Below are 56,389 nucleotides of genomic sequence, written 5' to 3'. Positions count from 1 at the left end.
GTCAGACGCCGCCCAGAGTGCCGTACCCGGTCCGCAGCCAAGATCAATCAGGCTCTGTGGTTGAAACGCCGGGACCATGTCCTCGACCATGGTAAGTGCTGCTCGGGCCGCCGCGAAGGTCGCGGGCAGGCGGGTCGCGAGATAGGCCTTGGCGGCGAGCGCATCGTCGATGTGAAAACGACCGTCCCGCACTTCGCGGCGATAGCGATCGGAAAGGATGGCGCTTGCCTTGGACAGTCTCTCAAGCGGTTCGCCGGCGAGCATCTGATCGACGGCGGTCCGGAGCGGGGCTGGAAGTTCCATCGTGATCCTCAGGCGCGCCGCGCCGCCCATTCGGGGCGCAGGATGGAAAGATTGATAAGGTTGAAGCGCGTTCCATCGGCGCGCACGCCCGCTTGCCGATCCACGCCCTCGTGCTGAAAGCCGAACTTGGCATAGAGCCTCGCCGCTGCCTCATTGCCTTCGACATGATGAAGCCACAGGCGATGGGTCGAGGTTTGCACAAAGACATGATCCAACACCTGCGGCAGCAGGGCGCTTCCATGTCCGATCGATGGTTCCGTCACCATGAAACGGCGCAGGCAAAGATTGCCGTCGCGGTTGCCCAGCCCGCAGAGGAGCGCAAGGCCCATGCCTTCATGCAGAAGGTAGAGCCAATCCGGGTTACCAAGGTGGGCACGATGTTCGGCATCCTCGAACTGCCCCACTGTCTTTCGATAGCCCGGCTTGCGCTCGGTCGCCATGATGAACGGGATATCGGCCTCCGTGGCGCGGCGCAGGGCAAGCGCCGACACGGATCAGAACTCCACCGCTTCGACGCGCTTGTCGATGAAACGCAGGCCGACGCCGCCGGAGATCAGCTTCAGCGCGAGATCGCCGAACAGTTCCTTGCGCCAGCCCTGAAGGGCCGCCACCTGGGCCGCTTCGCCTTCGGCCGCGATCTTTTCCAGGTCTTCGCTGTTGGCGATCACCTTTGCGGCAACGCCATGCTTTTCCGAGGTGAGGCGCAGCAGGACTTTCAGAAGCTCGACTGCCGACTGCGTGCCCTCGGGCGCGTGGGTGTGGCGCTGCAGATGCGGCATTTCCGACTTCGGCAGTGCCAGGGCGGTGTTGACCTGTTCGACGATCGCGGCTCCCGAAGAGGAGCGCTCCCAGCCCTTCGGCACGGTGCGCAGGCGGCCAAGCGCCTCGGTATCCTTCGGCTGCTGCTGGGCGATCTCGTAGATCGCATCGTCTTTCAGAACGCGCGAGCGCGGCACGTTGCGGGAGCGGGCCTCGCGCTCGCGCCAGGCGGCGACATGCTGCATGACGGCAAGCTCGGTCGGCTTGCGCAGCCGCATCTTCAAGCGCTGCCAGGCCTGATCGGGATGCAGATCATAGGTGTCGCGCGATTCGAGAACCGCCATCTCCTCGGTCAGCCATTCCGCGCGGCCTTCGGCCTCGAGCTGGCCCTTCAGCTTCAGATAAACATCGCGCAGATGGGTGACGTCCGCCAGAGCGTAGTCGAGCTGCTTTTCAGACAAGGGACGACGGCTCCAGTCGGTGAAGCGCGAGGTTTTGTCGATATGCACGTTCTTCACCTTCTGCACGAGCTGGTCATAGGAGACCGAGTCGCCAAAGCCGCAAACCATCGCCGCAACCTGTGTGTCGAAGATCGGATGCGGGATCAGATTGCCGAGATGGAAGATGATTTCGATGTCCTGACGGGCAGCGTGGAAGACCTTCGTCACTGCCGAATTCGCCATCAACTCGAAGAAGGGCGCCAAGTCGATTCCCTTGGCCATGGGGTCGACAATGTATTCGTGCTCCGGGCTCGCCATCTGAATCAGACAGAGTTCCGGCCAGAAGGTCGTTTCGCGGAGAAATTCCGTGTCGATCGTGATGAAGTCGGATTGGGCGAGAAGACGGCAGGCCTCCTCAAGCGCGGCGGTGGTATCGATCATTTCTACTCAGTCATCGAAAAACTACGATCAACCTTAGTTTCCCTTCTCGACATCGATGTCAATATGAACGGTAGCATTGTAGGCGGTCGGAAGGACTTAACATCAGGCAATTCCCTTATTCGTCGGGTTCGGCGCCCCGAAGCACGGCAATATTCTGGCGGTGTACCGCCTCATAGGGCGTAAAATAGGTGATCGCGCCCGAGGCAAGGTCGGCGGCAACGAATTGCTTGAGGCTTTCCGCATCAAGTGTGGGATCATCGAGGCGGGAAAGAAGGCGGCTCAGATAATCGCGCGTGGCGTCAATCAGCGACGGACCGTAACCGCCCGCCGCGATCACCGTCTCGGCGCCGTGATTGGGAAGGATGCGCTGAATGGGCAGGGACGCCAAACGCCGGAGTTCGGCGATGTGGTTTGCGGTGCCGGCAGGCTCGGAAATGAAGGTGACAGTATCCTCCACCGTATCGCCGGCCAAAAGCACGCCGAGCTCTGGCAGGAAAAGCACGGTCGCGTCGGCACTGTGAATGTCAAACTGCATCAGGTGCACTTCGATCTCCCCGACCGTCAGGCGCATCTCGCCCTCGAACACCTCCGTCGGCATGACCACGGGGTTGATCGGCGGATCCTTGGCGCAAAGCACGGCCCGCTTCTGGATCAGCGTGTCGCGGGTCAGGCGGTTGGAAAGGATAGGGCAGTCCATGAAACCGATATTGCCGGCCACGTGATCGGTGTGCCAGTGGCTGAGCACGACACGAATGCTGCTGACGCCGAGGCGCGAGAGGTGCGCACGGATCGCGCGGGCGTGGTCGAAGGAAATATGCGTGTCGTAAACCAGCGCGTCGGTGCCGGAGACGATGGCAAAGCTTGCAATGCCGAGCTCGTAGGCACCGTCGTCGAGCCAGTTGGGCTTGTCGGAATGCAGGCGCTTCCCCTCGATCCTCCCGTCATAATAGGCAAACACGCCGGGATACGGCTCATGGATGCGCAGGGTGTCCGCAAGGCACATCTCAGCTCACCCGGAAATAGCCGGTCATGCCGGTCTTCTGGTGTTCGATGACGTGGCAATGGAAAACCCAGTCACCCGGATTGTCGGCCACCAGGGCGAGTTGAACCTTTTCATCCGGCAGGACGAGATAGGTGTCGGATACCAGCGGCTGGACCGCGCGCTTGTTCGAGGCGATCGCCTTGAAATTCATGCCGTGCAGGTGGATCGGATGGGCATGCGGCGTGACGTTTTCGAGATTGAGGAGATAGGTCTTGCCAAGTTTCAGCTCCGCGATCGGTGCGGTCGGGTCCGGCGTGTCACCGGGATAAGGGATCTTGTTGATCGCCCAGAAAGAATAGCCGATCGAGCCGCAGATCGAATCGCGCGCTGCATTCTCGGCCGTTGCGCTGAGCAGCAGCGGAATTTCGGTGGCGCTTGAGAGGTCGGCCTCGACACCGGCGTTTTCGGCCAATGGTCCGAGATCGCCAAGACTGCGCTTGAGCGAGGAGCCGACGGCGCGGAGCCGTGCGACGACTTTCGGCGTCGAAGGCCTGATGTCCTCCAGCACCATCTCCATCCCTTCGGCATCCGCAACGCGAACCGCAAGATCGAGCCGTTGGCCGGGCGCCACGACCGCCATGTCGAGCGCCATGCGCTGCGGCACCGGATGTCCGTCGAAGGCGATGATCTCAGCCTGCGCGCCAGAAAGACGCAAATTGTAGAGCCGCGTCACATCGGCCGCCAGGATGCGCAGGCGAACCAGCCCACCGGCCGGCACGTCGTAGCGCGGCTCGCGCTGCCAGTTGGCGGTGCGCAGCGTGCCGAAGGTGCCGGTCTTGGCTGCATCGCGTGGCTTGAACTGCTCAATGAACTGCCCGTCGCCGCCAAGACGGAAATCGCGCAGATTGAGCACCACCTCGCCGTCGAACGTCGGATCGCGCGCGTCTTCCACCACCAGAACGCCGGCGAGACCTTGGCCCATCTGCGTCAGCGTGTTGCAATGCGGGTGATACCAGAAGGTCCCGGCATCCGGCGGCGCGAAGGCATAGTCGTAAGTGTCGCCTGGATAGACATAGGGCTGCGTCACGAAGGGCACGCCGTCCTGGCTGTTTGGCAGGCGGATGCCATGCCAGTGCAAGGTGGTTGGCTCGTCGAGGCGGTTAAGGAGCCGCGCTGCGAAGGGCTCTCCACGCCGCGCCCTGAGCACTGGCGGCTGCGGATCACCTGATGCCTGCCCGGAAAACGCATATCGCATCACGCCGCGGGTCTGCTGTTTGCCGTCGAGCATAACAGCGTCCGTGAAGGCGTTAATCTCGATTGGTTCTGGTGCAGCACGCGCTTGGTTGAGCCGCGGCATCACCGCAAGGCCGGCGCCGTAGGCCCCAACCACGGCGGCGGACTTCAACATTGTGCGTCTTGTGAAAAGGGTCACGATCGAAAACTCTCGCTGGTCACCCTGTTCTTAAAGTTGAGATTGCCGATCAGCAATAGCCCGGTTCTGTACTTCCGGCATCATTCCTGACAAACCGCATTTCAGCCGCCATCTTTTTCGCTCGGAGGAGTCGCGAGCTTGCTGAAGAAGGTCGAGGTGCGCAGCAGGCTGCGAAACCGCATGCGTCTGCTCTCCGCCGGCACGGCGTCGCGCAGGAAGATGCGGGCAATGGTGTAGGCAGCGAAAAAGACGAAGACGACGACGACATAGGAGAAAAGCGCGTGCGGCCCGAAGGCGTCCATCAGGAAGGAGGCAATCAATGGGCCGATAACGGCACCGACGGACCAGAAGAACAGGGTGCCTGCGGACACCAGGGCATGCTGGCCGGGTGCTGCGTGATCATTGGCATGGGCCGAGCATAGGGAATAGAGCGGTAAGGCGAAGGCGCCGAAGAGGAAAATGCCGATGAAATTGGCGAGCTGGCTATCGCCTGCGAAGAAGGCGAGAAAGCCTGCGGCGACCGTGGCGCCAAGCGTGGCAAACAGCATCACGAAGCGCCGGTCGAGCTTGTCGGAGTAGTGACCGAGTGGATATTGCAGCACGATGCCGGCGAAGATGCCGATGCTCATGAAGGTGGCGATCGAGGTCACGGACATGCCGATCCCATCCGAATAGATGGGGCCGAGCGAGCGGAAGCTGGAATTGCTGAGCCCGATGACGATGCATCCGACCGTCGCGAGCGGCGAGACGGACCAGAGCACCCGGATATCGAATTTGACCTCCTTGGGCGGCTCGGGGCTTGTCTTGTCGGCAAAGGAGATCGGCACCAGCGAAAGCGACAGCGCCATGGCGATGATGGCAAACAGGTCAAAGCCGCTCACGCCGAATAGCGGGATCATGTACTGCGCCGCCGTCACCGAGCCGAGATCGACGAAGCGGTAGACGGAAAGCGTGCGCGCCCGCGTGGCGTTGGTGACCCGGGCGTTGAGCCAGCTTTCGACAACAGCGAACAGACCGGCGAAGCAGATCCCCTGCACGAGCCGCATCAGGAACCAGGAGAGAGGATCGATCAACAGCACCATCATGATCGAAGCTGCCGATGCGATGGCCGCAAGCGCCGAGAAGGTCCGGATATGGCCGATCGCCCGCATGATCTTGGTCACGTAGACGCAGCCGATGACGAAGCCGATGAAATAGCCGGTGCCGACAAGCCCGATGACGGAGGTGCTGAAGCCTTCCTCGATGCCGCGCAGCGAGATGAAGGTTCCCTGAAGGCCATTGCCGCCAATCAGGATGCCGGCGGTCAGCAGAAGAGGAATGAGCGGGCGGATAGTGTGCATCGGGGTTGCTTCTGGCAAAAGGCGGTCGCAGGCTGTTGGTCACGACCCGTCGTCAGCGGACATTAGGTTGGTTGCCCGGTAGACAACAGTGAAAGCATTGAATGGGCGCATCACGGGAAATGATGGGCAAAGACCGGCGAGGGCGCACTGATGCGACCGCACCGTCCACGATTTCGCCTTCAGCCTTGACAAATCAGGCGGGCCATGCGCTTTTCCGCCCGATTTTCTATGGCCGTCCGCTGCTCCTAGAAGCGCCTTTCCGGCTGTCATTTATCGGGATACCTGACCATGCATCGTTACCGCAGCCACACCTGTGCCGCTCTTCGCAAGTCCGACGTCGGATCGACCGTCCGCCTGTCCGGCTGGGTCCATCGCGTCCGTGACCATGGCGGCGTTCTGTTCATCGACCTTCGCGACCATTACGGCATCACCCAGGTCGTGGCCGATCCGGACAGCCCGGCCTTCAAGCTGGCCGAAACCGTGCGCGGCGAATGGGTCATCCGCATCGATGGCCTCGTCAAGGCGCGTACGGAAGACACCGTCAACAAGACGATGGCAACCGGCGAAATCGAACTCTACGCGCAGGAGATCGAAGTTCTTGGCGCTGCCAAGGAACTGCCGCTGCCGGTCTTCGGCGAGCCGGACTATCCGGAAGACGTGCGCCTGAAGTATCGCTTCCTCGACCTGCGTCGCGAAACCCTGCACAAGAACATCGTCAAGCGCACGCAGATCGTCTCGGCCATGCGCAAGGGCATGGGCGATGCCGGCTTTGCCGAATACACCACGCCGATCCTGACCGCTTCCTCGCCGGAAGGCGCTCGCGACTTCCTGGTTCCCTCGCGTATCCATGAAGGCCAGTTCTTCGCGCTGCCCCAGGCGCCGCAGCAGTACAAGCAGCTGTTGATGGTTGCCGGTTTCGACCGCTACTTCCAGATCGCGCCGTGCTTCCGTGACGAAGACCCGCGCGCCGACCGCCTGCCGGGCGAATTCTACCAGCTCGACGTCGAGATGAGCTTCGTCACCCAGGAAGACGTCTGGCAGACAATGGAACCGATGATGACGTCGGTTTTCGAGCAGTTCGCCGAAGGCAAGCCGGTCACCAAGGTCTGGCCGCGCATTCCCTATGATGAAGCGATCCGCAAATATGGCTCCGACAAGCCGGACCTGCGCAACCCGATCGTCATGGAAGGTGTCACCGACCACTTCCGCGATTCGGGCTTCAAGGTCTTCGCCGGCATGATCGCCTCCAACCCGAAGGTCGAGATCTGGGCGATCCCGGCCAAGACGGGTGGCTCCCGCGCATTCTGCGACCGCATGAATGCCTGGGCGCAAGGGCAGGGCCAGCCGGGTCTCGGCTACATCTTCTGGAAGGAAGAGGACGGCAAGATCGCCGGTTCCGGTCCGCTCGCCAAGAACATCGGCGAAGAGCGCACGGAAGCGATCCGCCAGCAGCTCGGCCTCGAAGCCGGCGATGCCTGCTTCTTCGTGGCAGGCGAGCCGTCGAAGTTCTACAAGTTTGCCGGCGAAGCCCGCACCCGCGCCGGCGAGGAACTGAACCTCGTCGACCGCGACCGCTTCGAAATGTGCTGGATCGTCGACTTCCCGTTCTACGAATGGAGCGAGGAAGAAAAGAAGATCGATTTCGCCCACAACCCCTTCTCGATGCCGCAGGGCGGCATGGAAGCGCTTGAGAGCCAGGATCCGCTGACGCTGAAGGCCTACCAGTATGACGCGGTCTGTAACGGCTTCGAAATCGCTTCGGGCTCGATCCGTAACCAGTCGCCGGAACTGATGGTCAAGGCCTTCGAAAAGGTGGGCTTGAGCCAGCAGGACGTGGAAGAGCGCTTCGGCGGTCTCTACCGTGCCTTCCAGTATGGTGCGCCCCCGCACGGCGGTTGCGCCTTCGGCGTCGACCGCGTCGTCATGCTGCTCGTCGGTGCGAAGAACCTGCGCGAAATCTCGATCTTCCCGATGAACCAGCAGGCCCAGGATTTGCTGATGGGCGCGCCTTCGCCGGCTACGCCGACCCAGTTGCGCGAGCTTGCGCTGCGCGTCGTGCCGCAGCCCAAGAAGGACTGATTGCGTTTCCCACCATCAGGGTGAACAAATTCCAGGCGCCGCGGTTTCCGCGGCGCTTTTTTGTTCCGCGACAGCGAGCGATCTGTGAATACTGAGGGTGGGTGGCGCTTACCGCGCTGATTTCATCGTAGTGTCATATAACATTTATCATCCATTAAGAGCCGGACAGCATCACGGAGCCATTGCTAGTTCACCGAGGCTCCCATGTTGTTTTTCCCCCACCTCGATATCGCCAGACGGCTTCTCATCCTCGGCATGCTGTCGCTTGCCGGCATGGCCACGATTGCGATCATTTATGTTGCGCAGGCCCGATCCGAGGCTGCCTTCGGACTGACGGAGGGGCGTTATCAGGCTCTGATCGATCATGTGTCTGACGTGCGCACGCAACTCCGGCAGGCCGATCTGGCCGCGGAGCGTTTCAATGCCAGCCCCTCGGAAGCATCGGCCGCGCCCTTCACGGCGGCGACCGCAGCAGCCGAGGAGAAGTTTAGCGCCATCATGCCCGACCTTGCCGGACTGGAAGGTCACGATTCCGCTTCCGGCGCAGCGCTGGCTGCCAGTATCGTCGACTATTCGGCAGCTTTTGCCGCGCTGTTATCCGCCAGTCAGGAAATTGGCTTTTCGCCGGATCAGGGGCTCCAGGGAGCCATGCAAAGCGCCGTCGACAAGGTACAAACCCTGACGCATGCGGCTCAGAATAGCGACCTTCGCGCCAGCATGCTGACGCTGAGAGGGCATGAGAAAGACTTCATGCTGTGGGGCAATGCCTCGACGCTTGACCGGTTCCACGCCGAAATTCCGTCCTTCAAGGATCATCTGAAGGCGACCTATCCGCCGGGCGCGCAACGCATGAAGGTAGCTCAGGCACTCGACATGTATGTCGTCGCCTTCAAGCTTTATGCGCAAGCCGGATTGAAGCGTGCGGCTGCGCGTCAGGCCCTCAGCCTGGCAGGCACAAAGGCAGAGGAGGGGTTGGCAGCCGAGGCCGAGGCAATCAATACGTCCCTGGCGAAGGCCCAGTCCGACATTGCCGTCAGCCGCGCCGAAAGCGAGCAGCTGGCGATTGGCGTGGTCGCCGCCGTCGTGGTGCTGATCCTGTTGGCCGTATGGTTGATCGGCCGCTCGATCAGCCGCCCACTCTCCGCGATCACGCAGGCAATGCGTCGCCTCGCGGAAGGCGATACGCAGAACGCGGTCGCACATCTCGATCAGCCCAACGAGTTCGGCCAGATGGTCCGCGCCATCGAGATCTTCCGCCAATCCGCAATCGAGCGAAAGCGACTGGAAATGGAAGCAGAGGCTTTGCGCGAGGCTTCGCTTGCCGAGCGGGAAGCGGTGCAGCAGAGGGCAGAGGCAGAGGCGCGCCAGCGTCTAGAGCAGGCCACGGCAGGCCTGGCTGCGGGCTTGCAGGGGCTGGCCGCCGGTGATCTGACAATTTCGCTCGGCACCGCTTTCTCCGAGGAGTTCGAAGGGCTGCGCCATGATCTCAACCAGACCGTGGCCCGCCTGAGCGAGCTTCTCGGTGCGATCGACGGTGCCAGCCGTGCAATTGACGAAGGCAGCCGCGACATCAGCGCGGAGGCAGGCGATCTGTCCGAGCGCACGATGCGACAGGCTTCGGCGCTGGAAGAAACGGCAGCCGCCCTTGGTCAGATTGCCGACAATGTCCGTCATTCGGCGTCCCTCAGCCATGAGGCCCGCACGGCGGTGCGAACCGTCAATGCCAGCATTCAGGATACGGGCACGCTGGTAACCAGTGCCGTGGATGCCATGCAGCGCATCGAGCAATCTTCGCGCAGCATTTCAAGCATCATCGGGGTCATCGACGAGATCGCTTTCCAGACCAACCTGCTTGCGCTGAATGCTGGCGTCGAGGCAGCACGGGCGGGCGAAGCCGGCAAGGGGTTCGCGGTCGTGGCCCACGAAGTCCGCGAGCTTGCGCAGCGTTCCGCCAGTGCTGCAAAGGATATCAAGCAGCTCATCCAGCATTCGGCCGAAGAGGTTACGGGTGGCGCCCGCTACGTACGCGATACCGGTCGAGCGCTCGGCGAGATCGAGCGCGAAATCCTCGGCATCCAGCAGCACATGGAGCAGATTGCATCGGGCGCCCAGGAACAGAGCGCAGCCATTGCCAATGTCAACGAGGCGGTGTCGGGGCTGGATCAGGTCACCCAGCAGAATGCGGCGCTCGTCGAGCGCAATCAGTTGGCGGCCTCGGGGCTCGAGGACCAGGCAGCAAGCCTGCGCCAGCTTGTCGGCACGTTCCGCCTCACCCATCAGAGTGGAAGGCGCGATCGTGATGTCCGGAGAGAACGCGTAGCCTAAGACATTGAGACTTCTTCAGGCAAAGGAATGGCCCGCTGTTCGGCGGGCCATTCTGTTTTCAGCAATCAGTCGTTTGCGGTGACCTTGAGGCCGATCAGCGTCGGGATCGTGTCCGGCGCACCCATGGCGGCACCAACGATCATCGGGAAGGCAACCGGGTTTGCCGGTGCTGCGGCGATGGTCAGCGCCTTCGGATCATCGATATAGGCATTGACGGCGGCGGTGATGTCGTTCTGCAGGGCGCCGAGCTTGGCCTGAGCGAGAAGCAGCGGCAGCATGCCCTTGACCATCTGCGCCATCTGCGCGCCATCGGTACCTTGCGTCTTGCCGGCATAGTCGAAGCCGCGCTTGGTGATACCGGCATCGTCAAAGCGGATCTGGGCGCTGTTGAGCGTCAGCTGCTGCACGAGGCCGAGCATGGCAAGGCCGGCAGCCTGCTGGGTCTGTTCGTTTTCCGGCTGGGCCTGCATCTGGCGTGCCTGTTCCTGCATCTGCTTGATCAGATCAAGTGTGTAGCCGGACAAGCTGAACGCCATGCTCAGCTTGCCAACGTTTGCAACGTCGAAGGAATAGTCGTCGATGTCGATCGTGCCGTCTTCAATTTCCCAGCTGCCCGACATGTTGATCTCGCCCGCGAGGTTTGTCAGCTGCAAGGCCTCGATGGTCTGCTTGGCCTGCGGGTCCTCGACGCTCGACAGATCGGCCTTGAAGCCCGTCGCCGAGCCTTCAAAGGTCATTGTCGATTCGTCTTCGGAAAGGGCGATTGTGGCAATCGCTTCTTCCATGCTGAAGACGCTCTTGCCATCAATGCTGACGTCGACCGGGCCGCTATGTGCCTCTTCGTAGAACATCATCGAGTCCAGTCCCTCGGCATCCGGGTTGCCCGGAACATAGACGCCTGAGAGGTAGAGGTCGGTCACGGAGATGGAGGACTTTTCTTCCTTCACATTGACTTCCGGGAACGAGACCTTCTCGATCTGGTAGCTGCCGCCTTCCTCTTCGGTCACGCCTTCGAAGGTGAGGTCGCCGATGGCCAGGGGCGTTTCGCCGGCCTCGCCAACGGAGAACTTGACGTTCTTCATGACGATGTCGGAGCCAGAAACTTCAATGGATTCCGCCGCGATCGTTCCGCCGCCTGCTGCGTATGAAGTGTTGATCTTGTTCAGGAGGTCCTGCCCATCCAGAGCGAGAGCCTGGCCGGCAAAGCCGAAAACGGCTGCGCTTGCGAGAAGCGACTTGAAGGAGTGGTGTAAGGTCATCGGATATTCCTCTGATGGCTGGTTCCCAGCTTGGGTCAGCATGGCGGTCACGCAGCAGTTCTTATAAAAGGGATTGGAAAAACGTCCACAGATTTCGCCATAGAGCGGATTGCGGCCTGTGGCGGTGACAGAGGTCACAATCCCTTAATCCACAGGGAGAATCCTGCCTTTCCTTGCCGTTTTCACATCTCTCGTCTAGGCAAGTGACATGGGCAAAAATCAGCTTCCGCCAGAAGATGGCGGCGATCACATTCAGCCGGTCGATCTGCGCGCGGCGCTCGAAGAGCGTTACCTCGCCTATGCACTCTCGACCATCATGCACCGTGCGCTGCCAGACGTTCGCGATGGCTTGAAGCCGGTGCACCGGCGCATCATCCATGCGATGAGCGAAATGGGCATCCGGCCCAATTCCGCCTTCAAGAAATGCGCCCGTATCGTCGGTGACGTCATCGGTAAGTTCCACCCGCATGGCGACCAGTCGGTCTACGATGCTCTGGTTCGTCTCGCGCAGGATTTTTCCCAGCGTTATCCCGTCGTTGACGGGCAGGGAAACTTCGGCAATATCGACGGCGACGCGGCTGCTGCCTATCGTTATACCGAAGCCCGTATGACCGACGTCGCGGCCCTTCTGCTCGAAGGGATCGATCAGGACGCTGTCGATTTTCGCCCGACCTACAACGAGGAAGATGACGAACCGACTGTTCTGCCCGGCGCGTTTCCGAATCTCCTGGCAAACGGGGCATCCGGTATTGCCGTTGGCATGGCAACATCGATCCCGCCGCACAATGTGCATGAGATATGCGATGCGGCCCTTTATCTGATCAAGAATCCCGAGGCCTCGGTCGAAGAACTGCTCGCAGATCCCGCGCATCCGGAACGGGGCGGCATCGAGGGACCCGATCTTCCAACCGGCGGCATTGTGATCGAGAGCCGAGCCTCGATGCTCGAAACCTACCGCACGGGTCGCGGCGGCTTCCGCGTCCGCGCCAAGTGGGAGACGGAGGATCTAAACCGTGGCGGCTATCAGATCATCGTCACCCAGATCCCGTTCCAGGTGCAGAAATCCCGCCTGATCGAGAAGATCGCCGAACTTTTGATCGCCCGCCGCCTGCCGCTTCTCGAGGATATCCGGGACGAGAGCGCCGAGGATATTCGTATCGTGCTCGTGCCGAAGAGCCGCACCGTCGATGCGACGCTTCTGATGGAATCGCTGTTCAAGCTCACAGAGCTTGAAAGCCGTATCCCGCTCAACATGAACGTGTTGTCGCAAGGCAAGGTGCCCAAGGTCATGGGCCTGCGCGACGTGCTGGTCGAATGGCTCGACCACCGCAAAGACGTGCTCATCCGTCGTTCGAAATTCCGCCTTGCGGCGATCGACCGCCGCCTTGAAATCCTTGGCGGCTTGCTGATTGCCTACCTCAATCTCGATGAGGTTATCCGGATCATCCGAGAAGAGGACGAGCCGAAGGATGTGATGATCGCCCGCTGGGATCTCACCGACATCCAGGCGGAAGCCATCCTCAACATGCGTCTGCGCAATTTGCGCAAGCTTGAGGAGTTCGAGATCCGCAAGGAGCATGACGAACTCTCAGCCGAGAAGGCCGAGATCGAGACCTTGCTCGCTTCACCGGAAAAGCAGTGGCAGACGGTTTCCTGGGAAATCGGCGAGGTGAAGAAGAAATACGCCAAGGCAACCGAGCTTGGCCGTCGGCGTACGGTCTTTGCCGATGCGCCGGAAGCCAATGTCGAAGCCATCCAGCAGGCCATGATCGAAAAGGAACCGATCACGGTCGTCATCTCGGAAAAGGGTTGGATCCGTGCCCTGAAGGGGCACATTGCCGACACCTCCTCGCTGACCTTCAAGGAAGGCGACGGGCTGAAGGTTGCCTTCGCGGCCCAAACGACCGACAAGATCCTGATCGTCACGACAGGTGGCAAGGTCTATACGCTGGGCGGCGACAAGCTGCCGGGTGGCCGTGGCCATGGTGAGCCGCTTCGTATCATTATCGATATGGAGAACGATCAGGATGTTCTCACCGCCTTCGTTCATGACCCCAGCCGCAAGCTTTTGCTCGCATCGACCGCCGGCAATGGCTTCGTCGTCGCGGAAAGCGAACTGGTTGCCAATACCCGCAAGGGCAAGCAGATCATGAATGTCGGCATGCCGGATGAAGCGCGTCTTGTCGTGCCGGTGAGCGGCGATCACGTTGCCGTGGTCGGTGAGAACCGCAAGCTCCTGGTCTTCCCGCTTGTGCAGATCCCAGAAATGACGCGCGGCAAGGGCGTTCGCCTGCAGCGCTACAAGGATGGCGGCGTCTCCGACGTCAAATGCTTCGCGATGGCAGATGGTCTGACATGGGCAGACAGTGCCGGTCGAGCCTTCAGCAAGTCGAAGGACGAACTGCTTGAATGGATGGGCGACAGGGCGTCAGCCGGTCGTACCGTGCCGAAGGGCTTCCCGCGCAGCGGCAAATTCTCAGGCTGAGTAGTCCTGGCGGATCGCAGGACGTCGGTTCCGCGATCCGACGCCGCGTTCGATCAGGGGCGTGCTACGCGCGCCTTCCGTACCGTTTGAACCCGCACCAGGTCGGCGACCGGGCCTGGACGCCCGAGAAAATAGCCCTGTCCAAGTTCGATGCCGAGTTCTTCCATCAACTCGGTATGGTCTTTGGTTTCCACCCCTTCGATCAGGATCTTCAGGCCGCGATTGCGGATCAGGCGAATGATGTCTTCGAGCATTGCCCGCCCGGCCGGGCCGCGTGTATCCGACAGGAAGGAGCGGTCGATCTTGACTGTATCGAAGGGGAACAGACGCAGCCATGAGAGGCCGGCAAATCCCGTGCCGAAATCATCGAGCCATATGCGGATGCCATGCGCCTTCAGCGCGGTGATGCAGCGGATGACATCGGATTGCCCGGCCATGTCGATGCCTTCCGTGATTTCGAAGGCCAGTTGCTCGCCACTCACTCCAGTTTCATCAAGGATCGTGGAGACTGCCAAGGCAAACCCGCGCGACATCAACTGAGTGGCCGACACGTTTACAGTGGCAAGAGGAGCATGGCCGGGAACCAGAACATCTTCACAGACCCTGCGGATCGCCCAAAGGCCCAGCTCGATGATGGCACCTGTGCGCTCGGCGACGGGGATGAACTGGCTCGGCATGAGAGGCGTGCCATCGGCCATCTTCAGCCGCATCAGCGCTTCGACACCCTCAAGCTGCTTCGTGCGCATGTTGATAATTGGCTGATAAGCCATTGAAACCAAGTCGTTCTTGACGGCGATGCGCAAGGTGGCAGCAATGTTTTCATTCTCGTCGCTTGTCAGCGGATCTGCAGGGTCGAAGACACGCACGCAATTGCGGCCATTCTGCTTTGCGGAATAAAGCGCCCTGTCGGCCTCATCGATCAAGCGTTCGAGCTTGAAGACCGAATGGGGCCGCGTAAATGAGGCGCCGACACTGACGGTCACGTTCTCCTGGCCGTCGCGCCGATTGCTGTGAACAAGCGTCAACGCTTCGATCGTCTTGCGGATTTCTTCGGCGAGGGCCGCAGTCTGTTCCCGCCCGGTAACGTGAGCGACGACGATGAACTCTTCACCGCCGAAGCGTCCGACCGTCGCTTTCAGCGGTTCGAGTGACGTTTGCAGCGCCTTGGCAACCAGGATGAGGCAACGATCGCCGGCCTGATGTCCGTAAAAATCATTGTAGCGCTTGAAAAAATCAACATCGACGAGAATGGCGCAGAATACCTGCCCATCCTTCTGCCAGTCGTTCCACTTCTCCCGCAGTCGCCGTTCGATGGCCCGCCGGTTCTCAACGCCGGTCAGATAGTCGGTGTTTGACAGCTCCTCCAATGCAGAACCACGCAGCTCGGATTGTTTGTGCTGATGTGCTGCTTCCATGGCATTCAGGAAAACGTTGTAGCGTTCTTCGTTGAGCTTCCAGTTCACGTAGGAGGTGAATATCAGGCAGGAAACGTAAAATAATCCAAAAACGAAGATGTAGGTTTGGTCTGCTGGATAAAGATAGAAAATCGTCGCAAAGAATATCAGGAGGACGGCAACCGATGTTGCAACCGAAAGCATAATAAAAAAGCTGAAAAATAGGTTGGCACCCATCATAAAAATGCTGCCAAACACCATGTAAAGCTTAAAGTCTTCAGCGTGTACGGTTTGTGAGGCGGGGACTAACCAGAAGAGATAGCCGAAAACGAGCGCCAATGCGCACGTCACCTCTAGAAATCGCGCGCGCGCTTTTGCCTTCGACAACAACTCGATGACTGCCAGAAAGCTCAGGCCGACAATAAAGCGAGCCTTGATCGTTGCGCCGGCAACATCTGCGATCAGGATGTAATCCGGGATAGAAAAGAGAAGGTATACGCACACTGCAAGCCACAGGCCGGTGCGCGCGGCATTGGCCCTGGAAGCGTCGGTGTGGTCCCGGTAGTATTGACGCAGTGCCTCCGACTGCATTTCAGCAGGGCTGAGCGACCCATCGAGATTACGGGTTCTCGCAGCAAATTGCGACATGGCAATCTCCTTTGAACCCAGAAATGGAGGCCGCTTCAAGTCGGCAGGGCTTTAGCGGTATCTTCATCCGACGGTTGAGCCAAATCAAGTGCAAGGGTTCGCCCTTATTTCCTGTCGGTCGACCCTTGCACAGTTCGCGCAAGAACTCCGATTTCACCAAAAACTCAGCGTCTATAGGGGCTCTGCGAAGAGATCCCGACCGTTAACCAAACGCGCGAATAGTTACCAAATTGAGTCGCGGTCGACCAATGTTCCATTTATGGTGACTGAAGAGTTAACATTCTTACAATTTTTACGATGGTTATAATATGCGACAAAACACAGTTCTTGACGGCAAAAGTCTGATTACCCCTCAGGCCATATCGGCGCATTTTTTGGCATCGGACACACGCACAAAATTGCAAAACGGGGAGCAGGCCAGGGCGGAGCTGGCACTGGTTCTTCAGATTGCATTGCAACAGTTCGATAGTGAGGTGGACCCGGCGAAGATTATTCATCGCGCCGCGGGGGCACTGCACGGAATTCGCAAGCTGTATGCCGCAGAAATTTGGCAGCAGCTGATTCCAATTGCGCAAAAGCATCCAGTCGCGCAGTATTTTCTGCAGGACCCCTTTACCCGATGGTCTTTTGACAAGCCTCGCGGTTACTCGGGCGATGCACAGCTCCTGGATTTCATCTATGGGCACCCGAGCGTGAGTGCCCATGTCGATGGCGCATCGGCTCTCGGGAAAGCCCTTTACGCATATACTCGCGAGGCTTCGTCTTCCGTTGCGGTTCGGGAGCGTCGGGATATCTTGGCGGACTTTGTCGACGAATGTGCCAATCGTTGCGAGGGCTCAGCGGAAGTGCTGACGATCGCGGCCGGCCACTTGCGAGAGGCGCGAATTTCCAAGGCATTTGAATTGGGCAAGATCAAGCGCTGGCTGGCACTGGATCAGGATCCGATCAGCATTGGTTCGATACATCAGGAGTACGCGGGCACGGTCGTGGATCCGGTGGATGGCTCGGTGCTTTCGCTGCTCAAGAATGAGCACGCCCTCGGCAAGTTCGACTGCGTCTATGCTGCCGGCCTCTACGATTATCTCAACGACAAGGTCGCAATCAAGCTGACGGAGAAATGCCTGGATATGCTCAAACCAGGTGGATCTTTTCTGTTTGCCAATTTTGCCACGGAGATCCAGGTCGACGGGTACATGGAAACCTTCATGAACTGGGCGCTTCTGTTGCGCTCCGAAGAAGACATGTGGCGGATTGTTCGCGGTGCGACCGAGGGCATGAATGTCGATTGCAGTCTGCGCTACGGCGAAAATCGCAACATCGTCTATGCCGTCATCCGCAAGCTGGACTGATCCACATCGGCATGAATATAAGGCGACGGCGCCATCGGTGCCGTCGCTTACTCTTCTGCCGGCTCATCTGGATTAAATCGTGTCCAGCCTTGCGACATCAGGTGTTCCTGTGGCTGGAAGCGGGTTTTGTAACCCATCTTGCGCGAACCCCTGACCCAGTAGCCAAGATAGACATGTGGTAGACCAAGCGCCTTGGCGCGCCTGACATGGTCAAGAACCATCATGGTGCCGAGCGAGCGAGGTTCCATATCCGGCGCGTAGAACGAATAGACCATCGACAGACCGTCGGACATCAGGTCGGAAAGAGCGACCGCAATCAGTTCGCCTTTTGGGCGCGCGCTTATTCCGTCTCCCGGTGCTCGCAGGCGATACTCGATCACGCGTGTCTTCACATGGCTGTCTTCCACCATGATCGCGTAGTCGAGCGCTGACATATCGGACATGCCGCCCATCTGGTGACGGGCGTCGAGGTAGCGGCGGAACAGGGAAAACTGTTCGGTTGACGGATGCGCATCGAAAACGCTCGCGACAACATCGCTATTGGTGTTTTCGACGCGACGAAACGAGCGACCATACTGGAACTCGTCCACGAGAATGCGGACGGATACGCAAGCCCGACAGCTTTCGCAGGCCGGCCGATAGGCGATGTTCTGCGAGCGGCGAAATCCGCCCTGGGTGAGAAGGTCATTCATCTCGGTGGCGCGTGGGCCGACGAGATGGGTGAAGACTTTCCGCTCGGCTTCTCCGGCGAGATAGGGACACGGCGCCGGCGCCGTCAGGTAAAATTGCGGGGAGGGGGAAGTCTGGGTGTTCATGTCCCGTTTTCAGAATCCTCTGGCCATCCTTGCGCTAGGATGGCGCAACTTGGCGAAAGGTCAACAGAGACCGAAACTTTCCCGGCCGGGGAAGCTGCGGACGATCAGTATGTTCTGACCGCCGCAGTGCCAAGCAGGAGATCATGGACCAGGCGGGAGCGTTCAATGAACAGACCGGCCAGCAGGATCAGCGGTGTCAAGACGGAATTCAGGATCCAGAACAGCGCCAAATGGGCAATTGCCGTCACGAAGTCGATCTTGCCCCCGTCGAGACGGACCATGGCAATCCCCATCATGCGCATCCCAGGTGTCGCCTGCGATGTGCCGGCAAGGGACATGCCGAAATAAAGGCCCGCAACGATGAAGAACAGGATCGGATAGAGCAAGAAACCGAGTCCAAGCGTCAGCACGCCGAGGAAGAAGACGACAATCGCTGCCGGGATCCACAGGAGGCCGATGAAGAGGTAGTCGACGAGAAACGCGAAGACGCGCCGCGACAGCACACCACTGTAGGCGCGCCAGTCTTCGGGAGCGGAGTAGGAGGGCGAGTTGCTATCGAGGCTCATGGCAGTCTCCGTGGTTGTCCCTCCTGATATGGGAGGGACCCACCCGAAATACAACAGATCGTCGTCCTGTCAGTTTCGCTTGGCCAGCATCTGTGCGACCTCAACGGCAAAATAGGTCAGAATGCCATCGCAACCGGCGCGTTTGAAGCACATCAGCGTCTCCAGCATGGCCCGCTCACCATCAATCCAGCCATTGGCGGCGGCCGCCTTGATCTGGCTGTATTCGCCCGAAACCTGATAGGCAAAAACCGGCAGGCCAAAACTCTCCTTCAGGCGCCAACAGATGTCGAGATAGGGAAGGCCCGGCTTCACCATCAGCATATCGGCGCCTTCTTCCACATCCAGAGCCGCGTCCCGGACAGCCTGCGTGCCGTTGGCCGGATCAATGTAATAGGTTTTTTTGTCGCCTTTCAGGAGGCCGCTGGTCGAAATCGCCTCGCGATAGGGGCCATAGTGGCAAGAGGCAAACTTCGTGGCGTAGGACATGATGCCCACCGACTGATGCCCGGCGGCATCGAGCCCGCGGCGGATCGCACCGATCCGCCCATCCATCATGTCCGACGGCGCGATGATATCGGAGCCAGCATCGGCCTGGGCGACGGCAGCGCGAACCAGCTGGTCCACGGTCTCGTCGTTGACGATCTCGCCGTCGCGCAGGATCCCGTCATGGCCATGGCTGGTGAAAGGATCGAGCGCCACATCCGTGATGACGCCGATGTTCGGCACCGCTTTCTTGATGGCCGTCGTCACCTGATTGAGAAGGTTGTTGCTCTTCAAGACTTCCGAGCCCGTCTGGTCCCGCAGTTCCATTTCCACATTGGGGAAGGTGGCAAGAGCAGGGATGCCGAGGTCGGCGGCGCGTTTTGCGGCTTCGACGGCCTTGTCGACGCTCATGCGGTTGACGCCCGGCATGGCGGTGATCGGCTCCAGGATGTTGGTGCCGGGCACGACAAAGATCGGCCAGATGAGATCATCGACGGTCAGGTAATTTTCTTGGACCATCCGGCGCTGCCAGTCTGCCTTGCGCAGCCGGCGCATGCGGCGATGACCGGTGACCTCGTCGACGCGGTGTGTCTTGTCCATGATCCAAACCTTTCCTGTTTCGCACGCATGGCTGATACCACGCTGATCGCCGCTGCAAAACAGTCTGCACCTGCGGCGAACCGTCTTGTGCCCTTCAACGCTGGCGATGCAGCCAAAGGCGTCCTATCCTTTCACCATGGCACTCGATTCGACACAAAACCCGCGGCGCAGCCTGACAGAGCTCGCCTTCATGATTTTCCTGCGCATTGTCGCCGTGTCCTGCCTATGGTTCGGGCTGCAATACTGGGCCATGCTGGTCGGCTACAGCCATGGGGGGCTCGGGCGGTTCGATCTCTTGTCGCTGCCGTGGCGGGTTGCGGCGTCAAGCCTTGCGGTCATCTTTCCGGTGGCGGCCCTTGGGCTCTGGCTGGCGGGCTCCTGGGGTCCCGTCATCTGGATGCTCGCGGCAGGCGGGCAGGTGTTGATGTTTGGTATCTGGCCGCAGGTCTATGGCCACAATCCGCTTGCCATCGTCATGCATACGATCGTGGCCCTCGTGTTTATCGCTTTTCGAGTGGCGCTGTGGACCGAAAGCAGACACATGCGAGAAGCCATAACGGTTGATTCACCCTGATTGCGGTTCGCGTTATGGTAAGCCTCTGTTAAGCCTGCGTTTTAAATAGAATTTTATGTGCATTGGATACTGTCCTCACCAAGGCGGGAGAAAAAACCAACACCGCCAAACAAAACAGTGAGGCAGACAACATGAACACCAAGCTCAAGCCGCAGTCGGCGCCGCTCGATCCGCAGGAAGAAACAATCCGCTCCCTCTACCTAGAGTCCCTGCATCTGGTGGAGCGTCTCCATCGCCGCCTTCTCGACGTCGTCAAGGACGAGTTCGACCGCAAGGGTCGCTCCGACATCAACGCTGTCCAGGCCCTTCTTCTCTTCAACATCGGCAATTCGGAACTGACGGCAGGCGAACTTCGCTCGCGTGGCTACTATCTCGGCTCCAACGTGTCCTACAACGTCAAGAAGCTGGTCGATCTCGGCTTCATCAACCACCAGCGCTCGCGGGTCGACCGTCGCTCCGTTCGCATCAGCCTGACCGAGCAGGGCCAGGAAATCGCCGAGATCGTTGCCAAACTCTACGAGCGTCACATCGGCTCGATCCAGAAGGTCGGCGGCATCGGCGCGGATGACTTCACCCAGATGAACAAGCTTCTGCAGCGTCTGGACCGCTTCTGGAACGACCAGATCCTCTACCGCCTTTGATCCACGAGGCGACGCGATCACGCATCTCCTCCAGTCGTGCGGTGATCCGATGAGGCGCCAGGGCGCAGCGCAAGGCTGCCCCGCGGCGCCCGTCCTCGTTCATGCCTAGGAGGCTTCCGATATCGATGCCTTCTGAAGTGCCGCTGCATGCCTTTGCAGTCGCGCAATATGGGGGCGAAGGAATGCGAGCGGATGCACCCGATAACCCCGATCGGTGAGGAACTGTCGCACTCTCAGACGATGCTTGAGCTTCAACGGCGTATTGGCGCGCCCGGCCACTTCATCGATCGTCGATCCGTCAAAGAGAATGCTGGCATGCGAGCGGCCTCGTCCGTCACGCAGCGAATAGATCGTGCAGGGGCCGGAAAAGAACTGACCGGCACAATTCCCCATCTGCTCTCCCTCGCGAAGATAGTCGAAACGGCTGACAAGCTCGGCGATATGCCAGCCATCCGGGAAGACATAGATCGGAATGCTGTCATCGACTGGGATCACGCTATGCCTCGTGGCCGTTTCGATTCGCGATTTCAGCAAGCGATCATGTCTGAATTCCGGCTTGTGGCGATGAGGCTGAAACATTTCTGAAGCGGCGCCCGGCGGATTACACAGTCATGTGAGGGGCGTGTGGGGTGACACGAATTGGCCATATTGCTATGGGACCGCGACGGTAGCGAAGAGGGCGCATGACGGCCCCTGATTGTTCGCCTGGGGTCTACGGGGTCCCGTTAAGGCATCGCTTTGTTAACCATAGCGCGCTATGCGTATTGATCTGGTTCAGGAATGAAACGGTAGGAATTTTATGTCCAGGAAGCTTGGAATTGTCGATCTTTCGCGTCGTTCACTGTTACGCGGCGCGGCTGCCGCCGGGGTGGCTGCACTTGCCGGTCAGGCGGCAGCGCAGACTGCGGTGGATGAACTGATCAATGCTAAGCGCCGCGGTAACTGGGATGATCAGTTCGATGCCCAGGCTTCTCGCGCGGCGACGGCGATCGTCACCAACACGCCGATCCTGAGCCAGGCCACGCTGATGAACATGCAGCAGGCGATCAGCCAGTATCAGATGATCGTCGCCAATGGCGGCTGGCCGCAGGTGTTGCCGACCGTGGCCCTTCGCCTCGGCGCCACCGATGCGTCCGTACAGGCGCTGCGTCAGCGACTGATGATTGCCGGTGACCTGCCGCAGGATGCTGGCATGTCCAACTCCTACGATTCCTACGTTGAAGGCGCGGTCAAGCGCTTTCAGGCCCGTCACGGCCTGCCGGAAGACGGCGTGCTCGGCGAGTTCACTATCAAGGCGCTCAACATCTCGGCTGATACCCGCCTCAATCAATTGAACATCAACATGGCGCGCCTGCAGGACCAGCTGACAAAGCCGCTCGAACAGCGCTACCTCCTGGTCAACATTCCAGCAGCTGCTCTTGAAGTGGTTGAGAACGACCAGATCGCCCTGCGCAACACAGCGATTGTCGGCAGCATCAGCCGCAAGTCGCCGCTGGTGAGCTCCAAGGTTTCGGATATCATCCTCAATCCGTATTGGACCGCGCCCCGCTCGATCGTCGAGAAGGATATCGTGCCGCTGATGCGGAAGGATCCGACCTATCTCACGCGCAATGCCATCCGCCTGATCGATGGCAATGGCAATGAAGTTGCACCGGAGAGCATCGACTGGTTTGCCCCGAAGGCGCCGAACCTGACGTTCCGCCAGGACCCCGGCAAGATCAATGCGATGTCGTCGACGAAGATCAACTTCCCGAGCCCAGATGCCGTCTACATGCACGACACGCCGACGCAAGGCTTGTTCAACAAGCTGATGCGCTTCGAATCCTCTGGCTGCGTGCGTATCCAGAACGTCCGCGACGTCGTGGTCTGGGTCTTGAAAAACACGCCCGGCTGGAGCCGTCAGGAAATCGAGCGCGTGATTGCCAGCCGCGTCAACACGCCCATCAGCGTGGCAGACGAGATCGGCGTGCACTGGGTCTACATCACCGCTTGGTCTCCGATGGGCGGCGTCGTTCAGTTCCGCGATGATATCTACGAGCAGGATGGTGACGCGCAGTTGGCGCTGCAGACCAATATCGGCCAGGAGCAGGTCGCTGGTTCCGTGGACGAAGACTTCTTGCCGCAATGAGCTCGGCTGCAAAAATTTGACATGGTCTGATGCCGCGTCGCAAGGCGCGGCATTTGCATTTGCCGGGATGCGTCGCGGTGAAGATCAAGGCGATCGGAAACGTCGCGTCAATTGATCTGCAAATGTCGCTCTCCGTATTGCTCTGGAGACTGCACAAGTTTAAGACCCCACAGCATCAAACGCTTTTGAGGAGCCAGCGATCATGTCGAACAACGATGCCTTCTTTTCTCGTTCCCTTGCCGATACCGACCCTGAAATCTTCGGTGCGATCGAGAAGGAGCTTGGTCGTCAGCGCCACGAGATCGAGCTGATCGCTTCCGAAAACATCGTCTCCCGCGCCGTGCTCGAAGCCCAGGGCTCGATCATGACGAACAAGTATGCCGAGGGGTATCCGGGCAAGCGTTACTATGGCGGCTGCCAGTTCGTTGATATTGCGGAAGAACTTGCGATCGAGCGCGCCAAGAAGCTGTTTGGCGTCAACTTCGCCAACGTTCAGCCGAACTCCGGTAGCCAGATGAACCAGGCCGTGTTTCTCGCTCTCCTGCAGCCGGGCGACACCTTCATGGGTCTCGACCTGAACTCGGGCGGTCACCTGACCCACGGTTCTCCGGTCAACATGTCCGGCAAGTGGTTCAACGTCGTTTCCTACGGCGTGCGGGAAGACGACCATCAACTCGACATGGACGACGTGGCTGAGAAGGCGCGCACCCACAAGCCGAAGCTGATCATCGCCGGCGGTACCGCTTACTCCCGGATCTGGGACTGGAAGCGCTTCCGCGAGATTGCCGATGAAGTCGGCGCTTACCTGATGGTGGACATGGCCCACATCGCCGGTCTCGTTGCCGGCGGACAGCATCCTTCGCCGTTCCCGCACTGCCATGTCGCGACCTCGACGACCCATAAGTCGCTCCGTGGTCCGCGCGGCGGCATGATCCTCACCAACGACGAGGATCTGGCCAAGAAGTTCAACTCGGCCGTTTTCCCGGGTCTCCAGGGCGGCCCGCTGATGCATGTCATCGCCGCCAAGGCCGTTGCCTTCGGCGAAGCGCTGCAGCCGGAATTCAAGGACTATGCGGCCCAGGTGGTGAAGAACGCCAAGGCTCTGGCCGAAACGCTGATCAAGCAGAACCTCGACATCGTTTCCGGCGGTACCGACAACCATCTGATGCTGGTCGACCTGCGCAAGAAGAACGCCACCGGCAAGCGGGCGGAAGCCGGCCTTGGCCGCGCCTACATCACCTGCAACAAGAACGGCATCCCCTTTGACCCGGAGAAGCCCTTCGTCACTTCCGGTATTCGTCTCGGCACGCCGGCTGGTACGACCCGCGGCTTCAAGGAAGCGGAATTCACCGAAATCGGCAATCTGATCGTCGAAGTGCTCGATGGTCTGAAGGTCGCGAATTCCGACGAGGGTAATGCCACTGTAGAGGCTGCTGTGCGTGACAAGGTCGTGGCCCTGACGGACCGCTTCCCGATGTACCCTTACATGTAAGGCTTAAAGCTGATGCGCTGCCCGTTTTGCGGATCTGAGGACACGCAGGTCAAGGATTCACGTCCGGCCGAGGACAATACCTCGATCCGCAGGCGGCGCATCTGCCCGGATTGCGGCGGACGCTTCACGACGTTTGAGCGCGTCCAGCTGCGCGAGCTGATGGTGATCAAGCGGGGCAACCGAAAGGCTCCGTTTGATCGCAACAAGCTGGTGCGCTCGTTCCAGATAGCACTTCGGAAGCGGCCCGTTGACGAAGACCGTATAGAGCGTGCGGTATCCGGCATCGTGCGCCGGCTGGAAAGCTCGGGCGAGGCGGAGATCTCTTCGGAAGCCATCGGCCTGCAGGTGCTCGAAGCGCTGAAGACGCTCGATGACGTCGCCTTCGTCCGCTATGCCTCGGTCTACCGCGAATTCTCGCATGCGGAAGATTTTGAGAACGTGATCGCCGAGATCAACGCCAAGATCTCCCGCGATACGATCGCTGACTGATCCCGTGTCGTCCTCTCTGCAAGACGAAATCTTCATGCGCGAGGCGATCGCGTTGTCCCTGACGCATCTCGGTCGCACGGGCGCCAATCCCTCGGTCGGATGCGTGATCGTTAAGCATGGGGAAATCGTCGGGCGCGGGGTTACCGCCGAGGGCGGTCGTCCGCATGCCGAGCCGCAGGCGCTGGCCGAAGCCGGCACCCAGTCTCAAGGGGCAACCGCCTACGTCACGCTTGAACCCTGTTCCCACCATGGAAAAACGCCCCCTTGTGCGGATGCGATGATCCGCGCCGGTGTTTCGCGCGTCGTGGTGGCGGTCGCGGATCCCGATCCGCGGGTCTCGGGGCAGGGGCTGAAGATGCTGGCAGATGCCGGCATCGAGGTCACGATCGGCATTCTGCAGAAAGAGGCGCGGTTTGCGCTGTCCGGTTATCTCATGCGCCAGACCAGGGGGCGACCGCAGGTCACTCTGAAACTTGCCGTATCACGCGATGGCATGCTCGGCCTCCGCGGTGCTGGACAAGTTCGCATCACCGGCGACGCCGCACGGGAGGATGTACACCGGCTGCGGGCAGAGAGCGACGCCATCCTCGTGGGGGTCGGAACCGCGATCGCGGATGATCCGGAACTGACCGTTCGTCTCCCGGGGCTTGTGCATACATCGCCATTGCGTATCGTTCTGGACCGGACATACCGCTTGCCGCTGAACTCGAAACTGGTCCGGCAGGCGCAAGTTGTCCCCACCATCGTGGTTGGAAGAGCGGTGCCGGCAGCAGCGGGCGAGGGGGCGGCCATTTCTGCGCGGCGCACGGCCTTGCACGACGCTGGTGTCGAATGCCTGGACCTGTCGAGCCTTAGCGATCTCCTGACGGATCTCGCACATCGCGGCATATCCAACCTGATGGTTGAAGGAGGCGCCGAAGTGGCGCGCGCGTTTCTGGCGGCGGGACTGGTTGACCGGCTCTGGCTGTATCAGGGAAACGTCACCCTCGGAGCGGATGGGATAGCCTCGCCCGTTGTGCCGGACCAGGCTCCGCTCGGGTTCGAAGTGGCCGAACAACGAGCGCTTGGCGACGACAGTCTGACGATCTTTCGCCGTCAGACGATTGCCAGATACGAGTAAGGCCCGACTGGGAAGCCGGGCCTTTCAGGATGCGGGCGGTGGTGTGGCCGTTAGCCAACGATCATCAGATCTTCTTCCTCATCCCGCTGACGGCCGCCAAAGGCAGCAGCAACAGCCGAGATGAAGGCGCCGATCATCAGCGCGGCAGCGGACACAAGGGCTCCGGTCGTTGCAGCCTTCTTGGCGGCATCGGCAGCGGCCTGCGCTTCGTTGCGCGCGGTTTCAATGGCGGCAAGCGTCTGGTCGAGGCGAGCGCTTGCATCGGCTTCGCTGAGACCTGTCCGCGAGGCGATGACCTGCTCGATATAATCGCGATCACCTTCCGGCAGATCACCAGCCATTGCGCCATTTACCAGGATCCGCGAGACTTCAGCCGTTACGCGTTCGTCGCCTTGGGCAGACGGCGGCGTTGCAGGGTTGGCCGGCCGTAGCAGCGAGTCTGTGAAGTAATCGAGCGAGAAGTCCGAGGAACCATCGCTGGAGGCGGCAGCTGTTCCTGCACCGGCAGCAATCGCGGTCCCCGCGGCAGCGCCGGTGATCTGGGTGCCGGTGTTGACGATCGATCCGACGACCGAGCTCAACAGACCCGCCACGATCAGTGTCGACAAGGCCCAGCCCAGGAAACCATGGGCGGTGTCGCGGAAGAAAACCTCATCCGTGCGTACGCCGACCCACTTCGTCCGCAAGCGGCCGGTGAGATAGCCGCCGACGCCAGCCGAGACCCACTGAGCGACGAGAAGCCAGATCACGGCGGCAACACCAATGGTGCTGAGGCTGCTGTTTTCGGACGGGTAAGGTGAGATCATGCCAAGGCCGAGGCCGGTGCCGATCAGGGTAAAGACAAGGGTCACGGCAGATGCGGCCAGCGCGCCAGCAATGACACTTTTGAATGAGACAGCCGATGCGGCGGACTCGATGGGCATCAAGCCTGCAGGCTCAGATGAAATTGTCATTGACTGTCCTCAGCGCCAGAAAAGCATGATGAGGATGATGAGCGGGAGAGGAACCCCCAGAAGCCAAAGCAGAATACCGCGACCCATTGTAGCTCTCCTATGTCGTTTTCAAATCTGGTAACAGTTGCGTGTCTGATCGACCGCTGCCTGCTAAAGCGCTTGGTCGCCCGCTTTGTTCCGCGTCATATCGAGCCTTCGATGTAATCGGGTGAATTGGCTTGGTTCGGGTGGCGGGCTTGTCCGTCTTTTGGAGAAATGACTTGCCTAAACCGACAGGTCATGGTTTGACCGCGCTCTGTTGGGCCGAGACGGCCACAAATCACATTCAGATCGGATCGGACCATGGGAAAGAACAATGCTGCCCCGCATTTGCTGATCGTTGAAGCACGCTTCTATGACGATATGTCGGATGCACTTCTCGATGGCGCAAAGCATGCGCTCGACGAAGCCGGCGCTACCTATGACATCGTGACCGTTCCAGGGGCGCTGGAAATTCCGCCGGCGATTGCCATGGCACTCGATGGTGCCGACAATGATGGAACACTCTATGACGGCTATGTTGCGCTCGGCATGGTGATCCGCGGCGAGACCTATCACTTCGATATCGTCTCGAACGAATCCTCGCGTGCGCTTATGGATCTCGCCGTCTCGGAATCGCTTGCCATCGGCAACGGCATCATGACGGTTGAAAACGAAGCGCAGGCCTGGGCACGGGTCAAGCGCAGCGACAAGGACAAGGGCGGCTTTGCCGCGCGGGCGGCATTGAGCATGATCGCCCTGAAGGCGAAGCTGGGTGGTTGAGTGATGACGACAGAAGAAGGCAAGCAGCCGGTCAAGACGGCAAACCAGCGCGGCGCAGCACGTCTCGCCGCCGTGCAGGCGCTGTACCAGATGGATATCGCCGGCTCCGGCGTTCTTGAAGTTGTCGCTGAATACGAAGCGCATCGTCTGGGCCAGGAAGTGGATGGCGATACCTATCTCAAGGCCGACGCCTCGTGGTTCCGCTCCATCGTTGCGGGCGTCGTCCGCGACCAGACGAAGATCGACCCGCTGATCCGTCAGGCCCTGCAGGATGACTGGGCGCTGTCGCGCATCGACAGCACGATTCGTGCCATCCTGCGCGCCGGTACGTTTGAATTGATCGAACGCAAGGACGTTCCGATCGCCGTCATCGTGACGGAATATGTCGAGATTGCCCAGGCATTCTTCCAGGACGACGAGCCGAAGCTGGTCAACGCCGTGCTCGACCGCATTGCAAAGCAGGTACGCGCCACCGCGCAGAAATAGGACGGAATGCCATGGATGCGACCGCACCGACGGGACTTGATCACCAGTTGAAGGGGGCCAAGCGCAATGTCGGTCTCCTGGCGGTCGCGCAAGCCATTCTCGGATCCGGCCCGCCGCTCGCGTTTTCGGTCGGCGGCCTCGCCGGCTTCCAGATGCTGGGGGCGGACAAGTCGCTTGCGACGGCGCCGCTGACCGGCTTCAACGTCGGCGTCGCCGTTGGTGCTGTGGTCGTTGCCATTGCCTCGCGTTATCTCGGGCGCCGCGAAAGCCTCATGCTGGGGGCGCTCACCGGCGCCTTGGGTTCGGCACTGGCGGCATTTGCCCTGATGAAAGCCGACTTCTGGCTCTTCGCCTTTTCTTTGATGCTGATGGGCCTCTCCGGCGGCTTCACGCAGAAGATCCGCTTTGCCGCGGCCGACGCGTCGCCCACATTCTACAAAGGCAAGGCGATCTCGTGGATCCTCGCTGCCGGCATCGTCTCGGCGATCCTTGGTCCGCAATTGGCGATCTGGTTGAAGGACGCACTGGCGCCCGTCACGTTTGCCGGTGCCTTTCTCGGACTGATGCCGCTGCTGCTCTGCGCCATCGGCGTCCTGTTCTTCCTGAAGCTGCCGACTGCCAACCAGATAAAGAGTGGTGACCAGCCGGTAAGGCCTCTGCGCGAGATCGTGCTGACCCAGCGCTTCCTGACCGGCATGATATGCGGCATCAGCTCCTATGCGCTCATGACGTTCATGATGACAGGCGCGCCGCTTGCCATGGTCATCGGCTGCGGTTTCTCCACCGATCTGGCAACGCTCGGCATCCAGTGGCACGTGATCGCGATGTTCGCGCCGAGCTTCTTCACCGGCATGCTGATCGGCCGCTTCGGGGCGGAAAAGGTGGTGGCTGCCGGCCTGTTGATCCTGATGAGCTGCGCGGTGATTGCCCATATGGGTATCGCGCTCTGGAATTTCTGGGGTGCCCTGGTTCTCCTTGGCATCGGCTGGAACTTCGGCTTCATCGGCGCAACTGCGATCGTGGCATCGAGCTACCGTCCGGCAGAGGCCGACAAGGTGCAGGGTTTCCACGACATCATTCTCTTTTCGACCGTCGCGCTGTCATCCTTTTCCTCCGGCAAGGTGTTCACGGCCTATGGCTGGTCGGTGATGAACCTCCTGATCTGGCCCGTCACGATTGTATGCCTGATCCTGGTCCTCTTGCAATTGCGCGCCGCTGCTAGGAAAGTCGCCTGATCAGCGGCGCCGCACTGCCGAAGATCAACCCTTGACGTTGGGTTAACCGCAACGCAATCTCGCCTCGCGTGGACAGGCTCCGGTTGGAGGGGGCCGTTGAGTCCGTGTTGGATCGCCCGCGGTGAGTGAGGCGCGGGCAATACGGGAGGGTATTGCGAATGACGGTACTTCTAGGCGTAATTTTGTGCGGATTTCTGTCTGTGGTCTATGCGGTCTGGGCGACACGCTCGGTGCTGGCGGCGGACCAGGGCAATCTGCGCATGCAGGAAATTGCAGGCTATATTCGCGAGGGTGCGCAGGCCTACCTCACTCGGCAATATGTCACCATCGCGATCGTCGGTGCCGTCGTTTTTGTGGCCACCTGGTGGCTTCTCTCCGTAACCGCTGCAATCGGCTTCCTGATCGGTGCCGTCCTGTCGGGGGCGGCCGGTTTCATCGGCATGCATGTCTCGGTGCGTGCGAATGTCCGCACCGCACAGGCGGCGTCACACAGTCTGGCGGCTGGCCTCGACATCGCCTTCAAGTCCGGCGCGATCACCGGCATGCTGGTGGCGGGTCTCGCGCTCCTTGGCGTTTCCATCTATTTCTATATTCTGACCGCGATGCTTGGTCACGGAAGCGGCTCGCGTGAGGTGATCGATGCGCTCGTGGCGCTCGGCTTCGGCGCGTCTCTGATCTCGATCTTTGCTCGCCTTGGCGGCGGTATCTTCACCAAGGGCGCGGATGTCGGTGGCGACCTCGTCGGCAAGGTGGAAGCCGGAATTCCCGAAGACGATCCGCGCAATCCGGCAACCATTGCCGATAACGTCGGCGACAATGTCGGCGACTGCGCCGGCATGGCTGCGGACCTCTTTGAGACCTATGCGGTGTCGGTCGTTGCCACCATGGTTCTGGCGGCCATTTTCTTTGCCGGCTCTGCCGTGCTCGACATCGCGATGATCTATCCGCTCGCGATCTGCGGCGCCTGCATCATCACCTCGATTGTCGGCACATTCTTCGTCAAGCTTGGCACCAGCGGCTCCATCATGGGCGCCCTTTACAAGGGCCTCATCGTGACCGGCGCTCTGTCGGTTCTCGGACTCGGTGCCGCGACATCGCTGACCATCGGCTGGGGATCGATCGGCACGGTTGCCGGTATTGAAATCACCGGCACGAACCTTTTCCTTTGCGGGATTCTCGGCCTTGTCGTGACAGCCCTGATCGTGGTGATTACCGAATACTACACTGGCACCAACAAGCGCCCGGTCAATTCGATTGCCCAGGCATCGGTCACCGGTCATGGTACCAACGTCATCCAGGGGTTGGCGGTCTCGCTCGAATCGACCGCGCTGCCGGCCATCGTCATCGTCGGCGGCATCATTGCCACCTATCAACTCGCAGGCCTTTTCGGCACGGCCATCGCCGTCACCACAATGCTGGGGCTTGCCGGTATGATCGTCGCGCTCGATGCTTTCGGTCCGGTGACGGACAATGCCGGTGGCATTGCGGAAATGTCGCATCTGCCGCCGGAGGTCAGAAAATCGACCGACGCGCTCGACGCGGTGGGCAATACCACCAAGGCCGTGACGAAGGGCTATGCCATCGGATCGGCTGGTCTTGGCGCCCTTGTGCTGTTTGCCGCTTATTCGAATGACCTGGCCTATTTTGCCGCCAACAGTGCGACCTATCCCTATTTCGCCGATATGGGCGCGATCTCCTTTGATCTTTCCAACCCCTATGTTGTCGCAGGCCTCATTTTCGGTGGTCTCATCCCCTATCTTTTCGGCGGCATTGCCATGACAGCCGTTGGTCGCGCGGCAGGCTCCATCGTTGAGGAGGTGCGTCGTCAGTTCCGCGAAAAGCCGGGTATCATGCAGGCGACCGAAAAGCCGGATTACGGCCGGGCTGTCGACATTCTGACCCGTGCGGCGATCCGCGAGATGATCATCCCCTCGCTGCTGCCGGTTCTGGCACCGCTTGTGGTCTATTTCGGCGTGCTGATGATTTCCGGCTCCAAGGCCTCGGCCTTTGCAGCACTTGGTGCGTCGCTTCTCGGCGTCATCGTCAACGGCCTGTTCGTTGCGATTTCGATGACCTCGGGTGGAGGCGCCTGGGACAATGCCAAGAAGAGCTTCGAAGATGGCTTTATCGACAAGGATGGGGTCAAGCATCTGAAAGGGTCCGACGCGCACAAGGCCTCGGTAACCGGCGACACCGTCGGCGATCCATACAAGGATACGGCAGGTCCCGCTGTGAACCCGGCGATCAAGATCACCAATATCGTCGCGCTTCTGCTGTTGGCCGTGCTGGCCGGCTGAGACAGACGACGGCAAACAAAAAACCGCGGAAGGCAACTTCCGCGGTTTTCGTTTGTCTGAAAGTCTGTGTCGGCTCCCAGAGGGCAGGGCGGCTTACTGGCCGCCCAAGATGTTCTTGACGCTGTTGGCCGCACCGCCGCCGCCAGCCAAAAGCTGCTGCAGGAAGGTGAGGTCGCGACCGCCTGTTGGCGTCGTGCGCGAAATCGTGTCGAACACCTTGCCGTCCTGCATGGTGTAGTTGGCCCGTTGGCTGACGACGCCATCCTTGTCGAAGTAGATCGCCAGGATCTGCTGTTCGACCAGCTTCTGCTTCATGAAGGCGACGGAGCGCGTGCGCTTCTGCGAGATATAGTAAAAGACCTCGCCATCGAAAGTCGCGGTCGTGGACGGAGTGCCAAGCGACAGAAGAACCTGTTCGCGGCTGGAGCCGACGGGCACAAGATCGAGCGCGGCCTGATCCACGACATAGCCATTGTGGAAGACTTCGCCAGTCTGGCAACCGGAAAGACCGCCAAGGGTGACGGCAAGCGCAAGCACGGTCGTGCTTAGAAACTTCCGGTCCGATCTGATAATCCGCATGTCCACGCAAACGTCTCCCATTGATGCAGAAGGCGCCGGAGCGCCGGGTCGCTACTGCGCACAGCATTGTGGCCATTCCGGGGAGAGGCCAGCAAACATGCTGCCGCCGACTTGGTTTTGCCGTCTGACCCACAGATGCAGGTAGCCAGAACAACTTTATCGGCATTGCAATTCACGTCTGCTTCGGTAAACCAGCTTTCGTAATCATGCAACATGAGTAGCCGGTGAGACACAATGCTTACGGCTCTTTTTGGTGGAACAGAATGGTATTCGGGTTCTTCCGTCAGAAGCGGAACAACAGAACAATCGTCGAGCGGCAGTATCAGCTACTGACGGCCGCCGCCCGGACGCCGGCATTCTATCGTGACATGCATGTGCCGGACACCGTGCTCGGCCGTTTTGAAATGCTGTCGATCATTCTGATCCTGTATTTCCGTCGCACGGCACAGTCCGCGCGCAGCGGTCAAGAAATTGCCCAGAACATCATCGATGCGTTTTTCGAAGATGTCGATCATTCGATCCGGGAACTTGGAGTGGGTGATCCCGGTGTGCCCAAACGCATGAAGAAGCTGGCCAGCATGTATTACGGCCGCCTCGAATCCTACGCCAAGGCGCTCGATGCCAAGGACGCTGAAGGCCTTGAGGCCGCACTGGTACGAAACCTTCATCCGGAGGAGGGCGCAGAAGCTCCCCCGATGAAGACGCTGGCGAACTGGATGTTTGACGCAGAGCGCAAGCTTGCCGAGATGCCGGAGACGGCGATCGAAACGGGAATGGCGACCATCGAGACGCCGCAGGGCTGAAACCGCGCATGTCGGCCATATTCGCCGTCGAGCAGGCGGCTCCGGCGAAAATGGCGCGTGTCGCCCGATAGAGAAAGATGAAGGACAATGTCGAAGAGCCTCAATGAAGGGCAGGAGTTTAGCTACCTCGTCAAGGTGGGGCATGTTTCTCATAATCCCGTCCAGGTGCATGTCGAAGCCGACGAGCGCGAGCGTCTGGGGCTTGCTGAAATCTGGCACGTCGAGGCGGTGAACCGCCTCGCTGCCGATCTGCAGATCGCTCGATGGAAGAAGGATGGCGTCCGCATCAAGGGGCAGGTGTCAGGGGAAATCGTGCAGTCCTGTGTTGTCACGCTCGATCCTGTCGTCTCTCGGATAGACCAGGAGATCGACCAGATTTTCGTGCCGGAAGGCTCCAAGCTTGCGCGCATCGTGCTCGATGGTGCAGGCGAGATGGTGCTCGATCCGGACGGGCCGGATCTTCCCGAAACCTTCGTCGGAGACACCATCGATGCCGGAGCGCTGATTGCGGAACTGGCAGCGCTCGATATCGATCCCTATCCGAAAAAAGAGGGCGTGCGCTTCTCCGGCCACATCGAAAGCGAGCCGGAAGAGGATGCCAAACCGTCGCCATTTGCGGCGCTCAAGGACTGGAAAAAGGATTGATCTTCCCCCATCTGCGAAGTGGGGTGGGTTGTGTGTGGACCGAAAACCGGTATTTTGACCGAAAATTCGCTGGCCAGCGATCAAGAAGGGTCAGGCAAGAGTGATCAGAATTTCTCTCGATGTGATGGGTGGCGATTTTGGCCCGGAAGTCGTCATTCCCGGTGCCGCCAAGGCGTTGGAGCGGCATCCCGACGTAACGTTTCTCCTGTTTGGACAGCAAGAGCGTTGCGATACGATTCTTGATCGCTTTCCCAAGCTGAAAGAAAGATCCGTCTTCCATCATTGTGATGTCTCCGTCGGCATGGACGAAAAGCCCAGCCAGGCGCTGCGCCGCGGTCGCTACGTCTCCAGCATGTGGCGATCGATCGAAGCCGTGAAGTCAGGCGAGGCCGATGTTGTGGTGTCGGCTGGCAATACCGGCGCGCTGATGGCCATGGCGAAGTTTTGCCTGCGCACGATGGCGACCATTGAGCGTCCGGCGATTGCGGCCATCTGGCCAACGCTTTCGGGCGAAAGCATCGTGCTGGATGTCGGTGCCGGCATCGGGGCCGACAGCCAGCAATTGCTCGATTTCGCAGTCATGGGCGGCGCCATGGCACGCGCGCTGTTTGACATAGAAAAGCCGCTGGTCGGTCTTCTGAATGTCGGCGTGGAAGAGATCAAGGGCCAGGAAGATGTGAAGGAAGCCGGGCGCCTGATCCGCGAAGCGGGTCTCGATTCGATCGATTACTACGGCTTTGTCGAGGGCGATGATCTCGGCAAAGGCACGGTCGATGTGGTCGTGACCGAAGGCTTTACGGGCAATATCGCGCTGAAGACGGCAGAAGGGACGGCAAAGCAGATCGCGGAATATCTCCGCGCCGCCATGACGCGCACCTGGATGGCAAAGCTCGGTTACCTCCTTGCCAAGGGAGCATTCGACCGGCTGCGCGAGAAGATGGATCCGCGCAAGGTCAACGGTGGCGTCTTCCTCGGCTTGAACGGCGTTGTGATCAAAAGCCATGGCGGCACGGATGCCGAAGGCTTTGCTGCAGCCATCGATGTCGGTCACGACATGGTGCGCAACGGTCTCACCCAGAAGATCGAAAATGACTTGAAGAAGTATCACGCACGCCACCCGTCCCCCGCGGGGCCGGAAGCGGCCTGAAGTGAGTTAGGAAAATTTACCGATGATTCGTTCTGTCGTGCGTGGCTTTGGAGCAGCGCTTCCAAAGCGTGTAATGACCAATCGTGACCTGGAGAGCCTGGTCGAAACCTCGGACGAGTGGATCGTGCAACGCACGGGCATTCGCCAGCGTTATATCGCAGGCGAGGGGGAGACGACGGCCTCCCTGGGTGCTGCGGCCGCCCAAGAGGCGCTGGACCGCGCTGGCCTGACAGCGCAGGACATCGATCTCATCATCTGTGCAACATCGACACCGGACAACACCTTCCCGGCGACCGCCGTGAACATCCAGAACCGGTTGGGCATGCATCACGGCTTTGCCTTCGACGTTCAGGCGGTCTGCTCAGGCTTCGTCTATGCCATGGCGACTGCCGATCTCTACATCCGCGGCGGTATGGCGCGTCGTGTTCTGGTGATCGGTGCGGAAACATTCTCGCGCATTCTCGATTGGAACGATCGCACAACCTGCGTGCTTTTCGGGGACGGCGCCGGAGCACTTGTGCTGGAAGCCCAGGAAGGCGAAGGCACGATTGCAGACCGGGGCGTCCTGACGTCCAACCTCCGCTCAGACGGTGTTCATCGCGAAAAGCTTTACGTCGACGGAGGTCCTTCGACGACAGGCACCGTTGGGCATTTGAGAATGGAAGGTCGCGAGGTCTTCAAACATGCCGTCGGAATGATCACCGATGTTATCGAGGCCGCGTTTGCGGCAACCGGCACGACGGCTGACGACATCGACTGGCTTGTGCCGCACCAGGCCAACAAGCGCATCATCGATGGATCCGCCAAGAAACTCGGCATTCCCGATGAGAAGGTCGTGATCACTGTCGATAAGCACGGCAATACCTCGGCCGCATCCATTCCGCTTGCTCTGGCCACGGCTGCGGGCGATGGACGGATCAAGTCGGGCGATCTCGTGATGCTCGAAGCCATGGGTGGCGGCTTTACCTGGGGTGCGATCCTCCTGCGTTGGTGATGGTCAAGCGTTGAATTGCGTTTCAACAAGCGCTTGACCATGGCCGTCAAGGGCAATAGTCTTTGCGTATTCAACAAGTTCATTGGTTTAGGCGGACGATCGACATGGCCGGGAAGACAGTGACGCGAGCAGACTTGGCCGAATCGGTATTCCGCAAAGTCGGCTTGTCACGGACTGAATCTGCAGAACTCGTCGAAACTGTCATCGACGAGATCTGCAACGCGATCGTTCGTGGTGAATCGGTCAAGCTCTCCTCCTTCGCGACCTTCCAGGTCCGCAGCAAGAACGAGCGCATCGGGCGCAATCCGAAGACTGGTGAGGAAGTGCCGATTTCCCCGCGTCGGGTCATGACATTCAAGGCCTCCAATGTGCTGAAGCAGCGCATCCTGCGGGCGCATATCGCCCGTAAGTCCAAGCAGAAGCCGGCCAATCCGGCGGCTTGAGGTCAAAAAATGGGGAGCAGATGGAAATCATCGCCCCAAGCAGTTGAATAAGTCCTCTCAAATCGTTGAAATAGTGACGAATCGCGCCATAGACGGTCGAGCGAGGATTTTCGCATGCAATTGGATAAGAGCCCTGACGCCTTTCGCACGATCAGCGAGGTCGCCGACGATCTCGATCTGCCTCAGCACGTCCTGCGGTTTTGGGAGACACGCTTCCCCCAGGTGAAGCCGCTGAAGCGCGGCGGCGGCCGGCGCTACTATCGCCCTGACGACATCGAGTTGCTGAAGGGCATCCGGCACCTGCTCTATGATCAGGGCTACACCATCAAGGGCGTGCAGAAGCTCCTGAAAACCAACGGGAACAAGTTCGTCATGGCGGTCGCCTCGGGTGATGTCGCCACCATGGAGGCGCTTGTCGCTGCAAGCTCGTCCAAGAGCGAGGAACCGAAAGTCTCGCTTGACGATGATCAGGTGCTGGGACGGCCCAAGATCAAGGCCAGCGGTCGTTTCTTCGGCTTCGGCGGCGGGGACGACGATGCTCCGGAGATCAGCGTTGGCAAGACCAGTGTCGGCAAGGAGGATCGCGCCCTGTTGCAGGAAGCGCTGTTTGACCTTCTCGAGTGCAAACGCCTGCTGGATCAGGTCCGCTGACCACCGGCTCCCCGGTTTGCAGTCTATCGGGGAACCTCGATCGATCGATTTGCGTTGGAGGATGAGACGCAAATCAAAGGTTCCGATCCATGAAACAACTTTTCGCCGCAACCGTCCTTGTCCTCTGCGCTGGCGCCGCGAATGCGCAGACCGCCACCACTGCCACTGCGCCTGAAGGGGCAGACGAAGTGCGCGATGCCTGCATCTTCGTCGCCAAGAACTTGCTCATGGTTCCCGATATCAAGGTCGGCATCGTGCAGGCGTTTCCGGAGCTTGAGCCGCCGGGTGCCCGATTGACCTATTCCACCCGCATGGATGTTGAGGAAAGCGACATCTCGGACGAGATGGAATGCGCGTTCACCCGTCAGGAAGGCAAGCTTGTCCTTCTGCGTTTCTGCGCCGACAGCACCTGCTATGCGTCGGATTCGGAAGACACGGACAATCGCCGCCGCTTTGCCGAGATGCAGGCACTGTTCGAGCGTTCGCGCTGATCACTGGAATTTTCTGCACAGGTGGAGTTTCCACTTGCGCGCAACTACCTGACTGTCTAAAGGAACCTTGCTCGCCGGATGGTATTTTCTGGCGGCGAGCCCTGACGGAATGTAGCGCAGCCAGGTAGCGCACTTGACTGGGGGTCAAGGGGTCGTGGGTTCGAATCCCGCCATTCCGACCAAGTTTCAGGATGTGGCTCTTGCCAATCCTTGTCTTTGCCTAAAAGGCTGCCCGATGTCCTCGGGCGGCCTTTTTGCTGTCTCCAGGCGCGTTTTATACGATCCGCTGCCCTAGGAATGCTGCGATGCAGCATTACATGCACTCGCTGACAACCGGAGAGGCTGTGATGCGATACAAGATTTCCAAGCCCCTGAAAGCGTGGATGAACGGCCAGAGACAGATCAGGAAAACGCTGAAGGCCGTCTTACCTTTGGTCACGCCTGATTTCGTCCGCCCGGCGCCGAAGCGGGCAGCGCGCCCGGTTCTGCGTGAAATCGTTGACTTCGGCAGCAATCCCGGTCGCCTGCGGATGCTTGAATATGTGCCGAAGACGCAGGCAAATCCGAGGACGCTGGTGGTCGTCCTCCATGGCTGCCTGCAGACGGCCATGCAATATCACCTTGGCAGCGGCTGGGCGCGGCTGGCGCGCGAAAAGGGGATCGTGCTGCTTTATCCGGAGCAGAGACGCCAGAACAATTCCAATCTCTGTTTCAACTGGTTTCGTCCAAGCGCGGTTGCCAGAGATCGCGGTGAGGTCGGGTCCATTCGCCAAATGATCGACAGCGCCGTCAGGCGCCACAGAGTGCCCAAGGATCGGATCTTTGTGCATGGCCTGTCGGCCGGGGCAGCCATTGCGTCCGCCCTGCTCGTGGCCTATCCAGACCTCTTCCGCGCCGGTCAGCTCGTGGCCGGTATGCCCTATGGCGGGGCTCGCGATGGAATGACGGCGCTGCGCGTCATGAAGTCAGGGGTCGAGATTTCGCCGCCGCAACTGGGCGACCTGGTGCGCCTGGTGCGGGATGGCGATCTGTCCAAGCATCCGGCGATTTCGATCTGGCAAGGGCAGGCCGATCGGATCGTCAATCCGGCCAACGGCATTGCCAGTCTGCGCCAATGGCTAGATGTCCTCGGCTTGGCGGAAGAGGACGGACGAGTTCGCACGTCCAGACATGCAACGACCACGACTTGGGTCGATAAAAACGGCCAGATCCTGCTCGACTATCATGCCGTTGACGGACTGGATCATGGGCTGCCGATCAGGGGGACTACCGCCAGCCGGCAGAAGAGCTACCCCTACATGCTTGAGGGCGCCATCAGCGCCCCCCACAAATTCTACAGTGATTTCATTCGGTTCTCTTGACCGGCTCATAGTCGGCCCGAAAGCGCGGTCAGTTTTCCTCGATGGAGACGCCGCCTTCGCCGATGCGCAGCTCAACGCCGTCAGGCTTGGACTCCTCCTGATAGACATAGATACCAAGACCGATCACCGCGACGACGAGAGCGCCTATGATCAGATAAAGGCTGTTATTCCGCTGCATACAATGTTCTCCTGACTGATTTGTCAGGCGAATAAGGCGCGAACCGTCTTATTGTTCCATTGAAATATGGTGAAAACTTAATCGTCGTTCGCGGCCGTCAGCTCTTCGGGCCTCAAGCCCTGTTCAGCATGGGGAGCGACCATGCGCAAACCGGCGCCGCCGCCACCTTGTTCGCCATTGGCAAGGAACGTTATGCCACGTCGCTCGAGGGCCGTTTTCAGCAAATCGAAGTCGCCCGACATGGCGTCTCGGCCTTCTTCAGCCTCGATCTGCAGGATGACAAGCGGTGCAAGGCCGCTCTCGCTGGCAAGCTCTTCAATCGTAATGTCCAGCATGGCGCGTGCGGCGCGGATTTGAGCGGGTGTTATCATGCAACTGATATGTGTCACGGCCAGCGAGAATCAAGGGACGCGGGGCAACCCGGTCTGCGTCCGCAATCGGCTGTTGTGCCGCATTTCCAGTGCCGCGCAGCCCCAGACGATCCCAAGCAGCAAATAGAAATGCCGCCAGTGGTCGATATCGATGACGGTACCGACGAGGATATGGCCAAGAAGCGTGACCCAGCCGATCATGAGATATGGCTGCCAGGGACGATCCCGCAGGAGAAGCCGGAAACCGATGGCGATCGTGGATGCGATCAGGGCAATGAAGGAGACGAAGCCGATCCAGCCATAGGTCATCAGCGATTTCAGCCAGATATTGTGTTCATCCTCGGGGAAGATGCGACCGAACATCATCGGCCCTATCCCAAGCGGTCGTTCCATCGCAAGCACGAAGCCGGCGCGGTGGCGCTCGAAGCGGCCCATATGGCCGCCATCATAGTCCTGGACGAGCTGGGCGCGGGTCTCGAACAGGCTTCGCACCTTCTCCGTCTGCAGTGCGCCGACCAGAGCGACAACCATGGTGGCAACGGCTGCGATTGAGAGCAGCAGAATTTTCAGGCGAAAGGCGTTGGTGCGCTCCTTGAGTAGCATCACGAAGACGAGCGCCATCGCGGCAAAAAGAAAGAGCCCCCAGGCGGCGCGCGAAAAGGAGAGGAAGACGGCGAGCACGAGGATCAGCAGCCCCAAACCTCTCAAGGGAGCGCCAACCAAGCCGCCTTTCAGCAGGCCGTGGAGCAGATAAAGCGCAGGCGCCACGAGAAAAGGACCAAAGACGTTCGGATCCTGGAAGGCGCCCATGGCCCGGTCATATCGCGTGAACATCTCCGCACCGGGAAAGGCATGAAAATAGCCGAGAATACCGAGCATTCCCGTAATGAGCGCGGCCGCGACCCATGCCTGGAAGATCATGGAGAGGCGCTGATGCCGATCCTCGATGATCGCAGCGTAGAAGACGGCGGTCAGCGCCAGAAACACCGACACGGCAACATAGAGCGCCTGCTCGGTCAGAATGTCCTGCAGCATGGTGACGGCCAGCATGCCGCCGATATTGAAGGCCATGAGCAGGACCAGCAGCGGCGCAACGGCACGCGAGATGCGCAAGCCGAACAGAAACCACAGCGCCACTTGCGCAACCATCAGCAATTCGTAAGGCGCCGGTTCCGAGATGACGAAGCCTGAAAGAAACACGCCAAGCCCGAGCAGAAGCGACCCCAGATGGCCGATGGCCGCGCGGTTCGGCATCGGAGGCGCGCGGCGGTCATCCGCCATGCCTGAGGTGGTGGCTTCAAAGGTCAATACGCATTGTCCGTGTTCAGCAGACGGATGGGTGTGAGAAGCAGGATTTTCAGATCGAACAGCAGCGACCAGTTTTCGATGTAATAGAGGTCGTAGGCGGTTCTGAACTTGATCTTGTCATCCGTGTCGATTTCGCCGCGCCAGCCATTGATCTGCGCCCAGCCGGTGACGCCGGGCTTGACCCGGTGCCGGGCAAAATACCCCTCGACGATTTCGGAAAAGGTCTTGTCGCGGGTCTGGCCGGCGACTGCATGGGGGCGGGGGCCCACCAGAGAGAGATCGCCACGCAGGACATTGAATATCTGTGGCAGCTCGTCGATCGACGTCTTGCGGATGAAGCGACCGACTGGCGTGACCCGAGGGTCGTTCTTGGTCACGGCATTGCGGGCAGAGGGATCGCTCATTTCCGTATACATCGAACGGAATTTAAGAACGTTGATCACTTCATTGTTGAAGCCGTGACGCTTTTGCACAAAGAGGATCGGCCCCTTCGAGGTGGTCTTGACGGCAATCGCGGTCGCAATGAAGACCGGCCAGAGGAGGAGGAGGGCCAGCACGCTGAAGAAGATATCGAATGCGCGTTTGGCCACAGAGTCCCAGTCGCGAATGGGTTTGTCGAGGATGTCCAGAAGCGGCACCGCCCCGACATGCGAATAGGAGCGTGGCCGGAAGCGCAGATTGTTGGAATGTGCCGCAAGACGGATGTCGACGGGGAGAACCCAAAGCATTTTCAATAGCTGCATGATCCGCGCTTCGGCGCTGAGCGGAAGCGATATGATCAGCATGTCGATATGAGCAAGCCTCGCAAACTCAACGAGTTCGGCAACCGTGCCGAGCTTCGGATAGCCCGCCACGACATCCGGCGAACGTTCGGAATTTCGGTCGTCGAAGATGCCGCAGATGCGGATATCGTTTTCCGGTTGCTGTTCGAGCGCCCGTGCCAGGTCTCTTGCGGGCTTGCCGCCGCCAATGATGACGGCGCGCCGTTCCATGACGCCATTGCGGCCCCATCGACGAATGGCAAAGCCGATCAGATTCCGTTCGATGAGCAGATAGGCAGCGCCAACCACAAACCAGGCGGTCAGCAGGCTGGGGAATTGCACATTCTGCGCCCCTAGGAAGAGCGCCAGAAGCGTGATGGTCGCAGCGGAAACTGTCCAGCTCCCCAGCACCCGGCCCATGGAGCGCATCGGTTCGCGCAGGACAGAGACGTGATAGCAATCGGTGATTTGCATCAGGATGAGCGCAAGAATACTGCCGCCGGATGCTGCTGCCAGACCCTCATAGACATGACCAAGCGGCGCATCCGCGATGGTAAAATTGACAGCAAGCGCCAAGGCGAAGAGCGCAATCACCTCAAGGAAGCGAAGCTGACCAACGACGATCGCAGGGGAGTAATTCGCTTCTGAATATTGGCGGGCAATCTGGCGGGCCAGTTCGCTGACTTCCACGGGTGCACGAGATGATTCCGTATCGTTGACGCCGTCAGGATCGGCCCGACGCAAGGCGTCGAGATCGAAGGCTCCGGGGGTCTCCAGCTTGCTCATAGCGCCACTCGCAGGTGTTTGCCGGCAAGCTTATGTCAAAGATCCTAAGAAACGCTTAGGCATTGCTCTTTCAAGCCCAGTGAGTGTCCCGGTTCGGGCCAGATCCTCAGGTGAGGGTGGCGAGACGTGCGCGGTAGAACTGTTCCATCTCGCGTGCCATTACGACTGCCGAAAACCGCGAGCGGAATGCCTCCGGCTTCGGCATGGTCACGGTCTTCCAGTCCGGCTGCGTCAAGGCGGTCGCCATGGCGTTTGCCAGTTCCTGAACGTTTCCGGGAGAGACGAGGGCGGGGCTATCTGCGCCCAGAATCTCTGGAATGCCGCCGACCCGAGAGGCGATCAGGCACTTTTCCGCCGCGAGCGCTTCGAGCACGATATAGGGCATCGCCTCAGCACGCGATGGAACGACAAGTATATCCGATTTGGCGAAGGCCTCGCGCGCTGGCATGGCGGGCAGCATGGCAATTCGCCGCCCAAGGCCCTTCATCTCGATCTGCTTGCGGTACTTTTCCTCGTCCGGGCCGTCGCCGACCACGAGACCCCTCAACGGGCGTCCGACGAGGCGTTCCGCTTCGGCAAAGGCATCAATGAAAAGATCCGGACCCTTCAGGTCCCGAAGCATGCCGACATAAAGAAGGTCAACGGCATCGTTTTCCGGCGTGACTTTGCCGAAATCTCGGTCGCTGATGCCGTTATAGATGCGGGTGGCAACGCAATGCGGCTTACCGACCTTATGCTCGTAGGTCTCGCGCTCGTAGTCGCAAACGAAGGACATGCCATCGGTCATGCGTTCAAGAATGCGCTCGGCCATGAAGACGGCCTGGCCAGCCGGTGACGCCTTCGCGAAATGAAGGCTGCCACCATGCGGAGAATAGAAGCGAGCTACGCGATACTTTTTTGCCCGCAGGAGTGAGCCGATGACGCGGGCGACGACGCCGCCTTTCGCGCCGTGTCCGTGAAGGACATCCGGCTGCAATGCTTTGATTTGTTTGTAACTCGTGACAACGGCAGAAAGATCCGATGGGGCGACTGAACGCTGGATCGGAAGCCGGGTGAGACCGAGCGAGAGATAGGGCATGATCTGCTCAAACAGTCTGTCTTCATGCGCGCTGCCGGTGGTGCTGTCGCAGAGGATGCCGACCTGATGGCCAGCCTTGCTGTGCTGTTCGGCCAGATCCCGGACGTGGCGGAAAATGCCGCCGACCGGAGAGCGAAAGCAGTGAACGATGCGCAACGGAGCTTGGCTCGTCATCGATCAGAACAGACGTTCGCGGACATAGACGGTGTCGCCCGCCAGAATAGGATCGGTGATCGGCACGCGGCCGGTGATGATCTGTCCATTGATCTTGCGCGTGACATCGACGTCGCGCTGGTTCGCTCGGCCGTTGAAGCCGCCGGATACGGCGATGGCGTTGAGGATTGTCATGCCGGGTACATAGGCATACTGCCCGGGTTGTCCAACCTGACCCATCACGAAGATGGAGCGATAGCGATCAATCTCGATGGTGACGTCGGGATCGCGCAGGAAGCCCTGTTTCAGCTTCTGGGCGAGGGCGCCTTCAAGCTGGGTAATTGTGGCGCCGCGGGCAGCGACCTGACCAACCAGCGGGAAGGCAATGTAGCCCGCCTGATCCACCGCATAGGTGTTCGACAAGTTGGGCTGATCGAAGACCGTCACGCGCAAGCGGTCGCCACTGTCGAGGCGATAGGGCTGGATCGTTGCCTCGTGAAAGACCTTCGGCGCGGGCTGGTAGGTGGCGCAGCCGCTGACCGCCAGCGACAGCATTGCTGTCGCGACGATGGTAATCGCTTTTTTGCCCACCACTGACATGCGCTCATGCGCTCCTGATCTTCAAAACCTGATCAAACTTATTGATCAGCTATGGTTAACGCGGCGTAAATGCGTGAGCGGTTCCAGGTTTTCCGGCATCAAGCAGGCAAGGCTAAAGATTAACCCTTGAGTTACCATAAGCCTTTACCCTTGCGCGTGCACACACATGGAGTAGGCGATGCCAAGCTTGGACCGCGACCAGAATGATGCCGACATCGACTTGGCACAGCTTTTCCGCGCCATCTGGCAGCGGAAAGGTCTGGTGTTGGGCGCAACCCTTCTAGCCGGTGGTGCCGCCTTTCTGGGCGCAAGCGCCATTGCCCCAAGTTACAGAAGTGACGCCAAGCTTCTCATCGAGCCCAGGCAGCCACAGTTTTCGGCCTCGGGCGCGGCCTCCGTCGCAACAGAGCCGTTGCCGGATGAGCTGACGATTGCCAGCCAGGTGCAGCTGCTGCAATCGACTGACCTGATGAAGCAGGTTGCGCGCGACCTGAAGCTTTACGACAGCCCCGAGTTTGATCCGGATTCGCGCCCCTCCGCGCTCAATGACTTCCTCGTCCTCTTCGGTTTGCGCGGCAGCCCTCTCGATCTTGTCCCCGAAGAACGGGTATTGAAATCATTCCGCGAAAATCTTGCCGTCTATCAGCTCGACAAGTCGCGCGTCATTGCCGTCGAATTCACCTCGAAAGATCCCAAGCTTGCGGCCGCCGTGCCGAACGCGATGATCGATGTCTATCGTCAGCTGCAAAGCGGCGCCAAGCTCGACAGCAACAGCGAAGCGGTTCGCTGGCTCGACACAGAGATTGCCAATCTGCGCGAAAAGGTTCGTGCTGCCGAACAAAAAGTGGCCGAATACCGATCTTCTGCCGGCCTTTTGCCGCTGGGCACGGATGCATCCTTCAGCAGCAAGCAGCTTGCCGATATCTCGACCGAACTTGCCCGCGTGCGGGGCGAACGAGCCAATGCCGAAGCGCGTGCAGAAAACCTGAATGAGACGATCAAGGCGGGCCGCCCAACAGATACGCTCGACGCCATCGCCGGATCCGAATCGATCCGCCGTCTGGATGCAGCCGAATCGCAGATCCGCGGCCAGATCGCCGATGCCTCAACCCGCCTCCTGGATGGGCATCCGCAGATGAAGGCGCTGAAATCGCAGCTCGCAGGTATTCGCCAGCAGATGCAGGCGGAACTCAAGAAGGTCGCGGCCGGCCTCGAAAACCTGGCGGCCGTGGCGCGGGAGCGGGAAGCCCAACTTGTTGCGCAATTGAATACAATCAAGGCCGACACGGCGAGGGCCGGGGAGGATGAGGTTGAGCTCAAATCGCTGGAGCGCGAAGCCGCCGCACAGCGGCAACTGCTCGAGACCTATCTCGCCCGCTACCGCGAAGCATCAAGCCGTCTTGATGTGGGATCAAGCCCCGCGGATGCGCGGCTGATTTCAAGCGCCATGGAGCCGGCCGAGCCGAGCTTTCCCAAAGTTGTTCCGATTACCATCGTGACGGCTTTGTCGGTCTTCATTCTGATGGCGATTATCGTGATGCTGATCGAATTGTTCAGCGGTCGAGCGCTGAGAATCCCCGGCCATGCTGCCATGCGGACCGGACCGGGATCCGAGGAGATCAAAACCAGCCCCGTTCCGTCGTCGACAAAGCGAGCTGAGGCCGACATTGCGTCGGACCCGGCACAGCCGAAGGTGGGCGTCACGGAGTTTCTCGATGCGGAGCTTGCAACGCAGGACCTCCTCGATATCCCGATGATGGGACGGGCTCCGGCCGAGCCGGCAACCGAAAAAATGGCAGATATGCCTTCCGACCTCGTGGAGGAAGACAGTCAGTTTTCCGCTCAGTCGGTCGCACGCTACCTGATCGACCAATCGGCCTCGGTGGCCTTCGCCATTTCGCCCTCGGGCGACAAGGGATCGGAAGGTACGGTGGCGCTGCTTCGCGAACTCGCAGGCCGCGGTCGGCGGGTCGTTCTCGTGGATATGACCGGTTCAGGCCGCCCGACCCGGCTGATGTCGGGAGAAGCTGAGCTTCCCGGGATCACGGATCTTCTGATGGGCGACGCAGCCTTTGCCGATTGCATTCATCCGGATCGCCATTCGACTGCAGATATCGTGCCGCAGGGCAGAGCCGATATCCGCAAGGCCATGAAGGGGGCTGACCGGCTGACGATTATCGTCGATGCGCTCGCGGACGCCTATGACCTGGTGATTGTCGAATGCGGGCCGGCCCAGCCGGAAGGGGTAGCGCGCCTCAGCCAGAACGGTCGGCATGAAATCATTCTTTCTGCACCCAACCCGCAGGCGCAGGAGCTGGAAGCGATCATGGAGGCCTTCGAGAAGGTCGGCTACAGCGATCTGGTCCTGATGTCGGCCTCCCTCCCAGAAGGGCAAACAGGACGAAGTGCTGCCTGATCGAAGCCTCGCGATAGCAGCAGATTGCCGGGACATAGACAGGTGTTACGCAAGCGGTAAGCGTCAGCCCGCTGCCGACCGCAGTCTTTGGAGTATGCCATAGAGTTGTGGATGGTTCTTCACCCAACGTTTGAAGCGGCTCGTCAAACGGGAACCGAATGCCGCGATCTGGCCGATGGTGTTGATCGGATAGAGGATATCGAAATGCGGCGTCTCGGTGCGGCACCAGCGCCGCTTGTAGTCCTGGTCGCCAATCCCGAAGTCGAAGATTTTTGCGCCGCTGACGGCGCTTTCCTCGATCGTGAGCCAGAAGAGCAGTTCGCCGGGGCTCGCTTCCGGGGCGAGGCGGTCGTCGATAGAGCCGAACTGGCAAATGACGTGATCGCCCTTGCGTGACACGCCGAGGATGGCGGCAATCTTCCCGGCGTGAAGACCTTTCATCCGGATGGCATGCAATTCGAGTGGAACGTCTTTCCCGCCATTGTCCGCATCCAGAAGCAGGCGGAAAAAAGCCTGCGTCTCCGGCGCCTTGAAGACGTCGGGAAGCCCAGCGGTCTCGAAACGTTCGGCCTTCTGGCGAAAGAAGCTGTCCAGGACGATCTGCTTGTCGCCGCGACTGCGGGCGCGCACGTGTTCAAACCCGCCGGCCTCGTCCATGCGCTTCAGTTGTACGCGGTGCTTCTTTCGCCGGCTCTTCGCATTGAGCACTGCGATTGTTGCTTCCATATCCGGCCCCAGCGTCAGCTGGAAGGCGCTATTGGGGTTCGGGTCTGCTCGAAGTCCGCCGAGCGGATGGCGCTCATCCCGCCATGCCAGCGGCATGTTCGTGAGACAAACGAGATCGGCTTTGCCCGCAAGCGCGGTGCGCAACACCTGGTGCCAGAGCGACGGGCCAAATTGCTGCTGTCTGAGGGCGGCGGTGAAGAGGCCGCTATTGTAATTGCTGTAACTGGAGGCAATGAAGCGCGCGATCCGCACACCCGCCTTGCGCTCGATTTCCAGTGGCAGAATGAAAGCCGTCTCGCCACCAATCGAGGCTTCAATGACGACCACGGGGTAGTCGTGTGTCTTGACCCAGGCATCACACCAGTCGAAGGCCTGGTGCAGCGAGTTCCACGGATCCCGCTCAAGGCGCCGCCAGATCGCCTCGGGCGGCTTCAAGCGATCATGCACACGCACAACGAATGGTCCCACGGATAGACCAGGCGACGATGCGAAGGTTGCCGATGATGTCATGTCTGGCTGCCCATCCTCAACTGCAATGTCAGTCAGTTTGCGTGCGATAGACATGCCAAAAAGTGCCTCTGGTCCAAAAGTGGAACCACCGCAGCCTAGTGCCCTGCGACCAACAAACCGTTAGCAAGGGTAGGAATTGCTAATACAGTCGAAAATTAGGGTAAGCAGACCCTTAACGCCTCTCGCTACGGTCCTTGCGTGGGCCGGCCATCCATTTGATGATCAGCATCGCAGGGACCACCCACAGGAGGCCGGTCAGCAGGAAATACAGAAGATGCGCCCACCAGGGCGCGGTGGCGAGCGTGGCCGTCGCGATGGTCGTCGCCAAAAGAGCGTAGAGCGAAACGATCACGATAATCAGGATCGTGCCGATAAAGGAGCGCAGGGAAGGGCGCATACAGGCTGTGCCTCTTGAATGTCGATGGGGCGGTCGGGATGGTGACGCGACCGCTTGCCGCAAAGGGGTGCACTTGTTTTGCACGTCCGGCTGATGCAAATCAACGGGCGACAAGAGGATTGATAAATGACAGCTGTTCTAACCGCGCCCGAACACGAAATTCGCTCTGCCGTTGCCAAGGTCGAAGCCGACCGTCGGGCGATCCGCATTTGGCTTGGGATCGTGGTGCTGACGCTCTTCTGTCTGGTTGTTGTCGGTGGCGCCACACGTCTGACCGACTCCGGTCTGTCGATCACCGAGTGGAAGCCGATCCATGGTGTGATCCCCCCGTTGACGGCTGCCGAATGGGAGGAGGAACTCGAACTCTATCGTCAGATCCCGGAATATCAGCAGATCAACAAAGGCATGTCGGTCGACGAGTTCAAAACCATCTTCTGGTGGGAATGGGGGCATCGGCTTCTGGCACGCGCAGTGGGCCTGATTTTCGGGCTGCCGCTCGCCTATTTCTGGCTGCGCGGGCGAATTGAATCCAGTCTTAAGGCGCCCCTGTTTGGCTTGCTCTGTCTCGGTGGCCTGCAGGGTTTTATCGGCTGGTGGATGGTGTCATCCGGCTTGAGCGAGCGCGTCGACGTGAGCCAATACCGGCTGGCGGTTCATCTGATGATGGCCTGCTTCATCTTTGCCTCCTGCGTCTGGATCATGCGCAGCCTGGCGCCGCACAGTGTTTCAGCCCCGCCGGCAAGGGCGACAAAGCGGGTGGCAACTATTCTCCTGGTCCTGACATTCTTGCAGATCTATCTCGGCGCACTCGTTGCCGGTCTCGATGCCGGCTTCAGCTACAATACCTGGCCACTGATGGATGGAGCGCTGGTGCCGGGTGGGCTCTTCGTCCAGGAGCCGGGCTGGATCAACCTCTTCGAAAACCCGAAGACGGTGCAGTTCATCCACCGTCTGGGCGCCTATCTCCTCTGGGCCGTGGCACTTTTCCATATGATCCAGGCGCTGAGAAACGAGGCTGGCTCGCCGCATGCGGCCCGGACTGTCGTGCTGTTCGCGCTCGTCACGCTGCAGGCGGGTGTCGGCATCCTGACGCTGGTCACCCAGGTGCCGCTCCATGCGGGGCTGACGCACCAGGCCATGGCGCTCGTATTGCTCGCCTTCGCCGTCGCCCACCTGCGCGGCTTCACCGGCGAGCGGCCGCGGTCGGTCAGCCTCGAAATTCGCGACTGATCTGGTGAACCTGACCTTCGCAGGCGGAAACAAAAAAGCGGCCCAGGAAGTCTGGACCGCTTTTTTCATGTGCCTTGAGGGATTTACGCCGAAAGCATCAGATCCATGTTTTGAACCGCAGCTCCCGACGCACCTTTGCCGAGATTGTCGAGGAGTGCCACGAGGTTCACATGCGCGCCACCCGGCGTGCCGAAGACGAAGAGCTTCATCGTGTCCTGGCCGGCGAGTTCTTCGGCATCAACGCGCGGAACGGCGCGGCTCTCCTCAAGCGGCACGACGGTGACGATGTCCTGCCCGGCATAGTGCGCGACGAGCGCTGCGTGGATGCTGTCGATCGAGGCGCCCGTGGCGAGATCCTCGAGAAACAGGGGGACCTGAACGATCATGCCCTGCGGGAAGCGACCGACCGACGGCGAGAACAGCGGCGCGCGGTCGAGCAGGCCGTGCATCTTCATTTCGGGCAAGTGCTTGTGCTTCAGCGTCAGGCCATACAGGAAATTGTTGGACGCAAGATGCTCCGGATGGCTGGGATCTTCCATCTGGGCGATCATCTGCTTGCCGCCGCCGGTATAGCCGGAAATTGCGTTGACGGAGACGGGATAGCCGTCCGGCAGAATGCCGGCAGCCCGGAGCGGCCGGATGAGGCCGATCGCGCCCGTCGGATAGCAGCCGGGGTTGGAGACGTGGCGCGCGGTTCGGATCTTCTCCGCCTGCGCCTTGTCCATTTCTGCAAAGCCATAGGCCCAGTCCGGATGCACGCGAAACGCGGTAGAGGCATCCAGCAGCCGCACATTGTTGTTGGCCGCCGTCATCTCGTAGGCCTGGATGGAGGCGTCGTCCGGCAGGCAAAGAATGGCAATGTCGGCGCTGTTGAGAAGGTCTTCGCGCATCTGCGCATTGCGACGCTCGGCTTCCGGAATGGACAGGAGTTCGATGTCGCGGCGCTCGGCGAGGCGCGTGCGGATCTGCAGCCCCGTGGTTCCGTGTTCGCCGTCGATGAAGATCTTCGATGCCATGTCTATGTCCTGTGCGTTGCCTGTCGGCGCGCGTTACGTCTTGCCTGGATGCTTCAGTCTTGCCGGTGGTCCGATGTGGCCAGTCGCTCGGCGCGCAGGCCGAGCATATACATCGCAACCGTCGCACCGGCAATTGCAGTGATATCGGCATGATCATAGGCCGGCGCAACCTCAACGATGTCGGAACCTCGGATGTCGAGGGCGCCAAGCTTGCGCAAGACCGAGAGCATCTTCGCCGAGGAGGGGCCTCCGGCAACCGGCGTGCCGGTCCCCGGTGCAAAGGCCGGGTCGAGGCAATCGATGTCGAAGGTCAGATAAACGGGCGCGTCTTCGACATGCGAAAGGATCGCATCCGCGATCGCCTGCGCGCCCATGTCCTCAACCTCGTAGCCATGCAGGATCCGGATGCCGAAATCCTCCGGCGCATGGGTGCGGATGCCGATCTGGATGGAGCGGGTGGGAGCGATCACGCCTTCGCGCACGGCGCGGCAGACGAAGGAGCCATGGTCGATGCGCGAGCCATCGTCATCCCAAGTGTCCTGATGCGCGTCGAAATGGACGAGCGCCAGTGGTCCATGGTGTGCCGCATGGGCCTTGAGCAGCGGCCAGGTGACGAAATGATCACCACCGAGGCCGAGCAGATACGCACCGGATTGCAGGATGTCGCGCGCGGCCGCCTCGATGCGGCCGGGCGTTTCCTGGTGATTGCCATAGTCGAGAAGCACGTCACCATGGTCGACGACGCTCATGTTCTCAAAAAGGTCGCGCGAGAAGGGATATTGCGGATCGTTGTCGAAGATTGCCGAGGCGCGGCGGATCGCCTGCGGTCCGAAGCGTGCGCCCGGCCGGTTGGAGACGGCAGCGTCGAAGGGGATGCCGAGGACCACGGCGTCGGCGCCGGTGATGTCCTTGCTGTAGCGGCGGCGCATGAAGGAGAGAGCGCCGGCATAGGTGGGATCGGTTGCAGCGCTCCTGAGATCCGTGCTGGTAAAGGCATGGTCGATCGACTTGCTGGCCATTCAATGCTCCCGTGGGTCTTGCTGCCCGCCACCCTAGCCAAGCGCTTGAGGGGCTGCAATCGCGGTCGACCGTGCAAACAGCAACAAAAAAAGGCGGAACCGAAGCTCCGCCTTTCCAAAGTCTCGAACCGGAAGCGATTAACGCTTCGAGAACTGGAAGGAACGACGGGCCTTGGCCTTGCCGTACTTCTTACGCTCGACGACGCGGCTGTCGCGGGTTAGGAAGCCACCCTTCTTCAGGACCGGACGCAGGCCCGGCTCGAAGTAGGTGAGGGCCTTCGAGAGACCGTGACGAACGGCACCAGCCTGGCCGGAAAGGCCGCCGCCGGTAACGGTCGCGATGATGTCGAACTGGCCGTCACGGGCAGCTGCGACGATCGGCTGCTGCAGGATCATCTGCAGGACCGGACGGGCGAAGTAGGTGCGGAATTCGCGGCCGTTGATCGTGATCTTGCCGGAGCCCGGCTTGACCCAGACGCGGGCAACGGCGTTCTTGCGCTTGCCGGTGGCATAGGAGCGACCCAGGGAGTCGACCTTGCGGACGTGAGCCGGAGCTGCGTCCTGTGCCGGGGCAAGGTCCTTCAGGGAAGAAAGATCGGCCATTATCAGGCGCTCCTTGTGTTCTTGCTGTTCAGCTTGGCAACGTCGAGAGCGACGGGCTGCTGGGCTTCATGCGGATGGTTCGTGCCGGCGTAAACGCGCAGGTTCTTCATCTGGCGACGACCGAGCGGACCGCGCGGGATCATGCGCTCGACTGCCTTCTCGAGAACGCGCTCCGGGAAGCGGCCTTCGATGATCTGGCGAGCCGTACGCTCCTTGATGCCACCCGGATAACCGGTGTGCCAGTAGTACTTCTTGTCGGCATACTTCTTGCCGGTGAAGACGACCTTTTCGGCGTTGATGACGATGACGTTGTCGCCGTCGTCAACATGGGGGGTGTAGGTGGCCTTGTGCTTGCCACGCAGGTGCATGGCGATGATGGTGGCGAGGCGGCCGACAACGAGCCCTTCGGCGTCGATGATCACCCACTTCTTCTCCACCTCTGCAGGCTTCTGAACGAAGGTAGACATTGAGGTCTCTTTCCGTGTGATCCTGAGAGCATCCCGTTGGATGTCCCGGGCGTTTCTTGTTGCTTGTTTCGCGCCGTTTCGACGCAAAAAAGAAAACGGGCCGTGACGGTCCGCTTTCAGGCTGTGCATCTACCCGGCTCCCGGAAAAAGGTCAAGATCGCTGATCTGGAAGGGGCTGAGAAAAGTCCTGTAAAAACAACAGGTTAGTTATGTGGTATTATTTTACCGCATGTGTTGGCCGGATTTCGGGACTTCTTGAAGGAAACGTGACGGGCAACACAGCCGGATTGCGCACTGACATGCCACTTTGGCACAGCTGAATCGCAAGCAACGACCTGACCTCTTGTCGCCCACGGGATAGGCTAAGCCGTTGCTGAAGAATGAAAATTGTCAGTTTTGCAAACAAAGAATTGCGTCCAATGGGACGATGCGCATTTTGGGTTGCTAATATGTGTATGAACATAATGCAAACATAAACCGAACGTAACGGCAGGCCCAGGAATACGGAGAATGAAATGTCGCTGGAACGTCGTCTATCAATCGTCACGCTCGCGGTTTCGGACCTTGACGTTAGTACCGAATTTTACCGGCGTCTCGGCTGGTCACGCTCCGCAGCATCCAACAGCAGCATCACATTCATCAGACTGAAGGGCACCGTGCTTGCGCTTTACGGTCGCGAGGCTTTGGCGGAAGACGCAGGTGTTGACGACGCCAAGCCTGGCTTTTCGGGCGTGACGCTCGCCTATAATGTCTCGAGTGAAATCGGCGTCGATGCGGTGGTCAAATTTGCGGTCTCCTGTGGCGCACGGCTGGCGAAGGCGGCTGAAAAGGTCGCCTGGGGCGGGTACTCCGCCTATGTCGCCGATCCGGATGGGCACCTCTGGGAAATCGCCTACAATCCCTTCTTTCCGCAGGATGAACAGGGACACCTTGTTCTGCCGGAGTGATCAAAGGCAATTTAGCGATTACTCAAGGAACTCGTTAATTGTGCGGCGCTAATATGGTCAATGTGACACAGACGATCCGAAAAGCCCTGTGGGGCAGGGAGAGACGTCCATGCAACATGACCGTTACGACAACAGTTACCTGGCCGGCATCTTAGGTGCCGCACGCACGATTGCGGTGGTGGGGGCTTCGACGAACGATCGCCGGCCGAGCCACTGGATTGCAGGCTTCCTCTTGGGGAAGGGCTACCACGTCTACCCCGTCAATCCGTTGCATGCGGGAGATACCATTCTTGGGCAACGGGTTTATGCTTCGCTTGCCGACATTCCCGAACAGATCGATCTCGTTGATGTCTTTCGTCGCGCGGAATACCTGCCGGCAATCGTTGATGAGGTTCTGGCGCTTTCGCCGCGGCCCGCTGCAATCTGGACGCAGCTGGGGATCCGCGATGACGCAGCCGCGGCCCGGGCAGAGGCCGCTGGGATCAAGGTCGTCATGAACCGCGCATTGGTCTCCGAATACCCGCTTGTGTATGAAGCGACGCATCGTCCGCATGATCACGGGCCAGCGCATGCGGCCTGAGGGCCTCAGAAGCGGATGTTCGGTTTACCAAAACGGCCAGGACGTGGGTCATAGTCCTGGCAATTCAGCACAGGGCAGCGGTCGGTGTCGCGTGTCGGAACATAGGCGCGCTCTGCATATTCGTGCTGGGCGCATTCGGCGTTGCGCGTGACATAGCGATCATAAAGCGTCATGCCTCTTACCCGTGTCGACGGATAACGCAGGATGACCGCCCGCTCGTTCAAGACACGCTCCCGAACTGCATCACAGGTCAATTGCGTAGAGTTATAGCGCGAAATCGCCTGTGCCTGGGTGCTGGCGGCGAGTATGAAAGCAAGGGCAATGATAGAGACTTTGCTCATGGGTCCGCTCCGGCGGTCTTAAAAATGACAGGGTACAACTCACCTCGTAAGAGGTAGGGCATCTGCCCTTGTTGTCGAATGCCTTCTACCCCATTTCAGTTCCTGGCTCAGTATCAAGCGAGGAGCATTTATGTCCCATCACGATCATTATTCGGCGGAAGAGATCGCAGCTGCTCTTGGTCAGGTGCGGACCATTGCACTTGTCGGAGCGTCTCCAAAGCCTGATCGGCCCAGCTACGGCGTAATGCGTTTCCTGTTGTCGCGCGGCTTCCGTGTCTTTCCCGTCAATCCCGGTCAGGTTGGGAAGGAGATCCTCGGCCAGCGCGTTTATGGTCAGCTCGCCGATATCCCCGATCCCATCGACATGGTCGATGTTTTTCGTGCGCCCGAGTTTCTGTCGGACGTCGTGGACGAGGCCTTGAGCCTTCCCAAGCACCCCAAACTTATCTGGGGGCAGCTCTCTGTGCGGGATGATGCCGCGGCCGCGAAAGCCGAACGCGAAGGCGTGACCGTGATCATGGACCGCTGCCCTGCGATTGAAATCCCCCGCCTCGGTCTTTGATCGCAACCGTCAGCCGGCCGAAAGAAATCGGGGGTCGGCGCGCAACTGATTCATCTCCTCGGCATTGCCGCAATAGCTGGCAAAATTGACTTGCGCATGGCCTGCGGCGAGGTCCCGCCGACATTGATCCTTGGCGCCGCAATTGGCGCAGGTGATCTGCATGGCGCGAAAATGTTTGTGCATCTGGAATTCGACTTCGCTCGCGTCGATGTTCAGCGCCTGCATCAGTCTGGGCATTTCGTCAGCCGCATGAGGCCCTGCCTTTGCTAGGGCCAGAAGCTCGTGCGGCGACAATCCGCAATCCTCTGCGAGCTGCCTGATCTGCTCTCCGTCCAGTGCGGCCAGCATATCCGCTTCGGTTGCGGCCTCGAAGCTCGCGCCCATCCAGGATAGAAGATGCTGAAAACCTTGGCGAATGCCATCTGCGGGGGAAAGGGTCATGGAAGCGCTCCGTGTTGATGCGCTCATCATGCCTCAGACCGCGTGCCGCTCCTTGATGTCGATCAAGCCGTTGCCGCATCGTGAGTGCCAGAGATTGAAAACTTGTGGCGGACAGGTGAAAGGTGGTCTCTAAGATGCATGATCAACACAAATGGGAGGAGACGACATGCCAGACAATCAACCGGGTTTCGCCACGCTTGCCATTCACGCGGGCGCGCAACCGGATCCGTCGACGGGCGCCCGCATCACGCCGATCTACCAAACAACGGCTTACGTCTTCAACGATTCGGACCATGCCGCAAATCTCTTTGCGTTGAAGGAATTCGGCAATATCTACACCCGCATCATGAACCCGACCCAGGCTGTGCTGGAAGAGCGCGTCGCAGCGCTTGAGGGCGGCACGGCAGCGCTGGCAGTCGCTTCCGGTCACGCGGCCCAGCTTCTGATCTTCCATACGCTGATGCAGCCAGGCGACAATTTCGTTGCAGCAAAGAAGCTCTATGGCGGCTCGATCAACCAGTTCGGCCACGCCTTCAAGAATTTTGGCTGGCAGGTGCGCTGGGCCGATCCTTCCGACCCTGAGAGCTTCGCTGCTCAGATCGATGACAAGACCAAAGCGATCTATATCGAGAGCCTTGCCAATCCCGGCGGCACTTTCGTCGACATTGAGGCCATCGCCGAAGTTGCCCACCGAGCCGGCCTGCCGCTGATCGTCGACAACACCATGGCGAGCCCCTATCTCGTGCGGCCCCTGGAGCATGGCGCCGATATCATCGTCCATTCGGTCACGAAATTTCTGGGCGGTCACGGCAATTCTATGGGGGGCGTGATTGTCGATGGCGGGACCTTCGATTGGTCTGCGAAGCCAG

General features: G+C 60.0%; 56 protein-coding genes and 1 tRNA gene (2 of these 57 running past the window's edge). 29 read left to right on the top strand and 28 right to left on the bottom strand.

What is annotated here, in order from left to right; genetic code table 11:
• From FAA97_RS05515 to FAA97_RS05490, 6 genes are all read right to left on the bottom strand, one after another.
• Positions 1-303: the 5' portion of a small ribosomal subunit Rsm22 family protein gene (locus tag FAA97_RS05515; RefSeq protein ID WP_136597479.1), read on the bottom strand. Its footprint begins 666 nt before the window's first position; 303 of the gene's 969 nt are visible here — the first part of the coding sequence; the start codon lies at positions 301-303; its stop codon lies off the left edge, out of view.
• A gap of 8 nt (positions 304-311) precedes the next feature.
• Positions 312-794 (bottom strand): GNAT family N-acetyltransferase, encoded by a 483-nt coding sequence (locus tag FAA97_RS05510; protein ID WP_136597478.1) that lies wholly within the window; start codon positions 792-794, stop codon positions 312-314.
• 3 nt (positions 795-797) lie between these two features.
• Entirely contained in the window at positions 798-1,943 is a 1,146-nt protein-coding gene (rnd, locus tag FAA97_RS05505; RefSeq protein WP_136597477.1) for a ribonuclease D, read from the bottom strand.
• A 115-nt stretch (positions 1,944-2,058) separates the two neighbouring features.
• The gene (locus FAA97_RS05500) at positions 2,059-2,946 is read right to left on the bottom strand and encodes an MBL fold metallo-hydrolase (RefSeq protein ID WP_136597476.1); all 888 of its coding nucleotides are present in this window, start codon (positions 2,944-2,946) and stop codon (positions 2,059-2,061) included.
• Position 2,947: 1 nt separating this feature from the next.
• On the bottom strand, positions 2,948-4,333 hold the full coding sequence (locus FAA97_RS05495; protein WP_425467397.1) for a multicopper oxidase family protein: 1,386 nt from the start codon (positions 4,331-4,333) through the stop codon (positions 2,948-2,950).
• Between the two features lie 125 nt (positions 4,334-4,458).
• A complete protein-coding gene (locus FAA97_RS05490) occupies positions 4,459-5,697 on the bottom strand; it encodes an MFS transporter (RefSeq protein ID WP_136597474.1) in 1,239 nt (412 codons plus the stop codon).
• A gap of 288 nt (positions 5,698-5,985) precedes the next feature.
• On the opposite strand from FAA97_RS05490, the gene aspS reads away from it, so the two are divergent.
• Together aspS and FAA97_RS05480 are read left to right on the top strand one after the other, a co-directional pair.
• Complete coding sequence (aspS, locus tag FAA97_RS05485; RefSeq protein ID WP_136597473.1) at positions 5,986-7,776, top strand: aspartate--tRNA ligase; 1,791 nt, start codon at positions 5,986-5,988, stop codon at positions 7,774-7,776.
• Between the two features lie 204 nt (positions 7,777-7,980).
• Positions 7,981-10,101 carry a methyl-accepting chemotaxis protein gene (locus FAA97_RS05480; protein ID WP_136597472.1) on the top strand — a complete coding sequence of 707 codons (2,121 nt, stop codon included), beginning with the start codon at positions 7,981-7,983 and terminating at the stop codon, positions 10,099-10,101.
• A gap of 65 nt (positions 10,102-10,166) precedes the next feature.
• Here the strand turns inward: FAA97_RS05480 and FAA97_RS05475 are convergent, their stop codons facing one another.
• On the bottom strand, positions 10,167-11,360 hold the full coding sequence (locus FAA97_RS05475) for a hypothetical protein (protein ID WP_136597471.1): 1,194 nt from the start codon (positions 11,358-11,360) through the stop codon (positions 10,167-10,169).
• Positions 11,361-11,568: 208 nt separating this feature from the next.
• Between FAA97_RS05475 and parC the strand changes: the two genes are divergently transcribed.
• Positions 11,569-13,845, top strand: a complete 2,277-nt coding sequence (parC, locus tag FAA97_RS05470) for a DNA topoisomerase IV subunit A (RefSeq protein WP_136597470.1) — start codon at positions 11,569-11,571, stop codon at positions 13,843-13,845.
• Positions 13,846-13,898: 53 nt separating this feature from the next.
• Here the strand turns inward: parC and FAA97_RS05465 are convergent, their stop codons facing one another.
• Positions 13,899-15,887 (bottom strand): putative bifunctional diguanylate cyclase/phosphodiesterase, encoded by a 1,989-nt coding sequence (locus tag FAA97_RS05465; RefSeq protein WP_136597469.1) that lies wholly within the window; start codon positions 15,885-15,887, stop codon positions 13,899-13,901.
• A 308-nt stretch (positions 15,888-16,195) separates the two neighbouring features.
• Here FAA97_RS05465 and FAA97_RS05460 point away from each other — a divergent pair, with 308 nt between their 5' ends.
• The gene (locus FAA97_RS05460) at positions 16,196-17,236 is read left to right on the top strand and encodes a class I SAM-dependent methyltransferase (RefSeq protein WP_136597468.1); all 1,041 of its coding nucleotides are present in this window, start codon (positions 16,196-16,198) and stop codon (positions 17,234-17,236) included.
• Between the two features lie 47 nt (positions 17,237-17,283).
• On the opposite strand, the gene FAA97_RS05455 is transcribed toward FAA97_RS05460, so the two are convergent.
• From FAA97_RS05455 to hemB, 3 genes are all read right to left on the bottom strand, one after another.
• A complete protein-coding gene (locus FAA97_RS05455) occupies positions 17,284-18,051 on the bottom strand; it encodes an arginyltransferase (RefSeq protein WP_136597467.1) in 768 nt (255 codons plus the stop codon).
• A gap of 104 nt (positions 18,052-18,155) precedes the next feature.
• On the bottom strand, positions 18,156-18,617 hold the full coding sequence (locus tag FAA97_RS05450) for an RDD family protein (RefSeq protein WP_136597466.1): 462 nt from the start codon (positions 18,615-18,617) through the stop codon (positions 18,156-18,158).
• A 69-nt stretch (positions 18,618-18,686) separates the two neighbouring features.
• Positions 18,687-19,703, bottom strand: a complete 1,017-nt coding sequence (gene hemB / locus FAA97_RS05445; RefSeq protein WP_136597465.1) for a porphobilinogen synthase — start codon at positions 19,701-19,703, stop codon at positions 18,687-18,689.
• A gap of 133 nt (positions 19,704-19,836) precedes the next feature.
• Between hemB and FAA97_RS05440 the strand changes: the two genes are divergently transcribed.
• Positions 19,837-20,274 (top strand): DUF6163 family protein, encoded by a 438-nt coding sequence (locus tag FAA97_RS05440; protein ID WP_136597464.1) that lies wholly within the window; start codon positions 19,837-19,839, stop codon positions 20,272-20,274.
• Between the two features lie 131 nt (positions 20,275-20,405).
• Positions 20,406-20,915 (top strand): transcriptional regulator LdtR, encoded by a 510-nt coding sequence (gene ldtR / locus FAA97_RS05435; protein WP_136597463.1) that lies wholly within the window; start codon positions 20,406-20,408, stop codon positions 20,913-20,915.
• A gap of 105 nt (positions 20,916-21,020) precedes the next feature.
• On the opposite strand, the gene FAA97_RS05430 is transcribed toward ldtR, so the two are convergent.
• Complete coding sequence (locus tag FAA97_RS05430; RefSeq protein ID WP_136597462.1) at positions 21,021-21,410, bottom strand: hypothetical protein; 390 nt, start codon at positions 21,408-21,410, stop codon at positions 21,021-21,023.
• 304 nt (positions 21,411-21,714) lie between these two features.
• On the opposite strand from FAA97_RS05430, the gene FAA97_RS05425 reads away from it, so the two are divergent.
• The 4 genes from FAA97_RS05425 to ribD all read left to right on the top strand — a co-directional run bounded on the left by FAA97_RS05425 (position 21,715) and on the right by ribD (position 26,144).
• On the top strand, positions 21,715-23,043 hold the full coding sequence (locus FAA97_RS05425) for a L,D-transpeptidase family protein (protein WP_136597461.1): 1,329 nt from the start codon (positions 21,715-21,717) through the stop codon (positions 23,041-23,043).
• Positions 23,044-23,245: 202 nt separating this feature from the next.
• On the top strand, positions 23,246-24,535 hold the full coding sequence (gene glyA / locus FAA97_RS05420) for a serine hydroxymethyltransferase (protein ID WP_136597460.1): 1,290 nt from the start codon (positions 23,246-23,248) through the stop codon (positions 24,533-24,535).
• Between the two features lie 12 nt (positions 24,536-24,547).
• Entirely contained in the window at positions 24,548-25,024 is a 477-nt protein-coding gene (gene nrdR / locus FAA97_RS05415) for a transcriptional regulator NrdR (protein ID WP_136597459.1), read from the top strand.
• A gap of 4 nt (positions 25,025-25,028) precedes the next feature.
• Positions 25,029-26,144, top strand: a complete 1,116-nt coding sequence (ribD, locus tag FAA97_RS05410) for a bifunctional diaminohydroxyphosphoribosylaminopyrimidine deaminase/5-amino-6-(5-phosphoribosylamino)uracil reductase RibD (RefSeq protein ID WP_136597458.1) — start codon at positions 25,029-25,031, stop codon at positions 26,142-26,144.
• A 50-nt stretch (positions 26,145-26,194) separates the two neighbouring features.
• On the opposite strand, the gene FAA97_RS05405 is transcribed toward ribD, so the two are convergent.
• Positions 26,195-27,097 carry a hypothetical protein gene (locus tag FAA97_RS05405; RefSeq protein ID WP_136597457.1) on the bottom strand — a complete coding sequence of 301 codons (903 nt, stop codon included), beginning with the start codon at positions 27,095-27,097 and terminating at the stop codon, positions 26,195-26,197.
• Between the two features lie 342 nt (positions 27,098-27,439).
• Between FAA97_RS05405 and ribH the strand changes: the two genes are divergently transcribed.
• The 4 genes from ribH to FAA97_RS05385 all read left to right on the top strand — a co-directional run bounded on the left by ribH (position 27,440) and on the right by FAA97_RS05385 (position 31,916).
• On the top strand, positions 27,440-27,898 hold the full coding sequence (gene ribH, locus FAA97_RS05400; protein ID WP_136597456.1) for a 6,7-dimethyl-8-ribityllumazine synthase: 459 nt from the start codon (positions 27,440-27,442) through the stop codon (positions 27,896-27,898).
• Between the two features lie 3 nt (positions 27,899-27,901).
• Positions 27,902-28,384: a transcription antitermination factor NusB gene (gene nusB / locus FAA97_RS05395; RefSeq protein WP_136597455.1), complete on the top strand. Its 483-nt coding sequence runs from the start codon at positions 27,902-27,904 to the stop codon at positions 28,382-28,384.
• Positions 28,385-28,395: 11 nt separating this feature from the next.
• Complete coding sequence (locus FAA97_RS05390; protein WP_136597454.1) at positions 28,396-29,619, top strand: MFS transporter; 1,224 nt, start codon at positions 28,396-28,398, stop codon at positions 29,617-29,619.
• Positions 29,620-29,777: 158 nt separating this feature from the next.
• A complete protein-coding gene (locus FAA97_RS05385) occupies positions 29,778-31,916 on the top strand; it encodes a sodium-translocating pyrophosphatase (protein WP_136597453.1) in 2,139 nt (712 codons plus the stop codon).
• 93 nt (positions 31,917-32,009) lie between these two features.
• Here FAA97_RS05385 and FAA97_RS05380 read toward each other — a convergent pair whose 3' ends face one another.
• Positions 32,010-32,495 (bottom strand): outer membrane protein assembly factor BamE, encoded by a 486-nt coding sequence (locus tag FAA97_RS05380; protein WP_136597452.1) that lies wholly within the window; start codon positions 32,493-32,495, stop codon positions 32,010-32,012.
• Positions 32,496-32,758: 263 nt separating this feature from the next.
• On the opposite strand from FAA97_RS05380, the gene FAA97_RS05375 reads away from it, so the two are divergent.
• The 9 genes from FAA97_RS05375 to FAA97_RS05335 all read left to right on the top strand — a co-directional run bounded on the left by FAA97_RS05375 (position 32,759) and on the right by FAA97_RS05335 (position 39,030).
• The gene (locus FAA97_RS05375; RefSeq protein WP_136597451.1) at positions 32,759-33,298 is read left to right on the top strand and encodes a ubiquinol-cytochrome C chaperone family protein; all 540 of its coding nucleotides are present in this window, start codon (positions 32,759-32,761) and stop codon (positions 33,296-33,298) included.
• Between the two features lie 87 nt (positions 33,299-33,385).
• Positions 33,386-33,943 (top strand): YceD family protein, encoded by a 558-nt coding sequence (locus FAA97_RS05370; protein ID WP_136597450.1) that lies wholly within the window; start codon positions 33,386-33,388, stop codon positions 33,941-33,943.
• Between the two features lie 100 nt (positions 33,944-34,043).
• Positions 34,044-35,090 carry a phosphate acyltransferase PlsX gene (gene plsX / locus FAA97_RS05365; RefSeq protein ID WP_136597449.1) on the top strand — a complete coding sequence of 349 codons (1,047 nt, stop codon included), beginning with the start codon at positions 34,044-34,046 and terminating at the stop codon, positions 35,088-35,090.
• Between the two features lie 22 nt (positions 35,091-35,112).
• Positions 35,113-36,084, top strand: a complete 972-nt coding sequence (locus tag FAA97_RS05360; protein WP_136597448.1) for a beta-ketoacyl-ACP synthase III — start codon at positions 35,113-35,115, stop codon at positions 36,082-36,084.
• Between the two features lie 104 nt (positions 36,085-36,188).
• A complete protein-coding gene (locus tag FAA97_RS05355; protein ID WP_136597447.1) occupies positions 36,189-36,527 on the top strand; it encodes an integration host factor subunit alpha in 339 nt (112 codons plus the stop codon).
• A gap of 120 nt (positions 36,528-36,647) precedes the next feature.
• The gene (locus FAA97_RS05350) at positions 36,648-37,178 is read left to right on the top strand and encodes a MerR family transcriptional regulator (protein ID WP_136597721.1); all 531 of its coding nucleotides are present in this window, start codon (positions 36,648-36,650) and stop codon (positions 37,176-37,178) included.
• Between the two features lie 89 nt (positions 37,179-37,267).
• Positions 37,268-37,669 (top strand): hypothetical protein, encoded by a 402-nt coding sequence (locus FAA97_RS05345; protein WP_136597446.1) that lies wholly within the window; start codon positions 37,268-37,270, stop codon positions 37,667-37,669.
• Between the two features lie 105 nt (positions 37,670-37,774).
• Positions 37,775-37,851 (top strand) — tRNA-Pro (locus FAA97_RS05340).
• 123 nt (positions 37,852-37,974) lie between these two features.
• Positions 37,975-39,030 (top strand): extracellular catalytic domain type 1 short-chain-length polyhydroxyalkanoate depolymerase, encoded by a 1,056-nt coding sequence (locus tag FAA97_RS05335; protein ID WP_246041340.1) that lies wholly within the window; start codon positions 37,975-37,977, stop codon positions 39,028-39,030.
• A gap of 28 nt (positions 39,031-39,058) precedes the next feature.
• Here FAA97_RS05335 and FAA97_RS21025 read toward each other — a convergent pair whose 3' ends face one another.
• The 6 genes from FAA97_RS21025 to FAA97_RS05310 form a co-directional block, all read right to left on the bottom strand.
• Positions 39,059-39,208, bottom strand: coding sequence for a hypothetical protein (locus FAA97_RS21025; protein WP_168800921.1), 150 nt, complete (start codon positions 39,206-39,208; stop codon positions 39,059-39,061).
• 77 nt (positions 39,209-39,285) lie between these two features.
• Complete coding sequence (locus FAA97_RS05330; protein ID WP_136597445.1) at positions 39,286-39,579, bottom strand: hypothetical protein; 294 nt, start codon at positions 39,577-39,579, stop codon at positions 39,286-39,288.
• Between the two features lie 30 nt (positions 39,580-39,609).
• Positions 39,610-40,833, bottom strand: coding sequence for an O-antigen ligase family protein (locus FAA97_RS05325; RefSeq protein WP_425467407.1), 1,224 nt, complete (start codon positions 40,831-40,833; stop codon positions 39,610-39,612).
• Between the two features lie 50 nt (positions 40,834-40,883).
• Entirely contained in the window at positions 40,884-42,434 is a 1,551-nt protein-coding gene (locus FAA97_RS05320; RefSeq protein ID WP_136597444.1) for an undecaprenyl-phosphate glucose phosphotransferase, read from the bottom strand.
• Between the two features lie 106 nt (positions 42,435-42,540).
• Positions 42,541-43,686: a glycosyltransferase family 4 protein gene (locus tag FAA97_RS05315; RefSeq protein WP_136597443.1), complete on the bottom strand. Its 1,146-nt coding sequence runs from the start codon at positions 43,684-43,686 to the stop codon at positions 42,541-42,543.
• A gap of 3 nt (positions 43,687-43,689) precedes the next feature.
• On the bottom strand, positions 43,690-44,265 hold the full coding sequence (locus FAA97_RS05310; RefSeq protein ID WP_136597442.1) for a polysaccharide biosynthesis/export family protein: 576 nt from the start codon (positions 44,263-44,265) through the stop codon (positions 43,690-43,692).
• A gap of 178 nt (positions 44,266-44,443) precedes the next feature.
• Here FAA97_RS05310 and FAA97_RS05305 point away from each other — a divergent pair, with 178 nt between their 5' ends.
• On the top strand, positions 44,444-46,681 hold the full coding sequence (locus FAA97_RS05305) for a GumC family protein (RefSeq protein ID WP_136597441.1): 2,238 nt from the start codon (positions 44,444-44,446) through the stop codon (positions 46,679-46,681).
• A gap of 63 nt (positions 46,682-46,744) precedes the next feature.
• Here the strand turns inward: FAA97_RS05305 and FAA97_RS05300 are convergent, their stop codons facing one another.
• On the bottom strand, positions 46,745-47,917 hold the full coding sequence (locus FAA97_RS05300; RefSeq protein ID WP_246041339.1) for a GNAT family N-acetyltransferase: 1,173 nt from the start codon (positions 47,915-47,917) through the stop codon (positions 46,745-46,747).
• Positions 47,918-48,089: 172 nt separating this feature from the next.
• On the bottom strand, positions 48,090-48,314 hold the full coding sequence (locus tag FAA97_RS05295; protein ID WP_136597439.1) for a DUF2842 domain-containing protein: 225 nt from the start codon (positions 48,312-48,314) through the stop codon (positions 48,090-48,092).
• A gap of 126 nt (positions 48,315-48,440) precedes the next feature.
• Here FAA97_RS05295 and FAA97_RS05290 point away from each other — a divergent pair, with 126 nt between their 5' ends.
• Entirely contained in the window at positions 48,441-49,544 is a 1,104-nt protein-coding gene (locus FAA97_RS05290; protein WP_136597438.1) for a COX15/CtaA family protein, read from the top strand.
• 83 nt (positions 49,545-49,627) lie between these two features.
• On the opposite strand, the gene argC is transcribed toward FAA97_RS05290, so the two are convergent.
• The 4 genes from argC to rplM form a co-directional block, all read right to left on the bottom strand.
• The gene (argC, locus tag FAA97_RS05285; RefSeq protein ID WP_136597437.1) at positions 49,628-50,560 is read right to left on the bottom strand and encodes an N-acetyl-gamma-glutamyl-phosphate reductase; all 933 of its coding nucleotides are present in this window, start codon (positions 50,558-50,560) and stop codon (positions 49,628-49,630) included.
• Positions 50,561-50,613: 53 nt separating this feature from the next.
• Entirely contained in the window at positions 50,614-51,579 is a 966-nt protein-coding gene (gene speB / locus FAA97_RS05280; RefSeq protein ID WP_136597436.1) for an agmatinase, read from the bottom strand.
• Positions 51,580-51,717: 138 nt separating this feature from the next.
• Positions 51,718-52,182, bottom strand: coding sequence for a 30S ribosomal protein S9 (gene rpsI / locus FAA97_RS05275; RefSeq protein WP_136597435.1), 465 nt, complete (start codon positions 52,180-52,182; stop codon positions 51,718-51,720).
• A 2-nt stretch (positions 52,183-52,184) separates the two neighbouring features.
• Entirely contained in the window at positions 52,185-52,649 is a 465-nt protein-coding gene (gene rplM, locus FAA97_RS05270) for a 50S ribosomal protein L13 (protein WP_136597434.1), read from the bottom strand.
• 515 nt (positions 52,650-53,164) lie between these two features.
• Between rplM and FAA97_RS05265 the strand changes: the two genes are divergently transcribed.
• Both FAA97_RS05265 and FAA97_RS05260 read left to right on the top strand, forming a co-directional pair.
• Positions 53,165-53,596 carry a VOC family protein gene (locus FAA97_RS05265; RefSeq protein WP_206109952.1) on the top strand — a complete coding sequence of 144 codons (432 nt, stop codon included), beginning with the start codon at positions 53,165-53,167 and terminating at the stop codon, positions 53,594-53,596.
• A gap of 109 nt (positions 53,597-53,705) precedes the next feature.
• Positions 53,706-54,176 (top strand): CoA-binding protein, encoded by a 471-nt coding sequence (locus tag FAA97_RS05260; protein WP_136597433.1) that lies wholly within the window; start codon positions 53,706-53,708, stop codon positions 54,174-54,176.
• A 5-nt stretch (positions 54,177-54,181) separates the two neighbouring features.
• Here the strand turns inward: FAA97_RS05260 and FAA97_RS05255 are convergent, their stop codons facing one another.
• Complete coding sequence (locus tag FAA97_RS05255) at positions 54,182-54,517, bottom strand: hypothetical protein (RefSeq protein WP_136597432.1); 336 nt, start codon at positions 54,515-54,517, stop codon at positions 54,182-54,184.
• A 130-nt stretch (positions 54,518-54,647) separates the two neighbouring features.
• Here FAA97_RS05255 and FAA97_RS05250 point away from each other — a divergent pair, with 130 nt between their 5' ends.
• Positions 54,648-55,079 carry a CoA-binding protein gene (locus FAA97_RS05250; RefSeq protein ID WP_136597431.1) on the top strand — a complete coding sequence of 144 codons (432 nt, stop codon included), beginning with the start codon at positions 54,648-54,650 and terminating at the stop codon, positions 55,077-55,079.
• Positions 55,080-55,088: 9 nt separating this feature from the next.
• Here the strand turns inward: FAA97_RS05250 and FAA97_RS05245 are convergent, their stop codons facing one another.
• A complete protein-coding gene (locus tag FAA97_RS05245) occupies positions 55,089-55,520 on the bottom strand; it encodes a DUF6455 family protein (RefSeq protein WP_136597430.1) in 432 nt (143 codons plus the stop codon).
• Between the two features lie 166 nt (positions 55,521-55,686).
• Between FAA97_RS05245 and FAA97_RS05240 the strand changes: the two genes are divergently transcribed.
• Positions 55,687-56,389: the 5' portion of an O-acetylhomoserine aminocarboxypropyltransferase gene (locus tag FAA97_RS05240; RefSeq protein ID WP_136597429.1), read on the top strand. 584 nt of this gene lie beyond the right edge of the window; 703 of the gene's 1,287 nt are visible here — the first part of the coding sequence; it begins with the start codon at positions 55,687-55,689; its stop codon lies beyond the right edge, outside the window.

This window comes from Peteryoungia ipomoeae, assembly GCF_004912165.1.
Classification (GTDB): Bacteria; Pseudomonadota; Alphaproteobacteria; order Rhizobiales; family Rhizobiaceae; genus Allorhizobium; species Allorhizobium ipomoeae.
Note: the sequence above shows the minus strand (reverse complement) of the source record. Positions and strands in the feature narration are given on the sequence as shown.

Bases quoted from the DNA above. Each gene is read 5' to 3' on its own strand.
- rnd (WP_136597477.1), bottom strand. From the start codon at position 1,943: ATGATCGATACCACCGCCGCGCTTGAGGAGGCCTGCCGTCTTCTCGCC.
- FAA97_RS05500 (WP_136597476.1), bottom strand. From the start codon at position 2,946: ATGTGCCTTGCGGACACCCTGCGCATCCATGAGCCGTATCCCGGCGTG.
- FAA97_RS05495 (WP_425467397.1), bottom strand. From the start codon at position 4,333: ATGTTGAAGTCCGCCGCCGTGGTTGGGGCCTACGGCGCCGGCCTTGCG.
- FAA97_RS05490 (WP_136597474.1), bottom strand. From the start codon at position 5,697: ATGCACACTATCCGCCCGCTCATTCCTCTTCTGCTGACCGCCGGCATC.
- aspS (WP_136597473.1), top strand. From the start codon at position 5,986: ATGCATCGTTACCGCAGCCACACCTGTGCCGCTCTTCGCAAGTCCGAC.
- FAA97_RS05480 (WP_136597472.1), top strand. From the start codon at position 7,981: ATGTTGTTTTTCCCCCACCTCGATATCGCCAGACGGCTTCTCATCCTC.
- FAA97_RS05475 (WP_136597471.1), bottom strand. From the start codon at position 11,360: ATGACCTTACACCACTCCTTCAAGTCGCTTCTCGCAAGCGCAGCCGTT.
- parC (WP_136597470.1), top strand. From the start codon at position 11,569: ATGGGCAAAAATCAGCTTCCGCCAGAAGATGGCGGCGATCACATTCAG.
- FAA97_RS05465 (WP_136597469.1), bottom strand. From the start codon at position 15,887: ATGTCGCAATTTGCTGCGAGAACCCGTAATCTCGATGGGTCGCTCAGC.
- FAA97_RS05460 (WP_136597468.1), top strand. From the start codon at position 16,196: ATGCGACAAAACACAGTTCTTGACGGCAAAAGTCTGATTACCCCTCAG.
- FAA97_RS05455 (WP_136597467.1), bottom strand. From the start codon at position 18,051: ATGAACACCCAGACTTCCCCCTCCCCGCAATTTTACCTGACGGCGCCG.
- FAA97_RS05450 (WP_136597466.1), bottom strand. From the start codon at position 18,617: ATGAGCCTCGATAGCAACTCGCCCTCCTACTCCGCTCCCGAAGACTGG.
- FAA97_RS05440 (WP_136597464.1), top strand. From the start codon at position 19,837: ATGGCACTCGATTCGACACAAAACCCGCGGCGCAGCCTGACAGAGCTC.
- ldtR (WP_136597463.1), top strand. From the start codon at position 20,406: ATGAACACCAAGCTCAAGCCGCAGTCGGCGCCGCTCGATCCGCAGGAA.
- FAA97_RS05425 (WP_136597461.1), top strand. From the start codon at position 21,715: ATGTCCAGGAAGCTTGGAATTGTCGATCTTTCGCGTCGTTCACTGTTA.
- glyA (WP_136597460.1), top strand. From the start codon at position 23,246: ATGTCGAACAACGATGCCTTCTTTTCTCGTTCCCTTGCCGATACCGAC.
- nrdR (WP_136597459.1), top strand. From the start codon at position 24,548: ATGCGCTGCCCGTTTTGCGGATCTGAGGACACGCAGGTCAAGGATTCA.
- FAA97_RS05405 (WP_136597457.1), bottom strand. From the start codon at position 27,097: ATGACAATTTCATCTGAGCCTGCAGGCTTGATGCCCATCGAGTCCGCC.
- ribH (WP_136597456.1), top strand. From the start codon at position 27,440: ATGGGAAAGAACAATGCTGCCCCGCATTTGCTGATCGTTGAAGCACGC.
- nusB (WP_136597455.1), top strand. From the start codon at position 27,902: ATGACGACAGAAGAAGGCAAGCAGCCGGTCAAGACGGCAAACCAGCGC.
- FAA97_RS05390 (WP_136597454.1), top strand. From the start codon at position 28,396: ATGGATGCGACCGCACCGACGGGACTTGATCACCAGTTGAAGGGGGCC.
- FAA97_RS05385 (WP_136597453.1), top strand. From the start codon at position 29,778: ATGACGGTACTTCTAGGCGTAATTTTGTGCGGATTTCTGTCTGTGGTC.
- FAA97_RS05380 (WP_136597452.1), bottom strand. From the start codon at position 32,495: ATGCGGATTATCAGATCGGACCGGAAGTTTCTAAGCACGACCGTGCTT.
- FAA97_RS05375 (WP_136597451.1), top strand. From the start codon at position 32,759: ATGGTATTCGGGTTCTTCCGTCAGAAGCGGAACAACAGAACAATCGTC.
- FAA97_RS05370 (WP_136597450.1), top strand. From the start codon at position 33,386: ATGTCGAAGAGCCTCAATGAAGGGCAGGAGTTTAGCTACCTCGTCAAG.
- FAA97_RS05360 (WP_136597448.1), top strand. From the start codon at position 35,113: ATGATTCGTTCTGTCGTGCGTGGCTTTGGAGCAGCGCTTCCAAAGCGT.
- FAA97_RS05355 (WP_136597447.1), top strand. From the start codon at position 36,189: ATGGCCGGGAAGACAGTGACGCGAGCAGACTTGGCCGAATCGGTATTC.
- FAA97_RS05345 (WP_136597446.1), top strand. From the start codon at position 37,268: ATGAAACAACTTTTCGCCGCAACCGTCCTTGTCCTCTGCGCTGGCGCC.
- FAA97_RS05335 (WP_246041340.1), top strand. From the start codon at position 37,975: ATGCAGCATTACATGCACTCGCTGACAACCGGAGAGGCTGTGATGCGA.
- FAA97_RS21025 (WP_168800921.1), bottom strand. From the start codon at position 39,208: ATGCAGCGGAATAACAGCCTTTATCTGATCATAGGCGCTCTCGTCGTC.
- FAA97_RS05330 (WP_136597445.1), bottom strand. From the start codon at position 39,579: ATGATAACACCCGCTCAAATCCGCGCCGCACGCGCCATGCTGGACATT.
- FAA97_RS05325 (WP_425467407.1), bottom strand. From the start codon at position 40,833: ATGCCGAACCGCGCGGCCATCGGCCATCTGGGGTCGCTTCTGCTCGGG.
- FAA97_RS05320 (WP_136597444.1), bottom strand. From the start codon at position 42,434: ATGAGCAAGCTGGAGACCCCCGGAGCCTTCGATCTCGACGCCTTGCGT.
- FAA97_RS05315 (WP_136597443.1), bottom strand. From the start codon at position 43,686: ATGACGAGCCAAGCTCCGTTGCGCATCGTTCACTGCTTTCGCTCTCCG.
- FAA97_RS05310 (WP_136597442.1), bottom strand. From the start codon at position 44,265: ATGTCAGTGGTGGGCAAAAAAGCGATTACCATCGTCGCGACAGCAATG.
- FAA97_RS05305 (WP_136597441.1), top strand. From the start codon at position 44,444: ATGCCAAGCTTGGACCGCGACCAGAATGATGCCGACATCGACTTGGCA.
- FAA97_RS05300 (WP_246041339.1), bottom strand. From the start codon at position 47,917: ATGACATCATCGGCAACCTTCGCATCGTCGCCTGGTCTATCCGTGGGA.
- FAA97_RS05295 (WP_136597439.1), bottom strand. From the start codon at position 48,314: ATGCGCCCTTCCCTGCGCTCCTTTATCGGCACGATCCTGATTATCGTG.
- FAA97_RS05290 (WP_136597438.1), top strand. From the start codon at position 48,441: ATGACAGCTGTTCTAACCGCGCCCGAACACGAAATTCGCTCTGCCGTT.
- argC (WP_136597437.1), bottom strand. From the start codon at position 50,560: ATGGCATCGAAGATCTTCATCGACGGCGAACACGGAACCACGGGGCTG.
- speB (WP_136597436.1), bottom strand. From the start codon at position 51,579: ATGGCCAGCAAGTCGATCGACCATGCCTTTACCAGCACGGATCTCAGG.
- rpsI (WP_136597435.1), bottom strand. From the start codon at position 52,182: ATGGCCGATCTTTCTTCCCTGAAGGACCTTGCCCCGGCACAGGACGCA.
- rplM (WP_136597434.1), bottom strand. From the start codon at position 52,649: ATGTCTACCTTCGTTCAGAAGCCTGCAGAGGTGGAGAAGAAGTGGGTG.
- FAA97_RS05265 (WP_206109952.1), top strand. From the start codon at position 53,165: ATGTCGCTGGAACGTCGTCTATCAATCGTCACGCTCGCGGTTTCGGAC.
- FAA97_RS05260 (WP_136597433.1), top strand. From the start codon at position 53,706: ATGCAACATGACCGTTACGACAACAGTTACCTGGCCGGCATCTTAGGT.
- FAA97_RS05255 (WP_136597432.1), bottom strand. From the start codon at position 54,517: ATGAGCAAAGTCTCTATCATTGCCCTTGCTTTCATACTCGCCGCCAGC.
- FAA97_RS05250 (WP_136597431.1), top strand. From the start codon at position 54,648: ATGTCCCATCACGATCATTATTCGGCGGAAGAGATCGCAGCTGCTCTT.
- FAA97_RS05245 (WP_136597430.1), bottom strand. From the start codon at position 55,520: ATGACCCTTTCCCCCGCAGATGGCATTCGCCAAGGTTTTCAGCATCTT.